This window comes from Porphyrobacter sp. THAI-01a (assembly GCF_056868655.1).
This window is the reverse complement of record NZ_CP180579.1, coordinates 222,804-276,418: the sequence shown is the minus strand read 5'-3', so window position 1 is coordinate 276,418 and position 53,615 is coordinate 222,804. Positions and strand designations below refer to the sequence as shown.

Here is a 53,615-nt window from a genome sequence, read left to right as displayed (position 1 = left end):
TCAAGCGCCGGCGGGCGCATCCGCGCCCTTGGCTACCGCGCCATAAGGCGCGACGGGCATTCGCCCTTGCGGCCCTGCGGGCCGATCAGCATCCTACCTCCGCAAAGCTCCGCTCTGCTGCACCTGCACCGCCTTCACCCGCCGTGCCCTCAAAGCGAGCCCCATGCCGGTGAGGGCCAGCGCCATCCCGCTCGCCGAGAGCAGATCCCAGCGGAAGTTCTCGAACAGGGTCGAAAGCAGCATCGCCACGCACACCGTGACGATGCCGTTGTAGGCGGTCTTCCCCGCCCCGATCTCCCGCACGAGGTTGTAGTGCAGAGGGAAGGTCACCACCGATCCGATGATCGCGAGATAGGCCGTCCCCGCCCAGAACTGCCATGCGCCCGGCATCTGCGGCGGGCCGGCGGTCAGCAGGGCATAGCCGAGATCGAACAGCGTCCCGTAGAGCATCGCCCAGGCGAGCAGGCTCACCATCGGCACCCCGCGACCCGTCGGGTTGGCCTGCACCACGTTGGCGATCGAGGCGGCGAGCATCCCGCCCACCGCCAGCACGATCCCCAGCCCCACGTCGCCGCCCAGCGGCGCGGCGTTCCATTCGTGCACCAGCAGCAGCGCCACCCCGGCAATGGCGACGAGGCTCCCGCCGATGAAGCCGCCCTGCACCTTCTCGCCGATGAACACCCTTGCGAAGATCGCGTTCGGCACCATCAGCAGCGCGAACATCACCGCGACGATGCCGGAGGTGATGTGCTGTTCGGCATGATAGACGAACAGGAAATTGCCCGAGAACTGCGCGATCCCGACGCCCAGCGCCAGCAAGTGCTCCGCCCGGTTAAGCTTCAGCCGGTTGCCCATCATCGTCGCGAGGATGAACAGCGCCGGGGTTGCCAGCATGAAGCGGTAGAACACGCCCCAGGCGGCAGGCACGTCGCTGATCTGGCCGGTGATGACGAACCAGGTCGAGCCCCAGATCGTGCCCGTCAGCATGAAGGGCACCAGCACCTTGGGGCTGAGCATCGAGGGGGCGGGCGCGGCGGCGCGGCTCACAGCGCGGCGATCGCCTTGCCGAGCGCCGCCGCGTCCTCGGCGCGGGTGTTCCACGCGGTGACGAAGCGCGCCGAATCCGGCCCCCAGTCATAGAAGGCGAAGCCCTGCGCCCGCAGCGCCTCGCGCTCGGCGGGGGCGAGGCGGACGAACAGCTCGTTCGCCTCGGCGGGATGGAGCAGCCGCTCGCCGCAGCCCGCCGCCACCTCCTGCGCCGCGGCATTGGCGTGGGCGGCATTGGCAAGCCACAGGTCACCGTCCAGCATCGCGAGGATCTGCGCGGCGAGATAGCGGCCCTTGCATTGCAGGTGCCCGGCGCGCTTGCGGCGGTAGCGGACCTCGGCGGCGCGTTCGGGATCGAACAGCACCACCGCCTCGGCGCCCATGCCGCCGTTCTTGATGAAGCCGAAGGCGAGGCTGTCGACCGGCCCTGCCGCCGCCCGCGCCGCATCTTGCGCGCTGCCGCCGAGGAAGGCCGCCGCATTGGCGAAGCGCGCCCCGTCCATGTGGAGGCCGAGCCTGCGCTCCTTCACGAAGGCACCGAGTGCCGCCAGTTCGGCAGGACTGTAGGTGCGCCCGTATTCGCTCGCCTGCGTGATCGCGACGGCGTGGGGCTGGACCTGGTGGACATCGTTGCGGATCGGATCGACCAGCGCGGCGATGTCGGCGGGCGTCAGCTTGGCGCCCTCGCCCTCGGCCAGCATCAGCTTGGCGCCGTGGAGGAAGAACCCCGGGGCCCCGCCCTCGTCGACCTCGATATGCGCCTCGCGGTGGCACACCACCCCGCCATGCGGCGCGCACAGCGTGCCGAGCGCGAGGCAGTTCGCCGCGGTGCCCGTCGCCACCCACAGCGCGGCGCATTCGCGCCCGAACAGCGCGGTGAAGCGGGCGTCGAGTTCGGCCGAGAGCCGGTCCCCGTCGTACGGATTGTCCGGCTCGTCGGCAGCGCGCATCGCCTCCCACAGCCGGGGGTGGACGGCAGCGGCGTTGTCGGACAGGAAGGGCTTGGCAAGGGTCATCGGCTCACGCCCTTAACCGCACATTCGGGCGTGACAAGCGGGAGCAGCGAGACATGGGCGAACAAAGCGCAGACCTGACAATCACCCATCACGTTCAGGGAACCGGCGGGCGTTATGTCGCGGCGGTCGCGGGCGCGGTGGAGCAGGGCTACCTCGAATGGGAAGCGGGCGGCGAGCGCGACGGGAAGGAGGTGCGCATCGCCGCGCACACCATCGTGCCGCGCGCGATCGGCGGGCGCGGCGTGGCGGCGGCGCTGACCGAGCGGCTGGTCGAGGACGCGCGGCGGCAGGGCTTCCTGATCCGCCCCGATTGCTCCTACGTCGCGAGGAAGTTCTCCGAAAACCCGGACTGGGCCCCGCTCGAGGCCTGATCGAGCCGCGAGTAATCGGTCGCGGTGATTGTCTCCATCACGGCGGCGCGCAGGGCGCGGGCCTGATCGAGCGGCACGCCCTGCATCGCGAAGCTCCCCCCGGCGAGCCCGAGATGCACCGTCGCATAGCCGCGCGCCCGCGCCAGCGGGCCTTGCGCGATCTCGACCGAGTGGAGCTTCAGCCGCGTGGCGATGGCCTGTGTCGGCGAAAGGAAGCCGTGGCTGGCATAGACCTGCTTGTCGTCGATCGCGTGCCGCCGGAACTCCCAAGCATAGAGGTTCGCGCCCACCACCAGCACCCCGATCCCGAGCGGGATCAGGAACAGGCCCGGCGGCGCGAAGATCGCGACCGGGATCGCCGCGAGGAAGAACAGCGCCGAATCGAGCACCGCCTTGTCGGTGCGATGCCGCTTTGCCGCGCGCTGCCACGCCGTCGCATCGTCGGGCAGGCGGAACCCCGCTGCCTGCACGATCGGCGCGATCTCCTCCATCCGCGCGAAGGGCGCGACCACGTGGCTCTCGCCCTCGTCGTCCTGCGCGAGGCTGACGAAGCTCAGCGAGCGCCAGCCGAAGCGGTAGCGCACGAGGCCGGTGCCGATCACCAGCCCCTGCACGCGGTGGGCGGGCATCACCACGTCGGTGCGGGTCAGCAGGCCGCGCTGCCGCCGGAAGCCGCGCGCCGAGCGGGTGAGGGTGAAGCCCCAGTCGCGAAGGGCCGTGCGCACCACGCCCGTCCCGAAGCCGATCAGCACCAGCCCAATCAGACCCGCGATGGCGCCAGCGGCCTGCGCATAGGGCCCGAGGCTGGCGACGACGGTGCCCTGTTCCTCGAGCCAGCTGCGCCACAGGTCGACATTCCACACGTCGATGTCGGTGACGTTGTCGACATATTGCAGCGCGCCGCCCAGCACCGCGAAGACCGCGAGCGAGAATTCGAACAGGCCGAAGGTCAGCAGCCGACCCGGCCCGAGCGCGAACAGCACCTCGCCTTCCTCGGGCACGGTCGTGGCCGCGACGGGCGCTCCCTCGCCGCCGGTGGCGGCGGCGGCTTCCTCGTCGCGGCGCTCGCGCACCAGCCGGCGCAGCGCCTCGCCCTCGGCGGCGGTGAGATATTCGAGCGCCACGTCCTCGCCCCCGCCGGCCCCGGTCTCGAACTTGACCGACACCAGCCCGAAAAGGCGCGGCAGAGGCTTGGCCTCGAGGCTGACGTCCTGGATGCGCTCGTAGGGCACCGAACGCGCCGCGCGGCTCAGGATGCCGCTCTCGACCCGGATGTCGGTCTCGCCGATCGTGTAGGTGAGCCGCCGCCAGCCGAGCCAGCTGAAGGCGGTGCCGATCGCCGCCGCGGCAAGGCCGACCCCGAGCGCCAGCGCGAAGCGCCCTTCGCCGCCGACACCGGAAAAGGCGATGGCGAGGGCCGGGAACACCGCGCTGCGGAGCGCCCCCAGAGCGCCGAGCGCGACGCTGAGCGGGGCCGTGCGGCGGGGCTCGCTCACATCGTCTCCCGGCGGATATGCCCGCGGATGGACTCGCGCATCTCGCGCGCCAGTTCCTCGCCGAGGCCGGGAAGCGAGACGGAGGCATTGTGGTTGCCCGCCGTGTGCAGGGTCAGCGTGGCGATGCCGAAGAACCGCTCGAGCGGGCCCTGGTTGACGTCGATATGCTGCACCCTTCCGAAGGGCACCACAGTGTCCGCGCGGAACAGCAACCCGCGCACCACCCGCAGGCGGTCGGCGCTGATCTGGTAGCCGCGCGAGCCGTAGCGGCGCGCGGGGATGCGCAGGATCAGGACGAGTGCGATCAGCAGCACCGGCCCGGCGATCACGCCGCTCGGGAACAGGCCCTCGTCGCGGAACACCAGTTCGAGCACCAGCGCCCCGATCAGGAAAGGGATCGCGGTCAGCCCCGTCTGCACGCGCAGGGCGTGAGCGTAGTTGGGGTGGAGCTTGGTCAGCTCGCCATCGTCGTCGATGGGCTGGGGCACGGGAGTCTGGTCCATGGTGCTTTATCTGCGCAATACAGCCCCGCCGCGCAAGCCAATTTCCGCGCCGCCCCTAGCGCATTTATGAGGGCGACGGCCCGCGCCCGGCCCCGTAGAACCTTCCGCAAATCCAATCGGGAGAGCACCATGACCACGCTTCATTCCAGCCTCGGCCCCAACCCGCGCCTCGTGCGGATGTTCATGGTCGAGAAGGGGCTCGAGGAGGGGCGCGATTTCACCCGCGTCCATTACGACATCATCACCGGCCAGAACCGGCAGGATGCGGGCTACATGGCGAAGAACCCGCAGGGCACCACCCCGACGCTGGAACTGGATGACGGCACCTGCCTCACCGAGAGCTGGCCGATCTGCGAATACATCGAGGAGATGCACCCGCAGCCCAACCTGTTCGGCGAAACCCCGGTCGAGCGCGCCACCGTGCGCAAGTGGGCGCGGCTGTTCGACCAGGAGGTGGTGGTGCCGATGACGATGGGCTTCCGGGCCGGCGCAGGCCGCCCGATGTTCGAGCCACGCATGAGCGTCGTCTCTCCGCAAGCGGGGGCGGAGCTTTCGGCGATGGCGGACGAGAAGTGGCGGCTGTTCGACAGCTATCTCGGCGCGAGCGACCACATCGCGCTTGGCCGCTTCACCTTCGCTGACCTGCTGATCTTCGCCTTCGCCAATTTCGGTTTCACCGTGGGCTGGAAGCTCCCCGAGGGCACGGACAATCTCGCGCGCTTCGTCGAGACCCATAACCAGCGCCCCTGCGCCGCGATCTGGCAGCAGGCCGAGTAATGCCCGACCTGTCGGGAAAGGTCGCCATCGTCACCGGCTGCGCAAGCGGGATCGGCGCGGCGACGGTGCGGCGGCTGCGCGCGGACGGAGCCGAGGTGCTCGGCACTGATCTCGACGAACAGCGTGGCGCGGCGCTGTGCGCCGAGGCGGGGGCGCGCTTCGCGGTGCAGGACGTGTCCGACCGCGCGCTCTGGCCTCAGATCGTGGCACAGGCGGTGGAGGCCTTCGGGCGGCTCGACATCCTCGTCAACAATGCCGGGATGGTGTCGGGCGCGGGTATCGGCGATCTGGATGACGAGGCGATGTTCGCCGCGTGGGACAAGGTGCTGGCGGTGAACCTCACCGGCACGATGGCCGGGTGCCGCGCTGCGATTGCCGCGATGAAGGACAATCAGGGCGGGGCAAAGGGCGCGATCGTCAACATCGCCTCGACCACCGCCATCGCCCCGCTGCCCACCGACGTCGGCTATTCGGCAAGCAAGGCGGCAGTGCGCGCGCTCAGCAAGTCGGTGGCAACCTGGTGCGCTCAGCAAGGTCTTGCGATCCGCTGCAACACGGTGATCCCGGGCGCGACCATGACCGGGATTCTCGCAGCAACCGAGCAGCAGATGCCGGGCTTTCTCGCCATGGTGGCGAAAACTTCGCCCTTGAACCGCCTCGCCGACCCGTCCGAAACGGCTGCCGCCATCGCCTTCCTCGCCAGCGACGAATGCCCCTTCATGACCGGCGCCGAAATGCTGGTCGACGGCGCGGCGCTGGCGATCCATCCGGGGTTTTGAAGCACTTTCCGTTCGCCTCGAGCGAGGTCGAGAGGCCCCGGGAGGTGTCTCGACTGCGCTCGACACAAACGGGCGAGGGACGTCAGCCCTTCCGCATCTTCTCCAGATAGCCGCTCGGCCCCATCTGCGCGGCGGTCCACACGAAGATCGCGAGGCTGGCGAGGCCCGAGGCGAGGCACACGGCGAACACCGCCACCGCCAGCGCGCTCGTCCCGTAGGCCGGCGCCAGCGCATCGCTCGCCGCGCCGATCACCGCCAGCCCCAGCGCCTGCCCGACGAGGTTGTTGAAGAACAGCGCGATCGCGACCGCAAAGCCGCGGCTGGCCGGCTCGACCGCGGCCTGGATGCCCGACAGGATCCCCGCCTGGCTCGCGACATAGATCGCATAGGCCACGCCGAACCAGCCGAGAAACGCGCCGAAGCTGTCCGAGGTGAGGCTCAGCGCCAGAGGCATGACGCAGCCGAGGCTCACCGCGCCCGGAAGCCACGCCCGCCAGCGTTCGTCGCGCAGGGTCAGCCAGTGCGTGACGAAGCCGCCGAGGATCGGGCCGGGGATGCCGCCGAGAAAGAAGGTCAAGCCGAGATAGAGGCCGACATCGCCGGTGGAGATCGGGAACTGGCGCAGCATCACCGCCGCCATCCAGAACGCGAGCGCATAGCCGATCATGATCTGCACCGCCCAGCCCAGCGCCAGCCCCATGAAGACGCGATTGGTCAGCAGGCTCGCCACCGTCCGGCCGAGCGGCAGCTGCGTCATGTCCGTGCCCTCGGGGGCATAGCGGCCGCGGGGCGGTTCGCGCACCGTCAGATAGAGCGCCCCGCCGATCAGCAGCCCGGGCAGGCCCATCAGGATGAAGGCCCAGCGCCAGTCGAACCACTCGGCCAGCTGCCCGCCGACGACGAGGCCCATCGCCGTACCCATCGTCGACCCGAGCGTGAGAAAGCCCATCGCCTTCGCCAGCTCGCCCCGGGTGAAGAAATCGGCGACGAGGCTCTGCGAGGAAGGTCCGGAACAGCCCTCGCCCACCCCCACGCCGGTGCGCGCGAGGAACAGGGTCCAGAAGCCTGTCGCCATGCCGCAGGCGGCGGTCATCACGCTCCAGAAGGCGATTGCCGCCGCGACGATGTTCTTGCGCACCGAGCGGTCGGCCAGCCGCGCCGCCGGGAAGCCTGCGAGCACATAGACCAGCGAGAAGGCGAGCCCGCCCAGGAGGCCCAGCTCGAAATCGGAAAGCCGGAACTCGGCCTTGATGTCCTCGATCAGGATCGAGAACACGAGCCGGTCGGCGACGCTGAACGCACTCGTCAGCGTCAGCAGGCCCAGGACATACCAGCGGTACGCCCCGGGCCTTGCGTCCTCAGTGATGGGGGCGGGCGTAGAGGCCATTGTCCACCGGGATCGTCAGGCCGTTGAGGAAGCGCGCCTCGTCCGAGGCGAGGAACAGCACGCAGCCTGCCACATCGCGCGGGTGGCCTAGCGCATCGGCAGCGAGCGGCCCCTCGGGGATCTCCATCGGGGTCTGCCCGGCGCGGCCCGAGACGCCCATAACCATCGGGGTCTCGATGCCCCCGGGCGCCAGCGCGTTGACGCGGATGCCGTAGCCCTTGTCCTGGAAATCGACCGCGAGCGAGCGGGTCATCCCCGCGATCCCGGCCTTGGCGGCAGCATAGGCCGGGATGTTGCCATAGCCCATCAGCGCCGCGGTCGAGGCCATGTTGATGATTGAGGAACCGCCCCCGCCCACCTTGAGGTGGCGGTGCTTCATCAGCGGCACGGCATATTTGCACCCGAGGAAGGTGCCGACCACGTGGATGTCGAGGTGCAGCCTGAAGTGGGCGAGCGAGCAGTCCTCGATGCTCTCGAAGATCACGTTGCCGGCATTGTTCACGAGGATGTCGAGCCCGCCGTGGCGTTCCTCGACAGCGCGCATCACCTCGATCCACTGGTCCTCGCTGGTGACGTCCAATGCCATCGCGTCGCCGCCGATGGAATCGGCGACCTGGTGGGCGAGTTCCACCTCGCGGTCGGTGACGATCACCTTGGCGCCCTCCCGCGCCAGCGCCTCGCAATCGGCCTTGCCCAGCCCCATCGCCCCGCCCGTCACGAGCGCGACCTTGCCCGCCACACGTCCCGCCATCTGCTCTCTCCCAAAAGCGTCTGTTCTGTAACGGCCAGCCTATCGGGCGCGGGGCCACCCGCCACTGTCGAAAGCGCGAGGGCGCGGGCGGCGCGGTGCGATGTATTCTCCCGCCCGAGGGAGAGGCGGCATGATGGACGCTGATGAAGTCGCGCGGTTGAAGGCGCTGATGGCATGGGAGGGCCGCCGCACCGCCCCTCCGCAAGGCTTCCCGGCGCTCCCCGACATGCCCGCCGGCCGCTACACCAGCCCCGAATACTTCGCGCTCGAGATGGAGCACGTGTTCCGCAAGAGCTGGCTCTTCGCAGGGCACCTGGACGAGATTCCCGAACCCGGCTGCTGGATGCGCTGGCACAATGCCGGCGACCCCATCGTCATCGTCCACGGCATGGACGGGAAGGTGCGTGCCTTCCACAACACCTGCCGCCACCGAGGCGCGCCGGTGGTGACGGAGGATCGCGGCAAGTCCAGCCGGCTGATGTGCGGCTATCACAACTGGACCTACAAGACCGACGGCACCCTTGTCGGCGTGCCCGAGCGGCGCGACTTCCCGGAAGATTTCGACCTGTCGTGCCGCGGGCTGCTTCCCGTCCGCTGCGAGCTGTTCGGCAAGGTCATCTTCGTCAACTTCGATCAGGGCGCCATGCCGCTCCTCGACTGGATGGGGCCAATCGCGCGCGAGTGGGAGGAGTTCGCCTTCGACCGCATCCGCCTCGCCGCGCGGCACTCCTTCGACCTCAAATGCAACTGGAAGGTCGCGATGGAGGCCAACATGGAGGTCTACCATGTGCCCTTCATCCACCCGGACACGGTCGCGCCGCTGGTGGATTCGGCGCGCAACCTCAACACGCTCTATCCCAACGGCCACGCCCGGATGCTCGCGCCCCCGCCGCGCCAGACCGACCGCGAGCACGTGCGCGCGATCGACAGCCCGCCGGGCTGGCAACAGATCGAAAGCGTGGGCGAGCTCGGGCGCAGCTGCACCCAGAGCTACACCCTGTTTCCGAACTGGGTGTCGCCGCTGTCGAACTACTTCGTGCCGCCGCTGCTGTTCTGGCCGACCTCGCTCGGCACCACGCGGCTCGAGCTGGTGACGATGGCGCTCGACTGGGGCGATGCCCCCGCGCCCGACCTGTGGACCGTGCCCGACGCCAGCCAGCCGAACGGGCGACAGATGAGCCGGATCATTCTGGAAGACACCCAGTTCGGCGAGGCGATCCAGCATTCCATGCAAGGGTCGGCGTTCCGATCCGTGCCGCTGTCCTATCAGGAGGCGCGGATCTACGCCTTCCACCAGAGCCTCGACCGGATGATCGGCGAGGCGAATGTGCCGGCGCATCTCAGGGTCGAACAGGTGATCGGGCCGGAGTGGGTGTGGCCGAACGATCCGCGCGGCGCACAGATGGAACGCGAGGCTTCGCAGGCCCGCGATGCGGCCGAATGACGTTACGGCATCGCGCTTTCGCGAGGCGATGTTGCGTTTTTGTCGCAGTTTGCACGGGTCACTATCGCTTTTGCTGATGGTGCGCTTGGCTGGGCTCCATACACCTGCACGCCATACCCAAAGGCTTTGGCCGACGTGCGTGAGGAGAGCGCCCGAGGGTTGGGGAAGAACAGGGCACGCGGGGGAGCCGCGGCCCGATGGGGAGAGAGGAACATGAACACATTCCGTGCCCGAATTGCATCCGGCGCAATGCGCCGCGCGCTGATGTGCGGTGCTGCGCTGGGCGGGCTCGCCGCAGTGCCGAGCACCGCGCTGGCCCAGGACTCGGCCCAGTCCGAGGCCGACAACATGCCGGTGATCGTCGTCCAGGCCCGCCGCCAGAACGAATCTCTCCAGGAAGTCCCCGTCACCGTCACCGCGATCGGCGGCGACACGCTGCAGAAGTACAATATCGACCAGGTCGCCGACGTGGTGAGCCGCGTGCCGACCCTCAACGTGCAGGTCGGCGGCTCGGGTTCGGGCGGCCAGCTCAGCCTGCGCGGCGTGGGCTCGTCGAACATCTCGGCCGCCTTCGATTCCGCCGTGGCCTTCGAATATGACGGCGTGGTCGTCTCCTCGATGCGCCTCGTGCAGGCCGGCTTCTTCGACGTCGAGCAGATCGACGTGCTGCGCGGGCCGCAGTCGCTGTTCTTCGGCAAGTCGGCCACCGCCGGCGTTCTCTCGCTGCGTTCGGCCAACCCGACCTCCAGCTGGGAAGTCGGGATGCGGGCCAACTACGAGTTCGAGGAAAAGGGCTACCTGCTCTCGGGCTACATCTCCGGTCCGATCAGCGACACGCTGGGCATCCGCCTCGCGGCGCAGTTCAACGACATCGACGAATTCCAGATCCTCCAGCCCAACACGCCGGCGGTCAACCAGCAGCGCGGGCTGACCGACTTTATCGGCCGCCTGACCCTCGACTGGAACCCGTCCGACCGGTTCCGCGCCAACTTCAAGCTGCAATACACCAAGAACGAGAACGACGGCGCGATCGGCACGGCCGAGGTCAACTGCGGCCCCAACGGCCGTGCAGACTCGGTGTTCCTGCTCGGCGGGGCGGTCAACATCCCGGCGGGCTATGACTGCAACGCCTTCGACCAGCGCTACTACCTGACCGACGCGGCGCGCCAGCTGGCCGGGCCGGTCCCGGGCAATTCGCCCGCCAACGGGCGCAACGGTGTGCCTTTCGGCGAGACCGAAGTGTGGTTCGGCCGCCTGCAGTTCGATCTCGACCTTTCCGACACGCTGACCCTGACCTCGGTCACGGGCCTGCTCAACATGGATGCGATCGACTACGACGCCTATTCCTACGGCGGCTTCTTCCCGGGCCCCAACGGCACCCGCCTGCCGGGCGGCGCGGGTTCGTCCGACCCGATCAACCGGCTTGAGCAGTACAGCCAGGAACTGCGCCTCGCCTCGGACTTCGACGGCGCCTTCAACTTCATGCTCGGCGCGTTCTACGAAGACCGCACCTTCATCTTCGACACCTCGCAGCAGGGCGTGAACATCTCGTTCCTCGGGCCCGACCCGGTGACGGGCTTCACCTATGACTGGGACAAGATCCACACAACCAAGACCGAGGCGCTCTCGTTCTTCGGCAGCGTGATGATCGACCTGACCGACAAGCTCGAGCTTTCGGGCGGGGTCCGCTGGACCGACGAGCAGAAGGTGCAGACGATCTCGGTCCCCTATGTGCATACCTTCCTGCAGGGGCCGGCCTTCGTGCGGCCGGGCTTCTTCTCGGGTCCGATCAACTTCGCCGACGACAACTTCTCGCCCGAAGTCACCCTGCGCTACCAGGCGAACGAGGATCTCAACATCTTCGCCTCGTTCAAGACCGGCTTCAAGTCGGGCGGGATCGACAACTCGGCACTGCCGTCGAACAGCCTCAGCCAGGCGGCGGCGACCGGCAACTTCGGTTCGCTGATCTTCCAGTCGGAAGAGGCGATCGGCGGCGAAATCGGCTTCAAGTCCCAGTGGGCCAACCGTGACTTCACCCTCAACGCGACCGCGTTCTACTATGTCTTCACCGATCTCCAGGTGCAGAACTTCAACGCGGTCACGATCCAGTTCGTCACCAGCAACGCGGGCGAGCTGACCACCAAGGGTATTGACCTCGAAAGCCGCTGGAACACGCCGGTGGACGGGCTGAGCCTCTCGGCCAACCTGTCCTATCTCGACGCGAAGTACACCGACACCTTCATCCAGCCGCTCGGCATCTCGACGGTCGACCTCAACGGTCGCCGCGGCAGCCAGGCGCCGGAATGGGCGGGGAACATCGCGGCCGACTGGACCATCCCGCTCAGCGACAGCCTCGAGCTGTTCCTGTCCGGGAACGCGGCCTACAACGATGGCTACATCACCGACGAGGCGACGCTGAACGACTATGTCCAGCCGAGCTTCTGGCTGCTCGACGCCAACGTCGCGATCGGCCACCCGGACGGCAAGTGGCGCCTGTCGCTGGTCGCGCAGAACCTCACCGACGAGATCTTCGTGATCACCAGCGGCGGGCGTCCGTTCCTGCAGCCGGGCGTGGGTGACGACTTCATCATGACCCAGAACCGCGGGCGGCAGGTCTTCGCCGAAGTCAGCTTCAAGTTCTGATCCGCTCCGCAACAGGGGAGCACGTGGGGGCGGGCCGGCGACGGTCCGCCCCTTCGCTTTGCCAAAAGTGAGCATTGTCCCGCCGGGGCGGAAGGCGGATGCTCCGGCGAAAGGGCCAGAGCCCGAGGGAGGAACCGCCATGTCACGCGAAACGCTGGTCGCCATGACCCGCAATCTGGTCGCCCACGGAGCGGCCGACACGATGGAATATGCCGACGAGGTCGTGCGTGTTCCGGCCAGCGCCTACACCGACCCCGACCTGTTCGAGACCGAGAAGCGGCAGATCTTCCGCCGCCTGCCGCTGATGGTCGCGCCTTCCTGCGAACTGCCCAATCCCGGCGACTTCAAGGCGATGGACATCTGCGGCGTGCCGCTGCTGCTCAGCCGCCAGAAGGACGGCAGCATGGGCGCCTTCCTCAACATGTGCACCCACCGCGGCAACCCGCTGGCGAGCGGCTGCGGCAATGCCAGCCGCTTCACCTGCGGCTATCACGGCTGGACCTTCAAGGCCGACGGCGACCTGATCGGCGTGGCCGATGCCAGGGACTTCGGCAGTATCGACAAGAGCCAGCACTGCCTGACCAAGTTCCCGGTCTACGAGAGCGCGGGGCTGATCTGGGTGACGCTCGATCCGCACTCGAAGCTGTCGATCGCCGATTACCTGTGCGGCTATGACGAGCTCCTGAAAGCCTTCGAGTTCGAGGGCTGGACGCTGTTCTCGCAGCGCACGCTGTCGGGGCCGAACTGGAAGACGGCCTATGACGGCTATCTCGATTTCTACCACCTGCCGGTGCTCCACAAGGACACCTTCGGCGCGGACTTCTACAACCGCGCCAACTACTTCGCCTTCGGCCCGCACCAGCGCCTCTCGACCCCGTCGAAGTTCGCGATCAAGGTGCAGGGGGACGACGACCAGCAGCTCGATCTGGAAGCCATGTCCGATGACGAGCTGCCGCAGGAAGTGCTGGTGCAGGGCGTGTGGACGATCTTCCCGCACATCTCGATCGCCAGCTTCTATGGCGGCGGCCAGCGCGGGGCGATGATCAGCCAGCTGTTCCCGGGCGACAAGGTGGGCGAGAGCTACACCACCCAGTTCTACGTCATGGAAAACCAGCCCGAGACCCCCGAACAGGTCCAGGCCGCGCACGACCAGTTCAACTTCCTCGAAATCGTGGTCCGCGACGAGGACTACGCCACCGGCAAGCGCCAGCAGCAGGCGCTCGCGTCAGGGCTGATGAAAGAGGTGCTGTTCGGCCGCAACGAGAAGGGCGGACAGGTCTTCCACCAGTGGGTGAAGCGCCTCGTGGACGCGAGCGACGATGATCTGCTGCAGATCTTCGCGCAGGAGCATCGCCAGGCGGCGGAGTGAGCTGCGAGGGCGCGCCTGCGCGCCCTCGTCCTCGCCGGACGCGCACAGGCCCTACTGCGCGGTGTAGCCCCCGTCGACCACGAACTCCGCGCCGTTGACGTAGCCGGCCTCGTCCGATGCGAGGAACAGCACGCAATTGGCGATGTCGCGCGGGTCGCCCAGCCGGCGGGCGGGAATGCCCGCGACAATCGCGTCGTAGTTGGCCGCGTTGTCCTCCAGCCCCTGCTGCTGCATGTTGGTGCGGATGATGCCGGGGTGGACCGAATTCACCCGGATGCCCTCGGCAGCGGTCTCGAGCGCCACCGACTTCGTCATCAGCTTCACCGCGCCCTTGGTCGCGGCATAGGAGGCGCTGCCGCGGAAGCCGACCTTGCCCGCGACCGACGACAGGTTGATGATCGACCCGCCGCCGCCGCACTGGCGCATCGCCCGGACGGCCGCCTGCGTTCCCATGAAGCAACCGACGACATTCACCTCGAGCTGTCGGCGCAGGCCTGCCAGCGCGTGATCGTCCCCGATCGCGGCGATATCGAGAATGCCGGCATTGTTGACGACGATGTCCAGCCGCCCGTGGCGCGCGAGGATCGCGTCGATCACCCGGCTCCAGTCGGCCTCGGAGGCCACGTCCTGCGGCATCGCCTCGGCGGCGAGGTTGCGTTCATTGATGAGCCGCGCGCTTTCCGCCGCTCCGGCCGCGTCGATATCGGTAAGGATGACGATCGCGCCCTCCTCGGCGAGCCTTTCGGCAATGGCGAAGCCGAGACCGGGGCGCGATGCGCCGCCGGTCACCAGCGCGACCTTGCCCTCCACCCTGCGGGTCATCCGCGCAGCCTAACCGAACGCCGGGCGGTAGTTGCTCTCGCCCCAGTCCTGCCGCTTGGTCCACGCGCCCATCGTCTCGAGCTTGCCCTCCAGTTCAGGGAAGCGTTCGTAGACGTGGTCCATGTCGACCGCGAAGGGCCTGGTGGGGGCGGTGTTGTTGTATTCGTAGAAGTCCTCGATCCCCTTGGCGAAATCGGCGCGCATGGCTTCGGGCATCGAATCCCCCGCCGCCTCGACGAGGTAGCGGCCGAACTCGGCGGGAGTGCAGGGATCGTACTTGATCTCCTTGCCGAGCGCCTCGGAGAGGCATTGCGTCACCTGCTTGCCGACCAGCCGCTCGGGCCCGCCGATGTTGAGCCAGGCGCCTTCCATGTCGGGCCGCTCGAGGCTCGCGAGCATGAAGCGCGCGACATCGTCGAGGCTGATCCAGTTGGCCTCGAGCGTCGGGTTGTGCGGATAGACGTAGCGCCCCTCGTTGACGATGAAGGGCCGCGCCCAGTTGGTCAGGAGGTTGTCCATGAACAGCACCGAGCCGAACACGGTCCCCGGCGCGCCCGAGCGCCACAGGGCGTTGATGCCCGCCGTGTTGCCGGCATAGGTGAAGGCGTCGCCCGGCTTGTCGGGAATCCAGCTCGAGGTATTCCACACCACCCGCTTGACGCCGAGATGCGCGGCTACCTTGCCGACCTCGCCGACGAGATAGGCGCGGTCGGCGCGGGCCTGCAGGGGGTGGGTGTAGAAGATGTAGTCGCTGCCCTCGAGCGCGGCGGCGAAGGTCGAGGTGTCGTAGAGGTCCATCGGCCGCACCTCGACCCGCTCCACCCCCTCGACCGGCGCGCCCTCCAGCGCATCCGGACGGCGCGAGATCGCGCGGACATCGTAGCCGGCGGCGAGCGCCTGGCGCACCTGCGCGAGGCCCTGACGGCCGCTCGCGCCGATCACCGTGATGAGTGCCATTTCGTGTCTCTCCCCTCTTGTTCTGTGGCCCGAGACTAGGAAGCCCCCCGCCCCCATGCACCGCGCCAAAGTGATAGCGCGCGCCCGCGTTGCCCTAGCGAAAAGGCGGGGTTGCCGTAGCGGCGCACCCGCCGGACAAGGCCCGCATGGACAACCGCATCTGGCGCATCGCACGCCGCCCCGAGGGGACCGACTTCGCCGCCGCGCTGGACCTCGTGGAGGAGGATTTCGCCCCTCTGGCGGACGGCCAGATCCGCATCCGCAACACCCACCTGTCGATGGACGCCGGCACCCGCATGTGGCTCACGGACCGCGAGGACGGCTACCAGCCGCCGCTGCCGGTGGGCGGGCCGATGACGGGCTTGGTGCTGGGCGAGGTGATCGAGAGCCGCGCCGATGGCTTCGACGAGGGCGATCTGGTGCGCGCCTTCGGGCAGTGGGCGGACATCAGCACGGTCGATGCGGTGATGGCGGGCGCGATCCTGCTCGATCCCACCGTCGCCGACCGGCGCGCGTGGTTCGGTCCGCTCGGCATGAACGGCTGGACTGCGCTATGGGGGGTGGAGACGACCGGCGCGGCAAAGCCCGGCGAGCGGGTGCTGGTCTCGGCAGCGGCAGGCGCGACCGGAATCCTTGCGGTGCAGATCGCGAAGCTGCTCGGCTGCGAGGCATGGGGCATCGCGGGCGGGGCGGCGAAGTGCGCTTACCTGACCGGCGAGCTGGGGATCGCGGGCGCCATCGACTACAAGGCGGACGAACTCGGCGCGCAGCTCGATGCAGCAGGCGGCTTCGACGTCTATTTCGACAATGTCGGCGGGCCGCTGCTGGATCAGGTGCTCACCCGCATGAACCACTATGGCCGCATCGCCGTGTGCGGCCTTCTTGCCGATTACACCGCCGGCACCCGCACCGCCCCGCGCGAGTTCGATCAGGTGCTGATGCGGCGCCTCAGGATCGAGGGCTTCTTCTCGCCCGACTTCATGCACGAGGGCCCCGCCCTCACCCGGCGCCTGCGCGCATGGACCGAGGAGGGCAAACTCGTCATGCCCTACGACGTGACGCAGGGCCTCGAGAACACCCTTGCCGCCTATGCGAAACTCTTCACCGGCGGGAACATCGGCAAGGTGATCGTGGAGCTCGAACCATGACAGGCACACTCGAAGACCGCGAGGCGATCCGCGACATTCTCGCCGCCTACGCCCATGCCATCGACCGGCGGCGCTGGGGGATAATGGAGCGGCTGTTCCACCCGGACGCGACCTTCCGCTTCGGCCTCGTCGCGGGCGACTGGCGCGGTTTCGTCGAGCAGGCGCGCGCGATCATCGACCCCTGCCTCGCGACCCAGCACCAGCTCGGCCAGACGATCTTCGGCTTCGAGAGTGCCGAGGTCTGCCACACCGAGACCTACATGACGGCGATGCACACCATCCCGCCGGGCTACCCGATGACGGCGGCCTTCCCGGACAAGGGGATGATCTATTCCGGCATCGTCGCGGGCCGATACGTCGACCGCTTCGAGAAGCGTGGCGGCGAATGGCGCATCGCCCAGCGCACCGGCCTCTACGACTGGCGCGAGTTCCGGGTGGTGGAAGGCGCGGACCTGTCGAACACCCCCGAAGGTGCGGCGGGCTATCACGACGCGCGCGATCCCTCGACCGCTGCCGTGCGGCAGTGGCTCGGCTAGGGCCGCCTGATCGCGAAGACGCCCGACATCGTCGCCAGCTGCTCCGCCCCGCGCCACACCCCGCCCGAGGTGTAGGCCGTGCGCCCGCCCAGCCGGTCGATCCGCACGCGGGCTTCCAGCCAGTCGCCCAGCTTCGCACCGCTGAGGTAGTTGACCGTCAGCGTCACCGTCGAGGGCGCGAGCCGGGGGCGTTCGGCGTCGTAGACCGCGTGGCTCAGGGCGACATCGGCGAAGGTCGAGATCACGCCGCCGTGGGCTGCGTCCTGGTAGTTGATGTGGTGCGGGCAGATGAGGAGACCGACCACCCGCACGCCCTCGAACGCCGGCCCGAGATAATAGGGCCCGCCGTGGTCGAGAAAGCCCGGGGTGAAGCCCGCCGGTTCGAAGCCTGAAGGAATCTCCATCCTGCCACCCTACCCCGCCGCGCAGCCCTGCGCCCGCTATGAATTGTGCCAATGACACGGGGCCGGACGCGGGGTATCCCTCCGGCATGGGAGACATCACAGCACTGGCCGCAGAGAGCTTCTGCGACGTCGTCCGCGAACACGCCCGCATGCAGGGCGATGTTATCGCCTTCACCTATGCCGGCGAGGAGTTGAGCTTCGCCGAACTCGACGAGGGCGCCGACCGGGTGGCGAACGGCCTTCTCGCGCTGGGGGTGAAGCCGGGCGACCGCGTCGCCTTCCTCGGCAAGAACCATCCGCTCTATTTCGAGGCCTTCCTGGGCGCGAACCGCGTGGGCGCGGTGATGACGCCGGTGAACTGGCGCCTCGCCGCACCCGAAGTTGCCTATGTGCTCGACAATTCGCAGGCTCGCGTGGTGTTCGTGGGTGAGGGCTTTGCCGAGGTGCTCGGCCAGATCCGGCCCGACTGCCCCCATGTCGAACAGGTGATCGGCATCGACGCACCGGACTTCCCCGGCACCGATTACCGCACCTGGCGCGACGGCTTTACGGCCAAGCCCCCGGCGCACCGGATCCGGGCCGGGGACGATGCTCTCCAGCTCTACACCTCGGGCACCACCGGCAAGCCCAAGGGCGCGGTCATCACCCACGGCTCGATCCTCTCGAGCCGCGACGGCACGGCGGCGGGCGACCAGATGCGCACATGGCAGGAGCCGATCCCGGGCGACGTCACCCTCCTCGCCATGCCCTGCTTCCACATCAGCGGCACGGGCACCGGCATCGGCACGATGGTGGCGGGGACGAATTCCATCGTCCTGCCCGAATACGACCCGACCAAGGCATTGGACCTGATCGAGAACTTCAACATCTCGAAGATCTTCCTCGTGCCGGCCGCGCTCCAGATCCTGCTCAACCATCCGCGCGTGAACGAGGTCGATTTCAGCCGCCTCAAATACGTCACCTACGGCGCCTCCCCCATCCCGCTCGAACTGATGCGCGAGGCGATCCGGGTGATGGGCTGCGGCTTCGTGCAGATGTACGGCATGACCGAGACCAGCGGCACGATCGTCGCGCTCGATCCCGAGGACCACGTGCCTGAAGGAAGCGTGCGGATGCGGAGCGTCGGCAAGCCGCTCGCTGGGGTCGAGATAAAGGTGATAGACGAGGCAGGGAACGAGGTTCCGGCTGGCACCGTCGGCGAGATCGCGACGCGTTCGTCGAAGAACATGCGCGGCTACTGGAACAACCCCGAAGCCACCGCCGCGACCATCGACGCCGAGGGCTGGCTGCGCACCGGCGATGCGGGATACCTCGACGAGGACGGCTATCTCTACATCCACGACCGGGTGAAGGACATGATCATCTCCGGCGGCGAGAACGTCTACCCGGCCGAGGTCGAGAACGCGCTCTATTCGCATCCCAAGGTGGCCGACGTGGCGGTGATCGGCGTGCCCGATCCCAAGTGGGGCGAGGCGGTGAAGGCCTGCGTCGTCGTCAAGGCGGGCGAGGAACTGACCGAGGCCGAGCTGATCGCCCACGCCCGCACGCTGATCGCGGGCTACAAGTGCCCCAAGTCGGTCGACTTCATCCCCGCCCTGCCGCGCAACCCCTCAGGGAAAATCCTGCGCCGCGAACTGCGCGCGCCCTATTGGGTCGGCAAGGACCGGGCGGTCAACTGAGGTGCTTGCCGTCCGGCAGCTCGCCTACAAGGTCAATGACCTTGAGGCAGCGGCGGCGGCGCATCACCGGCAGTTCGGATCGGGGCCGTTCTTCGTCCTGCGCCACGTGGCGCTCGCGTCCTCGGTGCATCGCGGGGTCGAGCGGCCCTTCGACCACTCCAGCGCCTATGGCCAGTGGAGCGGCGTGATGGTGGAGCTGGTGGTGCAGCACAACCCCGACGACAGCGCGCTGCACGAGATGTTCCCGCACGGCTCTGGCCGCGAGGGGCTGCACCACGCCGCGCTGTTCGTCGATGATCTGGAAGCCGCCATCGCCCGCTTCGCAAGCGAGGGCGCACCGCTGGCGCAACTCTCGGTGACGCAGACCGGCACGGCCTTCGCCTTCGTCGATACGCGCGCGAGCCTCGGGCATATGCTGGAATTGTATGAGCCGACGGCGCAGCTGACGGGCTTCTACGATTTCGTCGCCGCCGCCGCGCAGGGGTGGGACGGCACGGACCTGATCCGGGAACTGGGTTAGCCTATCCCCGTTCGTGCTGAGCTTGTCGAAGCACCGTCTTGCGCCAGTGCTCCCGGCCAGAAAGAAAATGCGGCCCTTCGACAAGCTCAGGGCGAACGGATGTAAGGATCAAACTCCCGCCAGCCTCGGCAGATCGACCATCTCCGCCCTGCACTCGGCATCCGCCAGCGCCGCCAGCACCGAGAAGGCGACGAAGCGCGCCTCCCCCAAGTGCGCCACCACCGCCGCCGCTTCGGCATCGGTGATCGCGGTGTGCTCGAAGGGCATCCGGCGCGCATAGGCGAGGCAGAGCCGCGTGCCTTCGCCGAGGCCGCTCTCGTCGGGTGCAGCCGCGATCCCGTGCACCGCCGCCACCGCCTGCCGCACCAGCGCGGCCAGAGCGGGATCGAGCGCGGCTTCGGTCTTGTCCCGGAAGTCGGCATAATGCGCGGCGAGCACCGGATCGGCGGCCAGCGCGGCGCAGACGGCGCTCATGCGGCCGCCTCCAGCACGGCGGGCGTGGGCAGCACGGTGCGGTCCATCGTCTCCGGCTCCAGCCCCATCGTGATCAACGCCTTGGCGAGCGCGAGGAACAGGGTCACCCCGAGTCCAAGTTCGGCGATCTGCGCCGGGGTGAGGTGGCGCTGCAAGGCTGCCCGCGCATCGCCGTTTAGCAATTCGGGATCGTGAATCAGCGCGTCGGTGAATTTGAGCGCGGCCTTCTCGGCATCAGTCAGCTTGGCCGAGGTCTCGTAGCCGTCGGTGATGTCGTCCACCACCTCCTCGCCCAGCCCCTGCCCGAGCGCCTTGTCGAAGCGCACGTTGCGGCAGAACCCGCACTCGGTGACGCGCGCATTGCGCATCCGCGCGACTTCCTTGATCCGCGCCGAGAGCACGTCCGATCCCCAGAACCGGCCATAGAGCGCGAAGAAGCTCGCCGCGATGTCCGGCTGGTGCGCCAGCACGCTGCCGAAGTGCGGCGGCTCTCCGGGAACGGCGGAGGATACGCGGGGGATGGTCGACATCGGGCCTCTCCTTCGCCGGCGAGAATAACAGGGGGTGCCGTCACGACGGCCTCGCCATTTTCACAGGCGGGCGGGCCGCGATGGCCGTGGCAGATTGCGCGGACAACCTCAGGGGAGAAGCACCATGCCCGGCGAAGCACAGCGCGTGATCGAGGACTTCTGGCGCATCCAGGACAGCGGCGACTACACGAAACTGGTCGATCTCTTCGCCGAGGATGCCTTTCTCGAGGACCCGATCTGGGGGCAATACCGGGGCCGCGAGGCGATCATGGGCTTCATGACGACGATGGTGAAGGAGATGGGCGACCGCAAGGTGCACTTCACCGTCGACGAGATCTGCGGCGACGATCACGCCGTTTGGGCGCGCTGGACAATGCACATGGAAGGCCACGCCCCCCGCGGCGGGGTCGGCATCTACAAGGTCGAGGGCGGGAAGCTGACCTATTACCGCGACTACATGGACCCGGCGGCGGAGTAGCTTCTTTCGTCATTGCGAGGCCAAAGGCCGCGGCAATCCATGGTCCGCTCACCTGCGGCAATCTCAGCCCATGGATCGCTTCGCTACGCTCGCAATGACGAGGAAAGGTCACATCTGCCGGTAATCCGGATGGCCGCTTTCCCTCAGGTCGAGCATCGGCAGGGGGAAATCGGCCCGCGGCGAGGCGTCGGGCTGGTCGGGCATGGGGAGCGTCCAGTCCATGATGTAGCGGCGGCTGGCGATGCGCCACTCGCCCCCACGCTTCTCGTAGGTGTCGAGATAGCGCCCGCCGTACATGTTGCCCCTGTAGGGCTCCGCGTCGCTCTCCCGCCGGAAGCCGCAGGCGACGCCGTAGCACTCCCCCTCCGCCGTGGTCGCGGAGGTCAGCTTCACCGCCAGCGGCGCGAGCATGTGCCAGCGCCGCCCCGTCGAGCGTTCCACCTGCATCACCACCGGCACGAATTCGGCCGCGGTGCCCTTGAAGAAGCCGTAGTCGATCGCGGCATCGGGCCAGTAGCACCCCGCCTGCCCCTCGTCGTCGAGCCAGTCCAATGTGCGCGAATAGCGCGCGATCAGATCTTGGATCGCCTGCCGGTCGAGCAGCTCCTGCACCTTTTCCTCGAGGCTCATGCCCGCGCCCCCCACCATGCCGGGATCGCAAGGGGGAAGCGTTCCTGCGCGGTCTTCATCGCCTCGCTCGCGTCGTCGGGCAGCGCGGGATCGGCGGTGTGCGGCAGGCCCCCGCCCGCGCCCTCCACCGGGTCGACATATTCTAGCCTTATCCCCGCCAGCACGTCGGCGAAGTCGTGGCCCTCGTGATGGTCGGACATCTGGTGGTGATAGAAGGCCCACTTGTCCCTGAAGGAGAGCAGGCAGTAATACGAAAGCGGCTCCTGCCCCTTCCAGTATTCGTAGCGGATCACGCCCTCCTCGGTGCCGAAGGTGTGGTGGACCATGTCGCGCATGATCGCCTCCCACTTGTCCTCCTTGCCGGGCTTGATCTGGATATGGGCGAGCAGCGTGGCCATCAGGGCGTCTCCGTGGGTGTGAGGTTGAGCAGCAGCCGGTAGATGCCGAGCATGATCCCGCCCTGGTGGCGGAAATCGTTGCCCGGCGCGTAGGCGAGGTCGGCAAAGGCGTCGGCGAGCCTGTCCCACGCGATCATCTGTTCGAGCCGCGAGAGGTTCGAGCCCGGGCAGGAGCGCGGCCCCTGGCTGAAGGCGAGGTGGCGGGTCGCCGCCTTGCGGTCGAGCTTCAGCTCTAGCGGGTCCTCGAACTCGTCGGCGTCGATGTTCGCGGCGGCCCAGCGCAAGTGGAGCATCGAACCGGCAGGCACCTCCACGCCCTGGAACACCTCGTCATGGGCGCAGATGCGGGTCGAGAGGCCCTGCGTCGGCGAGCGCAGTCGCATCCCTTCCTCGATGAAGGTGCGGATGCAGCTGCGGTCGCCGCGCAGTTGCGTGAACATGCCGGGGCGGTCGCACAGCAGTTGCGCCTGTTCGGCCAGCGCGTACTGGGTCGTCTCCAGCCCGCCGATCACCATCGCGTAGACGACGCCATTGATCTCGTCGTCGGTGAGCTTGCGCCCCAATGCCTGATATTCGACCTGCGTGAGGAAGCTCACCATGTCGTCCTGCGGATTGGCGCGCTTCTCGCGGGTCTGCTCGGCCACATATTCCTTCATACCCGCCAGCAGCCTGAACTTCTCTGCCGACTGTTCGGGGGTGAGGATGTTCTTGTGGGTGGTCCCGATCACGTAGGACATGACCTGCGCATTGCCCCATTGCTCGAGCCGGGGGATGTCCTCCTGCGGGAAGCCGAGCACGCTCGCCATCACCCGCTGAGGCAGGGGGCGGGCGAAATCGGCGACGAAATCGACCGGCTCCCCGGCCCGCGCCTTCGCGAGCATCCCGGCGATCAGATCGTCCACATGCCCCGCGATCATCGCCGCGTGGCGGGTGCAGCCGGGGCCGACCCACGGATCGGTCAGCTCCTTCCTGTGCGCGCGCCACAGATCGGGCGTCGGGCGCAGCGAGACGATGCTCGCGACCATCGCGTCGATATCGGGAATGTGGCTCGGCATTTCGCCCGAGGCCTGGATATGCGCGACCAGCAGCGAGAGCGTCGGCGGGAAGCGGTCCCAGTCCTTCACCACGCGGCTGATGTCCTCGTACTTGGTCAGCACGAAGGCATCGGTGCCCGGGGTCAGCCCCTCGCCGGGAAGGCGCTGCACGGGGGCCTCGGCATGGAGGATCGCATAGGCATCGTACCAGTGCTCCTGCGCGCCCGGGGCGAACAGGTCGACCTCTGCCAAATCGCGCGGTTTCACGCCTCGCAAATCCGCCTCTCCCCATGCGGTGGCGCCTCGCTTAGCGAATCCGCCAATTGCTCCTTGAGACCTTGTCACGCAGCCTCGCCCTTACGGAAACGGGCTAAATTGTGAGGGCCCGGCCGCATGGGGAGAGCAACGTGAGCCGCATCGCCAAACTGCCGGCCGAGCAATGGGACGCGCGCCTCGTCGCCGCGATCCAGCCCGACAACCTGACCGATCTGGAACAGGGCCTCACCCGCTATTTCGCGCATTGCCCGGAGCAGGCGCTGGGGCTGATGGGCTTCGGCGGGGCGCTCAAGCGCAATCGCTCCCTGCCCGAGCGGCTGGTGGAGCTGGTGCGGCTGCGCGTCGCCTTCTTCAACCAGTGTCGCTCCTGCATGGCGATCCGCTATTCGGATGCCGTGGCTGACGGCGTGACCGAGGGGCTGGTGTGCTCCTTGGAGCGCCCGCAGGAAGCGGAGAACCTCACGGCCGCCGAGAAAGCCGCCATCCGTTACGGCGAGCTGATGGCGACCGATCACCTCGCCATCGACGATGCCGTCTATGACGAGCTGCGCCGCCACTTCACCGAGGCGCAGATCGTCGAACTCGGCATGACGGTCGCCTTCTTCGTCGGCTTCGGCCGGCTTGCGGCGACATGGCACATGGTCGAGGAACTGCCCGAAGCCTTCCGCACCGCCGAGACCATTGCCCCGTGGGGCGCCGACAAGATCCAGGTGCGCTGATGAACCAGCCGACCATCAACCTGTTCGACCCGCAGCTCCAGCAGTGCCCCTATGACGCCTACAAGACCCTGAGGGACGAGGCCCCGGTCTACAACATCCCCGGCACCCAGATCTACGTCGTCTCGCGCTACGACCACGTGCGCGAGGTGCTGATGGACCCCGACCGCTTCCCCTCCACAGCCGCCAACGAGCTGATGCGCGCCAGCCCCACCGACATGGAGCGGGGGCGCAAGGTGGCACAGCGCTTCAAGGAGAAGGGCTGGCTCCCCGCCCCCACCCTCGCAGGCCGCGACGATCCCAACCACAAGCAGATGCGCGCCATGTTCAACGAGGCGTTCAAGCCCAGCCGCATCAAGGAAATCGACCCGCGCGTCGAAACCCTCGCCTACGAGCTGATCGACGAGTTTCTGGATGACGGCCAGTGCGACTGGGTGCGCCAGTTCTGCGTTCCCCTGCCGCTGTTCATCATCGGCGAGCAGATGGGCGCCAAGCGCGAGGACATGTGGCGGATCAAGGGCTGGACCGACGCCTTCTTCCACCGCATCAGCCTGATGCTCCCCGAGGACAAGCACCTCGAAATGGTCGACCGCGAAATCGAGGCGCAGCACTATTTCCAGCCGATCTTCGAACGCCTGAGGAACGAGCCCGACGGGTCGCTCATCTCCGTGCTGGTCAACACCGTGATCGAAGGCTGGGGGCGGCCGCTGAACGACAACGAGCTCCACGCCGAGATGATGGCCGACACCTTCGTCGGCGGCTCGGAAACCACCACCAACGCGCTCGCGGCGGGGATGAAGCTGCTGATCGAGAACAAGGATGTGTGGCACAAGCTGAAGGCCGATCCCGACAAGTATATGCGCAATTTCGTCGAGGAGGTGCTGAGGCTCGAAAGCCCGGTGCAGAGCCTCATGCGCTTCACGCACAGGGACGTGGAACTCGCCGGAGTGACGATCCCTGCCGGCTCCGTCGTCAACGTCCGCTACGGCGCGGCCAACCGCGACGAGCGGTTCTTCGAGTGCCCCGAGAAGCTCGATCTCGAGCGGCCCAAGGCGGGCGCGCACATGGCCTTCGGGTCGGGCACGCACCACTGCCTCGGCGCACCGCTGGCGCGGCGGGAGCTCACCTGGGGCTTCCAGGCGGTGGTCGACCGCTTCGAGGACATGCACTTCGCGGAAGGCAAGAACGACTTCACCTACCACCCGCACTTCCTGCTGCGCAGCCTGAAGCAGCTCCACATCGTGTTTGAAGCAAAGAAGCGCTGATGGCGACGCTCCTCAAGCCCGTCCCGCAGCGGATCGACGTGACGCCGCAGCCCATGCCGGCGCTGTCGGACCGGCCCATCGAGGGCAGCCGCTACTGGAGCCATGACTTCATGGCGCGCGAATGGGACGGCATCTGGACCAAGGCGTGGCTGATCGGCGGCCTCGCGCGGCAGGTGGCAAGTCCGGGGGACTTCTTCACCTACGAGATCGGGCGCGAGTCCATCCTCGTCACACAGGGCGAGGACGGGCAGGTGCGCGCCTTCTACAACGTCTGCCCGCATCGCGGAAAACGGCTGGTGATGGAGGAGGAAGGCCATTCCAAGCGCCTCGCCTGCTCCTACCACGGCTGGCGCTTCACCAGCGAAGGCGAGCTGAACTTCGTCCCCTGCCCCGAGGACTTCGCGGGCGGCAATCCCTGCGGCAAGGTGCGGCTGGAGGAGGTTCGGTGCGAGGTCTTCGCGGGCTTCGTCTGGGTCAATCTCGATCCGGCCGCCCCGCCGCTCGCCGACCACCTCGGCCCCGTCGGCCCGCAACTGGCGCTCTACAACATGGAGGCCATGCACCGCACGCACTGGGTCACGCTTGAGGGCGACTGGAACTGGAAGTGCGTGCAGGACAACTTCAACGAGAGCTACCACCTGCCCTTCGTCCATCCGCAGACCCGCTTCGTGATGGAGCAGAGCTACAAGGACTGCCAGTTCGATCTGTACGCCCCCCACGGCCACGCGCGGATGTTCATGCCGGGCTCGCGGCCGTCAAAGAGCCTTCGGGGCCATACCGACACCGTGCTCGACATGATGCGCACCGAGCTGACCTATTGGGGTCTCGACCCAGAAGATTTCCGCGATGATCCGCTGCGCACCCGCGAGGCGCTCCAGCAGGCCAAGCGCGCGCGGGGCGCGGACAAGGGCTACGACTTCAGCCACTTCCACGATGCGCAGCTGACCGACCACTTCCACTACACGATCTTCCCCAACATCAGCTTCAGCCTCAAGCCCGACGGCTGCATCTGGCTGCGCGCCGATCCGCATCCGACCGACCCGGAGCGGTGCTATTTCGACATGTGGTACTTCACCTGGTTCCCCGACGGCGTGGACCGCTACTACGCCTATTCGATGGGGCAGGAGGTCGATCGCACCACCCCCGTCCCGCACCGGCGCGGGGTGGTGGGCGAACTCTCCTGCGGCCCCGGCATCGACCAGGACGTGAGCATCTGGAGCGAGCAGCAGAAGGGCCTGCGCTCACGCGGCTACAAGGGCGGGCATCTGGCGGGGCAGGAGGCGCGGGTGCGCTTCTTCCACGACACCATCGACCGGTGGCTGGGGGATTGATTCCCCCTCCCCGTTCGGGCTGAGCCTGTCGAAGCCCCGCACTTTCCTTCGAAGAGAAGGACGGCCCTTCGGAAGCGAAGCTGTTGCGCAGCAACACCAGCTCAGGGCGAACGGAAAGTGTCTAGGCGTTCGCCAGCGCCGCCGTCCGCCCCGCGATGTAGCCGAAGGTCAGCGCCGGGCCGAGCGTGCCGCCCGCCCCCGCATAGATCCCGCCCGTCGGGCAGGCGATGGCATTGCCCGCCCCCAGCAGCCCCGGGATCGGCGCGCCGTCATGGCCGAGGATGCGCGCCTGCCCGTCGGTGCGTGGGCCGCCATTGGTGCCGAGGAGCCCTGAGGCGATCTCCACCGCATAGAACGGCGCCTCGCGGATCGCGCCGAGCGTCACCGCCGTGCCCTCCCGAGAGCGGTCGCCGTAGAAATGGTCATAGGCGCTCGTCCCCCGCCCGAAATCGGGGTCATGGCCTGCGTCGGCATGGACGTTGAAGCGCGCCACCGTCTCCGTCAGTGTCGCGGGATCGAGGCCGATCAGCGCCGCCAGCCCTTCCAGCGTATCCGCACGCATCACCCACTCCGGCATCGGCTGGCCCGGCTGGCGCGTGCCGAGCGGGTAGCGCGCGGCATATTGCGCGTCGAAGATCAGCCATGCGGGCAGGTTGCGGTAGTCGTAGGTCGCCGGATCGAATTGGTGGAACACGCCGCCCAATGCCGAGTAATTCGCCGCCTCGTTGCAGAACCGCCGCCCGCTCCGGTTGACCATGATCGAATGGGGCACCGTGCGCTCGATCAGGATGATCTGCGCGCGCTGCTCGCCGCTCGCCCAGGGCGCGTCGGGCGTGACGAGGGTCGGCGCCCACCATGCGCTGGTCATGTTGCCAAGCTTCGCGCCCGCCGCCATCGCGAGCTTGAGGCCGCCGCCGGTGCCGGTGGGCGGGCTGGCGGGCGCGGTGACGGGGCCGCGCAGGAAGGTCTGGCGCAGCTCGGCATCCCACTCGAAGCCGCCGGTGGCGACGATCACCCCGCGCCGCGCGGCAAGGGCGAAGGGCAGGCCGTCCTTCGTGCCCTCGATCCCGCCGATCCGCTCGCCGTCATTGACCAGCCGGTGCGTCTCCACCCCGAGAAGCGGTTCGATCCCCCGGTCGAGGCACGCCTTCAGCAGCCGCGCGACCATCGCCTGCCCGAAGCCGCATTGCCGCGCGGCCATGCGCTGGCCGAGCACCTCGGGCGGCGGCATCGCGGTCGCGCCCCCGAGCGGCGTCTCGCGCAGCATCAGTGGCTTGGGCTCCTCGATGGCGTAGATTTTCGCCGCCCAGTCTCCCAATTCGCCCAGCGAGAAAAGGTCATGATCGAGCGCGCGCGACCCTTCCGGCTTCGCGCCGGGCCGGTCGAGGTAATAGTCGGGATAGCCCGGCAGCACCGAGACCGAGAGCGCGCCCGCGTCTTCCAGAAAGGCCAGCGCCTCGGCCCCCCTGTCGACGAAGGCCTCCAGCGTCTCGTCCACCAGATCGCCGTGATCGAGGCTGCGGAAATAGGCGAGCGCCTCTGCGCGGCTGTCGGCCATGCCCGCCGCGCGCATCCGGGGGTTGTCCGCCACCCAGATCACCCCGCCCGAGATCGCCGAGGTGCCGCCGATGCGGTCCCAGCGCTCGACCAGCGCGACCGACGCGCCCGCCTCGTGTGCCGCAAGCGCCGCCGCCATGCCGGCCGCGCCCGCCCCCAGTATGATGACGTCGACTTCGTTCATGCGTCGAATAGACGCCCGCCGGGCGGGGGGCGGCAACCCGTCATTTTGGCAAGGTGCGTTTGGCTCGGCCCTCCCCTACTCGTCGCTGCGAACCCAAATCTCCGTTCGCCCTGAGCTTGTCGAAGGGCCGTTCTTCTTTGGAGACAGCGGGACTGAAGAAAGTGCGGTGCTTCGACAGGCTCAGCACGAACGGGAGGAGAGGACAGGACATGAAACTCGAAGGCAAGATCGCCGCGATCACCGGGGGCACGGCGGGCATGGGGCGCGGGATCGCGGAGGCCTTTCTGGCCGAGGGCGCCAAGGTCGCGCTGTTCGCCCGCAATGCCGAGAAGGGCGCGAAGGTGCTCGAGGAGCTGGGGGCGGGCGACCGGGCGATCTTCGTCGCGGGCGACGTGATGAGCCAGGCCGATCTCGAAGGCTTCGTCGATCACGTCATCGCCCATTTCGGCACGCTCGACATCCTGGTGAACAACGCGGGCGGCGCGGGCGACTTGCAGCCGCTCGTGAACCTCTCCGACCACGCCTTCGACGAGGCGATGAAGTGGAACGTCTATTCGACCTTCTGGGCCACCCGCCGCGCACTCCCCACCATGCTGGAGAAGCAGGACGGGCGGATCATCAACATCTCCTCGATGGAGGGCAAGCACGGCAAGCCGGTGCTGACCGCCTACTCCGCCGCCAAGCACGCGGTGAACGGCATGACCAAGAGCCTCGCGCGCGAAGTCGGCGCGCAGGGGGTGACGGTCAACGCGATCTGCCCCGGCCTCGTCATCACCGACATCATAAAGAACAACGGCCCCGCCACCGCCAAGGCGATGGGCATGGAGTTCGAGGAGATGGTGACGATGTTCGCGCAGGAAGCCGCGATCAAGCGCCCCAACGAGGTCGAGGAAATCGCGGCGGTCGCGGTGCTGCTGGCGAGCAAGGCGGGCGCAGGCATCACCGGCGCGCAGATCAGCGTCGACGGCGGGACCGCGCAGTACTGAGGTCATTGCGCGGTCGTTGTCGGTTCATTGCTGCCCCGTTCCATGTTCCACGTGGAACAAGGAACGGGGATGGAGCCTAGCCCTGAAGCTTCGCCATCGCCGCCCCGACCGCCGCGGCGACATCCGACGCCTGCGGATTGCCGCGCATGATCAGCCCGCCGTTGGGCTGGATGTTTGCCCCCGTGACATAGGCCTGATCGGTGCACAGCCACAGGCAGGCATTGGCAACATCGTCCACCGTGTTGAGCCTTCCAAGCGGATAGCGCGGCAGGAAGGCATCGGTCAGGCCCGGCACCTTGAAGCTCTCGTGGGTCATCGGGCTGTCGGTGAAGGCGGGCGAGACCGTGTTGGCCTTGATGCCGAGGTGCCCGTAATCGTTCGCCACGCACTCGATCAGCGCCTCGGAGCCGCGCTTGGTGCCGATATAGGCGGCGTGGTTGGTGATGATCGCCTTGGTCGTCGCCGAGGACAGGCTGATGAGCGAGCCGCCGGTCGGCTGTTGCTCCGACATCACCCTGACAAAGGCCTGGAGGAAGTGGTGCACCCCCTTGAACTGCAGGGCGACGATCTGGTCGAGCTGTTCCTCGGTAATCTCGAGCAGGCTGGCAAGCAGGCCCCAGCCGGTGGTGTTGATCGCGATGTCGACCCGCCCGAAGGTGTCGCGGGCCTTGTCGGCCATGGCGTTGACCTCGGCATGGCTGGTGATGTCGCAGAGCGTGTATTCCCCTGCGATTTCGGAGGCCAGCGCGGCGAGCGGCGCTTCCTTGCGGCCCGCCACCATCACCCTCGCGCCCTCCTTCGCGAACAGGCGGGCGATGGTCTGGCCCATGTTGCCCTCCGACGCCGCGCCCAGGATGACGGCGGTCTTGCCTTCCAACTGCCCCATGATCTGTCTCCTCTCTCGGGCGAGAGGGGTAACACGGGCAGGGGGCCGCCCACCCTTCCCAAAAGTGGGCATTGTCGTGCGCGCCCCGCGGGGCCGATAGCCGCGTCCGACAACAGGGAGAGCGAGCCATGTTCACAGGACCCCTCGAGGATCGCGTGGCGATCCATGAACTCAACGGCACCTATGCCGACGGCGTGGTGCGCTTCGACGCCGCGACCTGGGCGAGCGTCTGGGCCGAGGATGCCGACTGGGACCTGATGGGGCACAAGACCCACGGCAAGGAAGCGATCGTCGCCTTCTGGAACGGGGCGATGGGGGGGCTCGAGGCGGTGAGCTTCCACTGCGTCCCCTGCATGATGGCGGTCGAGGGCGACACCGCGACGGCGCGGGTGCAGACGCAGGAGATCCTCAAGCCCAGGGACGGCAAGGCGCGCCATGTCGGCGGGCTCTACGAGGACAGGCTGGCGAAGGTGGACGGCCAGTGGCGCTTCACCTCGCGGGTGTTCCGCATCATTGCCGAATTCGGCGTGGAGGGCTGAGACGATGGCCAAGATCCTCATTTCCGCCCAGATCGACCTCGACCCCGCCCAGCGCGAGGAGGCGCTGCGCACCGCCCGCCCGCATATCGAGGCCGCGCTCGCGGAAGAAGGCTGCATCCATTACGACTGGAGCGCCTGTTCGATGAACCCCGCGCGCGTCAACGTGTTCGAGGAGTGGGAGAGCGAGGAGGCGCTCGCCGCGCATTTCCGCGATCCGGCCTACACCGGGATGCGCGATCACATCGGCCGGTTCGGGATCACGGCGGCGGTCAGCCGCAAGTACCGGGTCGACGCGGAAGGGCCGGTCTACAATGCCGAGGGCAATGCGACCGAGGCGTTTGACTGACGCCAGACCCTTGTATCTGGGCGCGATCCTCGCCGGCGGTCAGGCACGGCGCTTCGGCAGCGACAAGGCGCAGGCGCTCTTTGAAGGCGCGCGGCTGATCGACCGTGTGGCGACGGCGCTGGCGGCCCAGTGCGAAACCGTGGTGGTATGCGGGCGCGAGGAGCCGGGGTTCGCCTGTCTCCCCGACTGGCCCGAGCCCGGGCTCGGCCCGCTCGGCGGGCTGGCCGCGGCGCTGCGCGAGGCGGGAGAGCGGGGGTTTACCCATGTTCTGTCGGCCGGGGTGGATGTGCCCGACCTGCCCTTCAATCTCGCCGCCGCGCTGGCGGGCGAGGGTGCGGCGATCGTGGAAAGCCAGCCGGTGGTGGGGCTGTGGCCGGTGAGCGTCGGCCCCTCGCTGGAGGCGTTTCTGGCGGGCGGCGGAAGGTCGCTCTACCGCTTCGCGGACCATGTGTGTGCACGGCGGGTCGATCTGCCCGCACCGCTGATGAACGTCAATTTCCCAGAGGATCTACCGTAACGTCGTCATTGCGAGGAGCGAAGCGACGCGGCAATCCATGGCCGGCACGCCAGTCCATGGATTGCTTCGCCTGCGGCTCGCAATGACGAGGGAAATCTAGAGCTTCAGCATCTGCTTGCCGCGGTTCTGCCCGGTGAAGAGGCGCTGCAAGGTCGCCGGCGCGTTCTCGAAGCCGTGCTGGATGTCCTCCTGGTACTTCAGCGAGCCGTCCTTCACGAAGCCCTCGAGCCGCTTGCGGATGCCGGGGAATTCGCTCGCCCAGTCGAGCACGATGAAGCCCGCCATCGTCCCGCGCCGGAAGACGAGGTTGAAGTAGTTCTCCGGCCCGGCGGGAAGCGTGCCGGTCTCGTAACGGCTGATCCCGCCGCAGATCACCACCCGCGCACCGGTGGCGATGCAGGCGAGCATGTCGTTGAGGATCTTGCCGCCGACGTTGTCGTAGATCACGTCGACGCCCCTGGGGCAGAGCTGGCGGATCTGCTCCTTCACCCCGCCCGCCTTGTAGTCGATCGCGGCATCGTAGCCCGCTTCCCTGACGAGCCAGTCGCACTTCTCCGGGCCGCCGGCGATGCCGACCACGCGGCATCCGGCGATCTTCGCGAGCTGGCCGACGATGCTCCCCGTCGCGCCTGCCGCGCCGCTGACCAGCACGGTGTCGCCCGCCACGGGCTTGCCGACCTTGAACAGCCCGCAATAGGCGGTGAGGCCGGTCGTCCCGAGCACCGAGAGCACCGCGGTGGGCGAAATCTCGGTCTCGACCTTCGTCAGCTCCTTGCCGTCGGTGACGAGCCATTCGGTCCAGCCCGTGGTGCCGAACACGAGGTCGCCGACCGCGAAACGCCCGCCGTTCGAGGCGACCACCTCCGCGATCCCGCTGCCGCGCATCACGTCGCCGATGTTCATCGGGGCGACGTAGTCGGCGATGTTCTCCATCCACCCCTTCTGCGCCGGATCGAAGCCGAGATAGTGGGTCTTCAGCAGCATCTCGCCCGGGCCGGGATCGGGGAGCTGGGTTTCGACCAGCCGGAAGTCGTTCTCGATCTCGATCCCGCGACCGCGCGGGTGTCCGTTCAACAGCCATTGCCGGGTGGTGGTGGGCATCAGGTATCTCCCCGAAATTCGAATGCACCTTGCCTGCCCTATTGCGGGCGCGGACGAGCCGCCTCCACGGACAAAAGTGTCAGTCGAGCGTGCCCGCCCCTGTGGTAGTCTCCCGGCTACTCTGGGGAGAGACATGATGAGCGTTCAGACTCACAAGACCTTCTGCCGTTTCTGCCATGCGAACTGCGCGATGGAAGTCGACGTCGTGGACGGGAAGGTCGTCGAGGTGCGCGGCGATCCGGACGATCCGGCCTATGGCGGCTACACCTGCATGAAGGGCCGCGAGCTGCCCGACAGCCACAACTCGGAAGACCGGCTGCACCACAGCCTCGTTCGCAATGCGGCGGGCGAGTTCGTCCCGACCCCGATGGATCAGGCGCTGGCCCATGTGGCGAGCGAGCTGCGCCGCATCATCGACACCCACGGCCCCCATTCGGTCGCGGTGTTCATGGGTTCGGGCGGTTTCCAGAACAGCGCCGCGATGGCCGCGTCCCTGTCCTTCGCCAACGCCGTGGGGAGCCGCAACTTCTACACCTCGGTGACGCTCGACCAGCCCGCCAAGGTCTTCACCACCGCCCGCTACGGCAAGTGGATGGCGGGGCCGAACACCTTCTCGGAAAGCGACGTCGCCTTCTTCATCGGCAACAACCCGATCGTCTCGCATTACTCGCCCGTCGGCGGCGTGCCGCCCTTCAGCCCCTCGCGCCGCATCCGCGACAAGCAGGCGGAAGGGATGAAGCTGATCGTTGCCGACCCGCGCGAGAGCGATGTCGCGCGGCTGGCCGACATCTACCTGCCGGTGAAGCCCGGCGAGGATCCGGCGATGCTGGCGGGGATGCTCAATGTCATCATCGCGGAAGGCCTCTACGACCGCAATTTCGTCGCCGCCCATGTCGACGGGTTCGACGAGCTGGCGGAGGCGGTGAAGGCCTTCCCGCCCGAGGTCGCCGCCGAACGCGCGGGTCTGGACAAGGACCAGCTGGTCGCGGCCGCGCGGATGTTCGCGGGCGGCACCAAGGGCTGCGCCGTCACCGGCACCGGCCCCGAAATGGCGGGCAACGGGACGCTGACCGAATATCTCGTCGTCTGCCTCAACACCATCTGCGCCCGCTTCAAGCAGGAGGGGGAGAAGGCCGCGATCCCGGGCGTCTTCAGCCCCTACCAGACCGCCCGCCGCGCGCAGGTCGGCCCGCCGGTTCCGATGTTCGGCGCGGAGGGGATGCCGAAGTCGCGCTTCCGCGGCCTCGGACACCTCGGCTGGGAAATGCCCTGCAACGTTCTCGCCGACGAGATCCTCACCCCCGGCGAAGGGCAGGTGCGCGCGCTGATCTCGGTGGGCGGCAACCCGGTGGTGGGCTTCCCCGACCAGGCCAAGATGGTCCGCGCGCTCGACGATCTCGAGCTGTTCGTGCAGATCGACCCGTGGATGAGCGCCTCCGCCAAGCGGGCGACCGTGGTGCTCGCCCCCTCGCAATGCCTCGAGCGGGAGGACATCACCAGCCTTTCCGAATGGTGGCACGAGGAGCCCTATGCCCGCTACACCGAGGCGGTGGTCGCGCCGCCGGGTGACTGCATCGACGAATACGAGATGTTCTGGACGCTCGCGCACCATCTCGGCATCCAGATGAACCTCGCTGGCGGGCCGTTGCCGATGGACAGGAAACCGACCAAGCAGGAGTTCCTCGATCTGGCGGTGACCGGCTGCCTTGTGCCGCCCAGCCAGGTGCGCGCGGACTGTGCGGCGAACGGCGGGGCGGCGGTCATGTATCCCGAAAAGCACCCGCTGGTGGAGCCGGTGGACGAGAGCGAGTTCCACCGCTTCGATCTGGCGGTGGGCGCGATGCCCTCGGAGATCCTGAAATATGCCGAGAACCGCAAGGCGCGCGAGGGCTTCGACTTCCGCCTGATCTCGCGGCGTTCCAAGACCCGGTTCAACTCGATCGGCCACCCGCTCAAGAAGCTGCAGGCCAAGACCACCACCAACCCCGCCTTCATCCATCCGGACGACATCGCTGCGCTGGGCCTCGAGGAAGGCGGCCTTGTCGCGATCACCTCCCCCCACGCCACGATCCACGGCGTCGTGAAGGCGAGCGACAAGGTGCGGCGCGGGATCGTGTCGATGGCCCATGCCTATGGCGATGCCGATGCGGGGAAGGAGGACGTGCGGGAGCGCGGGTCTTCCACCAACCGGCTGGTGAGCGAGGTGGTCGATTACGATCCGATCACCGGCCAATCCCTGCAAAGCGCCATTCCGGTGCGGCTGGAGCCGGCCTAGCCAACAGCCGTTCGCCCTGAGCTTGTCGAAGGGCCGCACTTCCTTTTGAACCGTTGCCGGAAGCAGAACAGTGCTTCGACAGGCTCAGCACGAACGGAGTTTTCTCTTGCCCACCAACCGCCGCTTCCTCCTCCAGCGCCGTCCCAATGGCACACCCGTGCGCGAGGATTTCGAACTCGTCACTGAGCCGACCCCGGCGCTCGAGGAAGGCCAGTTCCTGATCCGCAACCACTATGCCTCGCTCGATCCGGCGATGCGCGGGTGGATGGATGCGGAGGGCAACTACATGCCCCCGATCCCGCTCGGCGATCCGGTGCGCGCCAGCACCATCGGCGTCGTGGAGGAAAGCCGCGCCGAAGGCTTCGCGCCCGGGCAGTGGGTGATGGGTCTCAACGCGCTCGAGGATTACTCCATCGGCGTTGCGGGCGGCTTTACCCAGCCGATCGACCCCAGCCTCGTGCCGAGCGTCACCAACTACCTCTCGATCTTCGGCGCCGTGGGCATGACGGCCTATTTCGGCTTCCTCGACGTGTGCGAGCCGAAGGCCGGCGAGACCGTGCTGGTCTCGGGCGCGGCGGGGGCGGTCGGCAGCCTCGTCGGCCAGCTCGCCAAGATCCACGGCTGCCGCGCGGTCGGGATTGCGGGGGGACCTGCGAAGTGCGCGCGCCTGATCGAGAAATACGGCTTCGACGCGGCGATCGACTATCGCGGCAAGGACGAGGCCGCGCTCACCAAGGCCATCGCCGAGGCCTGCCCCGATGGGGTGGACGTGATCTTCGAGAATGTCGGCGGGATCATCCTCGATGCCGGGCTGATGAACCTGAACCTGCACTCGCGCATCGGCCTGTGCGGGCTGATCAGCGAGTACAACACCGAGCCGCGCGGCATCCGCAACCTGTGGCAGCTGATCGTCAAGCGCGCCCACATCCGGGGCCTGCTGGTCGCCGACTACGTTCCCCGCTTCGCCGAGGGCGCGGCGCAGATGGGGGTCTGGGCGGCGCAGGGCAAACTCACCATCGATGAACACATCGACGAGGGGCTCGAGAACGCCTTCGAAAGCTTCATGCGGCTGTTCGCCGGGACGAATGACGGCAAGATGATCCTCAAGATCGCCTGATGGCCCGCTCGCTGCTCGTGCTGTCAGGGGGGCACCCCTACGAGGCGGGGCCTTTCGGCGAACTGCTGGCGGCGCTGGGCGAGTGGGAGATCACCCATCTGGTCCACCCCGAGGGCGGCGAGGCCGATGCGGCGGAGGCCGTCCGCGCTGCCGACGCGGTGCTGTTCTACGACATGGCAGGCTACAGTTTTGGCGACGGAACGGTGACGATGCGCCCACCCTCGCCCGCCTTGCGCGAGGCTCTCGCCGCGCGCTTCGCCGGCGGCAGGGGCGCGGTGGCGATGCACCATGCGCTGGCGGGATGGGCCGAATGGCCGGAGTGGCACGCATGGCTCGGCGGGCAGTTCCACTACCAGCCCGGCGCGCACGGTCCCGATTCCGGCTATCGCCATGACATAACCTACGAGGCGCGCATCCTTGTCGATCACCCCGTCACGCGGGGCCTGCCCGAGAGCTTCCCCGTCACCGACGAGCTCTACCTCTGCCCCATCGACGAGAGCGCCTTCATCCCGCTGGTGCGCGCCGAGGGCTTCGCCTTCACGCGGGAAAACTTCTACTCCGCCGCGCAGGCCGTGGCAGGCGCGATGTTCAGCAACGCCGGCTGGGACCACCCGCGGGGCAGCGATTGCGTCGCCTGGGAGAGCCGCACCTGCCCCGCCCCGCTCGTCTACCTCCAGTTCGGCGACGGTCCGGCAACCTACGCCAACCCCCATGTGCGCCGGATGCTGCGGCAGGCACTCGCATACACCTCGGGAGGAACCGCATGACGCCCCAACAGACCGTCGAAGCCTTCATCGGCCACTGGAACGCCTGCGATGTGGAGGCGATGCTGGCGCTGTGCGCGGAGGACATCGTCTATCACAATATCCCGATGGAACCGATCCACGGCACCACGGCGATGCGCGCGATGGTCGAGGGCTTCCTCGCCAAAGTCGCGCGCTGCGACTGGCAGACCCATGCCATCGCGGCCAACGGCAACACCGTGCTCACCGAGCGCACCGACATCTTCCACTTCAAGGACGGCCGCCGCGCCGCGATCCGGGTGATGGGCACCTTCGACATCGGCTCGGACGGACGCATCACCGGCTGGCGCGACTACTTCGACATGCTTGAATTCCAGCGCGAATTCGCCGGAGGGTGAGCCCCCCCCTGCAATCCTAACACAAACGCGCATCGCATCGGGGGCGCGAGGGCCGCTAGGCTTGTCACACCATATCCAAGGTGGCGGAGCCGCATCACATGAACAAGCCCCAAGGCAATGTCTTTGCCCCCGAAACGCTGATCGATCCCTTCGATCACTACCGTGCCATGCACGAGGCCGGGGTGGCGATCGAGCATCTCGAGGGCATGAACACCTGGGTCGTCTATTCCTACGACCTGTGCAGCGAGGCGGCGGCGAAGCCCGAGGTCTTCTCCAACGACTTCACCGCGCTGATGGGGCGCGAGGCGGACGAGGAGATCCAGGCGATCCTCGCCGAGGGCTGGCCCGATCTCCCCACCCTGCTGACCGCCGACCACCCGGTGCACACCCGCAACCGCAAGCTCGTGAACCTCGCCTTCTCGGCCCCGCGGGTGAACGCGATCGAGGCCGACATGCGGCAGAAGTCGATCGAGCTGATCGAGGCCTTCGCCGACCGGGGCGAATGCGAATTCGTCGAGGAGTTCGGCGTGCCGCTGCCGGTGGCGATGATCGCCGGGCAGATCGGGCTGGAGGATGATCCCAAGCGCGTGAAGGCATGGTCCGACGCGGCGGTCGACCGCTTCAGCCAGATGGTCGATTTCGAGCGCAAGAAGGAATGCGCGCGGAGCCTCGTCGAGTTCCAGCACTACATCAAGGGGCTGATCGACGACCGCAAGGCGAACGGCGGCAACGACCTCCTCACCGATCTCGTCGAGGCGCGGGTCGAGGGCGAGACGCCGCTCTCCGATCCCGAGATCATGTCGCTGATGCAGCAGTTCATGGTGGCGGGGAACGAGACCACCACCTCGACGCTGGCAGGCGGGCTGCTCCAGCTGATCCGCAACCCCGACCAGATGGCGAAGGCCAAGGCGGCGGCGGGCGGGCGCGATCCCAAGGTCATCATGAACCTCGTCGAGGAGGCCCTGCGCTACGAGACGCCGACTGCCGGCATGTGGCGCATCGTCAAGCAGGACACCGAGCTTGGCGGCATGGCGATCCCGGCCGGCAGCGTGGTGCAGCTGCGCTATGCCGCGGCCAACCGCGATCCTTCCAAGTTCCCCGATCCCGACCGCTTCGACATCGAGCGCGCCAACGCGCGCACCCACCTCAGCTTCGGCAAGGGGCCGCACATGTGCGTGGGCAACATGCTCTCCCGCAAGGAGATGCTGGTCGCCTTCGACGAGCTGCTCGAGCGTCTCGATAACTTTGCGGTCGCCGATGAAAACGCGATCCGCATCCTTCCCAACATCCTGCTGCGCGGCGTGACACACCTGCCCATCACCTTCACGCGGAAAGCCTGACCCCACATGAATTTCGACCTCTCCGAAGAACAGCAGATGTTCGTGACCTCGGTGGAGCGCTTCGCCGCGCCCGTCGATGTCGAGGCGCGCCGCCGCTTGCGGCTTTCTCCCACGGGCTATGACCGCGCACGCTGGCAGCAACTGGCCGAGATGGGGCTCATTGCGCTGTCAGCGAGCGAGCATGCGGGGGGCATGGGCGGGTCATCGACCGATCTTGCGCTGGTGCTTGAAGCCATCGGCAAGGCCAATTCGCCCGACCCGCTGCTCGAACACGGCATCCTGCCGGCGCTGCTGCTCGAACGCGGCGGAGCGGACGCGGCGCTGGAGGAGGTGCTGTCCGGCACCACCATCGCCACCCTCGCCTGGACCGAGCGCGGCCAGCGCTACAGCCTCAAGGCCAAGGGCATGAAGGCGGAAGAGGCAGGCGGCGGCTTCACGCTCACAGGCGAGAAGACGATGGTGATGGGCGCGCTGCTGGCCGACCTGTTCGTCGTCACCGCCGACCTTGGCGGAGAGACGGCGTGCTTCCTCGTGCCCAGAGATGCGGCCGGGCTGGAAGTGCGGCCCTACCGCCTCGCCGACGGCAGCATCGCCGGCGAGATCAGGCTCACCCGCACCCCCGCATCGGCGAAGCTCGCACTCGATCCGGCGGCGCTCGATGCGATCGTCGCGGACGTCCGCCTCTATGCCGCGGCGGAGATGGTCGGGCTCGGCCAGAGGCTCCTCGACGATACGCTCGCCTATGTGAAGGAGCGCGAGCAGTTCGGCGTGGCGATCGGGAGCTTCCAGGCCTTGCAGCACCGCCTCGTCGATTGCTACGCCAGAGAAGAACAAGCCCGTTCAATGCTTTACCGCGCAGCATTGACCGATCGGAGCGATGCAGCAAAGTGCCAGCGTGCCGCCGCCGGGGCCAAGGCCTATATCGGCGAGAATGTCGATGCCATCGCCCGTGAGGCGGTGCAGATGCACGGCGGCATGGGGATCACCGACGAGCTCGCCATCGGCCACGCGATGAAGCGCGTGCTGCTGCTCGCCCGCCTGTTCGGCGATGTCGATACCGTGCTTGCTGAATATGCGCTCGCGGCTTGATCCGCGCGCGGGAGGGAACTGAACAATGGGCGAAAAGATCGACCCGAACCTGTGGAGCGACGGGCCCACGCCGCATCTGATGGGGGGACGCCTGCCTTCCGGGCAGATCGTCTTCCCGATGCCGGTCGGCGATGCGGCCGAAGGCGTGGAGCCTTACAAGCTCTCGCGCCGGGGCAAGCTGTGGTCGTGGACCTCGCAAGGCTTCCTGCCCAAGGAGCCCTATGAAGGCCCCGGCTCCGGCCCCGGCGAAGGCCCGCCCGATTTCGTGCCCTTCCTGCTCGGCTATGTCGAACTGCCCGGCGAGGTGATCGTCGAGAGCCGGATCGTCGATGCGCGGCTTGAGGACCTTCACCTCGGCATGGAGCTCGAATTCTGCGTCGTGCCGTTCAACGCGCGCTATGACACCTTCGCCTTCCGTCCCGTCGCCGCATCAGAAAGCAAGGCAGCATGAGCGAGAACGTCTACATCATCGGCGCAGGCATCCACCCCTTCGGCCGCACCGACAGCCGTTCGGGCCGCGAACAGGGCGTCTATGCCGTGCGCGAGGCGCTGAAGGATGCGGGGCTCGAATGGCCCGACATCGAGTGCGCCTATGGCGGCTCGGCGGCGGCCGGCAATGCCGACATCATGGTCAACGAGCTGGGCCTGACCAGCCTGCCCTTCACCAATGTCGCCAACGGCTGCGCCACGGGGGGCAGCGCGCTCGCCGCCTCGCAGCAGGCGATCGCGAGCGGGATGTACGACCTCGCGCTCGCCGTGGGTTTCGACAAACACCCGCGCGGCGCCTTCAATGCCAAGCCTGCCGATTATGGCCTGCCCGAATGGTATGGCCAGACCGGCATGATGCTGACGACGCAGTTCTTCGCGCTGAAGATCCAGCGTTACATGCAGCTCCACGGCATCAGCCGCACCACTCTGGGCCGGGTTGCCGAGAAGGCCTTCCGCAACGGCACCATCACGCCCCACGCCTGGCGGCGCAGCCCGGTCGATCTCGACACGATCATGAACGCGCCGATGATCAACGATCCGCTCACCAAATACATGTTCTGCTCGCCCGCCGAGGGCGCCGTGGCGCTGATCCTCGCGAGCGAGAAGAAGATGAAGGAGCTGGGCGCCGACGGGGTGAAAATCCGCGCGGTTGCGGTCAAGACCCGGCCGCCCAACTCCTTCGAGGTATTCCAGGCCGGCATCAGCATCGAGGAAGGCGGCAAGCCCACCGTCCTCGCCTCCAAGGCCGCCTTCGAGAAGGCCGGCATCGGGCCGGAGGACATCTCGGTCGCACAGCTTCAGGATACCGAGAGCGGCGCCGAGATCATGCACATGGCCGAAAACGGCTTCTGCAAGGATGGCGAGCAGGAGGAATGGCTCGCCAACGGCTGGACCGAGATCCACGGCGGGAAGCTGCCGGTGAACACCGACGGCGGCTGCCTCGCCTGCGGGGAGCCGATCGGCGCCTCGGGCCTCAGGCAGGTCTACGAGAACGTCACCCAGCTGCGCCAGCGCGCAGGCGAGCGGCAGGTGCCCGGCAAGCCCCGCTTCGGTTACAGCCATGTCTACGGCGCCCCCGGTCTTTCCGGCGTCGCCATCCTGGAGCGCGAATAGCCATGCGTATGCAGGGCAAGGTCGCGCTGGTCTCCGGCGGCGCCGAGGGGATCGGGGCGGCGGTTGCGCGCCTGATCGTCGCCGAGGGCGGCAGCGTGATGCTGGGCGATGTGCAGCTGGAAAAGGCGCAAGGCCTCGCCGCCGAACTGGGCGAACGGGCGGCGGCGTGCCCGCTCGACGTGCGCGATCTCAGGCAGTGGGAGGCAGCGGTTTCGGCCACGCGCGGACGGTTCGGCAAGCTCACCGTGCTGTGCAACATCGCCGGCATCTCCGAGCCCGGCAATGTCCCCGACGGCGCGCTCGACGTGTGGGAGCGCACGATCGACATCAATCTCAATGGCCCCTTCTACGGGATGCGCGCCGCGATCCCCGCGATGGAGGCGAGCGGCGAGCCCTGCGCCATCGTCAACATCGGCTCGATGATCGCGCTGCGCCCGGCAAGTTTCGTGGCGGCCTATTCCGCCTCCAAGACCGGCCTCAGGGGCCTCACCCAGTCGGTCGCGCTCGATCTGGCCGAACGCGGCCTGCCGATCCGCGTCAACATGGTCCACCCCGGCGCGATCCGCACGCCGATGTACAACCGCTACAAGTTCTCCGGCGCCGACACGCCCGAGAACATCGAGACCAATTTCGCCGCCACCCACCCGATGAACCGCATCGGCGAGCCCGAGGAGGTCGCCCGCGCGGTCGTCTTCCTCGCCAGCGACGAGGCGAGCTTCACCACCGGCTGCGATCTCACGGTCGACGGCGGCGGCAGCATCAGGAGCTGACATGGCAGAGCAACCCGCCACCCGCATCGACGCGCACTTCATCGCGGCCGGCAAGTATCACGATATCGACTACCCGCGGCTCGAGATCCTGAAGCTCCTCGCCGAACACCCGCACATCCGCACCACGGTGGCCTGCGACTATTCGGGGCTGGAGCGGCTCGAGCAGTGCCGCTTCCTCATCACCTACACCTGCGACCTGATGCCCACCGAGGAACAGGCCGCGCAGCTGAAGGCTTGGATGGACAAGGGCGGCAAGTGGATGGCGCTCCACGGCACCAACTCGATCCTCGTCTTCACCGCCGAGGGGCTGGTGGATGCGCCCGAGACCCGGCCCGACGTGATGGAAATGCTCGGCACCCAGTTCAAGGCGCACCCGCCGATCGGCAAGTTCCCGGTCGAGGTGGTCAACAAGGATCACGAGCTGACCCGCGGCATCGCGGACTTCGAGGTGGTGGACGAACTCTACCTCTCGAAAACCACCGCGCCCATCGACACGCTGATGCAGACCACCTTCGAGGGCGAGGCGACCGGCTTCGTCGATGCCGTGTGGGAAAAGACCACCGTCCCTATCGTTTATACGAGGGATATCGGCGCGGGGCAGATCGTATACAACGCGCTGGGCCATTGCCGCGGGCACTACGACCTGCCGGGCATGGCCGATTTCTACCCGCACAAGGAAATGTGCGCCTGGAACTACGACGTCTATTATGACCTGCTGCGGCGCACGATCCGCTGGGCCATGCGAGACGGGGACTGAAGCTGGCAGGGGCCGAAGGCCGTACCTGCGGGATCGCAATTGGGATTGAATAGAATGGACTTGGACTTCACCCCCGAGGATCTGGCGTTCCGCGAGGAAGTGCGCGCCTTCCTCAAGGACAATCTGCCCGAGCGGCTGCGCGATGGCGCCCGCCGCACGCCGGGCGTGTTCGTCGAGCCCGACATCGGGATGGAGTGGCACCGCATCCTCTACCAGAAAGGCTGGGTCGCCCCGCACTGGCCCAAGGAAGACGGCGGCACCGGCTGGACTCCGACGCAGAAGTTCATCTTCGAGAAGGAATGCGCGCTTGCCGGCGCGCCCGCCCTCGCGATCCTCGGCCTGCGCCTCGTCGGCCCGGTGATCTGCGAATTCGGCACGCCGGAACAGAAGGCCCGCTTCCTGCCGGGCATCCTCTCGGGCGACGATTACTGGTGCCAGGGCTATTCCGAGCCGGGCAGCGGGTCGGACCTCGCCAGCCTCAAGACCTCAGCGCGGCTCGAGGGTGACGAATACGTGATCAACGGCTCCAAGATCTGGACCACCCACGCCCACCACGCCGACTGGATCTTCGCGCTGGTCCGCACCGATGCCACCGTCAAGAAGCAGCAGGGGATAAGCTTCCTCCTCGTGCCGATGGACCAGCCGGGGGTGGAAGTGACCCCGATCTACTCGATGTCGGGAGATCACGAGGTCAACGCCGTGTTCTTCACCGATGCGCGCACCCCGGTCGAGAACCGCATCGGCGCGGAGGGCGCCGGATGGACGATCGCCAAGTTCCTGCTCGAGAACGAGCGCGGCGGTTCGTGCTACGCCCCGCGCCTGCTCCAGTCGATCGACCGGCTCGAGACGCTTGCGCAGACCCAGCCTTCCGGGGTCAACGGCGCAATCGCCCACGATCCGCGCTTCCGCGACAAGCTCGCCCGCGTGCGGCTCGAGGCCGAGGCGCTGGAGGTGACCGAACTGCGTATTCTCGCCGAACTCGCCAAGGGCCGCGCGCCGGGGCCACAAACCTCGCTGGTGAAACTGCTCGGCTCCAATATCGGCCAGAAGGTCGATGTGCTGCGGCTCGAACTGCTCGGCCCCGACGCGCTGCAACTGCCGCTCGAACGCCCGCTCTACGGCAACGAGGCGCCCGAGCCCGTGGGGAGCGAATATGCCCAGACCGCCATGGGCAAATACCTCAACAACCGCGCCTCGACGATCTTCGGCGGATCCGACGAGGTGCAGAAGAACATCATCGCCAAGACCGTTCTGGGCTTGTGATCGCGCCTTTGCTCGTCATTGCGAGCGAAGCAAAGCAACCCGTGGACTGACCGCGAGGCCGGAGCGCCGGGCTGTGGATTGCCGCGTCGCTTCGCTCCTCGCAATGACGATTGGAAAGGGTGCATTCTGATGGACGTATCGAAGCTGATGTTCCGCGATGGCCTGATGGCGGGCGAGCGCATCCTCGTGACCGGCGGGGGTACCGGCCTCGGGCGCGAGATGGCCGAGGCCTTCCTCAAGTTTGGCGCGACCGTCTACATCTGCGGCCGCCGTCAGGGGAAACTTGACGAGACCGCCGAGGAGCTGACCAAACTGCATGGCGGCAAGATCGTCGGGATGGCCTGCGACATCCGTGACGCGGACGCGATCCACGCGATGGTCGACGCGATCTGGGCCGATGGCGGGGCGCTGACGGGCGTGGTCAACAACGCCGCCGGCAACTTCATCAGCCGCACCGAGGACCTGTCGGTCAACGGCTTCAACGCCATCGCCGACATCGTGATGCGCGGCACCTTCTACGTGACGCTCGACATCGGCAAGCGCCTGATCGCCGAGAAGAAGAAGGCGAGCTTCCTCTCGATCCTCACCACCTGGGTGTGGTCGGGCAGCGCCTTCGTGGTGCCGTCGGCCATGTCCAAGACCGCGATCAACGCGATGACCCAGAGCCTGGCGACCGAGTGGGGCCGCTACGGCCTGCGCTTCAACGCCATCGCCCCGGGCCTCTTCCCGACCAAGGGGATGAGCGCGCGGCTCAATCCCGGCGGGTCGGGCGGCAATTCGAACAATGCGATGAACCCGATGGGCCGCGCGGGCGAGATGCACGAGCTTGCGAACCTCGCGGTGTTCCTGATGGGACCGGGGGCGGAATACGTGAACGGTCAGACCATCGCGATCGACGGCGCAGGCTTCCAAGCCACCGGCGGGACCTTCTACCCGATGCTCCACGCGCTCGGCGACGCGGAATGGGAGCAGATGCGCGCCATGATCAAGGGCACCAACGAGAAGGACAAGGCCGAGCGCACCGTTTGATTGCGAAGGCGCCTCCGCGCCTTCGTCCTCGGCGCGGTTCCCTTCGCTTCGCTACGGGGCGCCTGCGGCTCGCGCGCGTGCGCTCGCGGCCCTGCGGGCCGAATGATATTCGTCAGGTCACCGCCGCGCGCTCGTTGAACTCCGCCCGCTGCCACTCGCCGCTCGCCAGCACCTCGGCAAGATGGCGGGCGGCGGCGGCGATGTCGGCGAAGCTGAGATAGGCGGGCGCGAAGCCCAGCCGCAGCACGTCGGGCGCGCGGAAATCGCCGATCACCCCGCGCGCGATCAGCGCCTGGCAGATCGCGTAGGCGTGCGCGTGGCGGAACGACAGCTGGCTGCCGCGCTCGCCGCTTTTGGGCGGGCTGACCAGTTCGAGGTCCACCCCGTGCGCCATCAGGCACTCGAGGAAGAACTCGGAGAGGGCCTGCGACTTGCCGTAGAGCCGCGCGACGCCGATCTCGGCGACCAGATCCACCCCCACCTCCAGCGCCGCGAGGCCGAGCACCGGGGGCGTGCCGCATTGCAGCCGCTCGATCCCCGGCGCGCCGGCGTAGTCGTCGGAGAAGGCGAAGGGCGCGGCGTGGCCGAACCAGCCGGTCAGGGGCTGTTGCAGGTCCGCCTGGTGCCGCTCGGCGACGAAGGCGAAGGCGGGGGCGCCGGGGCCGCCGCACAGGTATTTGTAGCCGCACCCCACCGCGAAATCCGCCCCCGCCGCGCGCAGGTCCACAGGAAGCGCGCCGGTGGAGTGCGACAGGTCCCACAGCACCAGCGCCCCCGCCTCATGCGCGGCGCGGGTCAGGGCGGCCATGTCGTGGAGCGCGCCGGTCTTGTAATGCGCATGGGTGAGCAGCAGCAGCGCGACATCCTCGCCCAGCGCTCCGGCCAGCCTGCCGCGCTCCGCCAGACGCCGCTCGGCGAGACCCTGCGCCTCGAGCCCGGCGATCATGTAGAGATCGGTCGGGAAATTGCCGGGTTCGGAGAGCACCACCTTGCGCCCGGGCCGCATCGCCAACGCCGCCGCGATCAGCTTGAACAGGTTCACGCTGGTCGAATCGCAGGCGATCACCTCGTTCGGGGCCGCGCCGATCAGCGGCGCTATCTTGCCGCCGATGCGGCTCGCCATGTCGAACCAGCCCGCGCTGTTCCACGAACGGATCAGGCCCTCGCCCCACTCGGCTTCGATCACCGCCTGCAAACGCGCGGGCGTCGCCTTGGGCAGGGCACCCAACGAATTGCCGTCGAGATATATCACGCCCTCGGGCAGCGTGAACCGCTCGCGATAGACCGCCAGCGGATCGGCGGCGTCGAATTCGGCGGCGCGCTGTTCGGGGGTCATATGGCGGTCCGGACGGTCAGCAGCTCGGGGAAGAAGGCCTGCTTCAGCACGCCTTCGAGATAGGGCACGCCGGGGGTGCCGCCCGTGCCGCGCTTGAAGCCGATGATGCGCTCGACCGTCTTCAGATGCCCGAAGCGCCAGCGCTGGAAGTGGTATTCGAGATCGACCAGCTTTTCGGCGAGTTCGTAGAGGTCCCAATGCGGCTGGGGATCGCGGTAGATCGCCGCCCAGGCCGCCTCGACACTGGCGTCGGGCGTGTAGGCCGCCGCCGGGTCGCGCTCGAGAACGGCCGCGTCGATGGCGAAGCCGCGCCGCGCCAAAAGACGGATCGCCGCATCATAGAGGCTCGCCCGCCCGCGCTCCGCCTCCAGCCGGTCGGCCCAGTCGGCATTCGACTTGTGCAGGCGCACGTGCTTGCCGTCGCGGCCGCCGAGCATGAATTCCATCATCCGGTATTGCGCCGACTGGAACCCGCTCGAGGCGCCCAGGTGCGGGCGGATCGCGGAGTAATCATGCGGGGTCATGGTGCTGAGCACGTCCCAGCTCTGGATCAGCTGCTGCTGCGCCCGCGCCACCCGCGCGAGCATCTTGAAGGCCGGCCTGAGGTCGTCGGCCTCGATGCATTCGCGCGCCGCCGTCAGTTCATGGAGGCACAGCTTGAGCCACAGCTCGCTCGCCTGGTGCACGATGATGAACAGCAGTTCGTCATGCGCTTCCGAGGCAGGATGCTGCGCGGCAAGGATGCGGTCGAGATCGAGATAGCTCGCATAGGTGACATCGGCGCTCATGGCCGCTGTCCCTAGCGCGCGAGCGCGCCGGAGGAAACTACCGGTCGATCACCCGCGTCTCGGGATGGTGCCTGTCGATGTGCTTCAGGAGGATGCGCAGGTTCCGGGTGTTGGAGCGGAACACGAGGTCAGCGGCATCGCCGATCAGCGGGATCGCGCCGATCGCGGTGTCGAACAGCACGTTCGCGCCCATCCGCGCCAGCTTCCACCTGGGCACGCCGAGGTTCTTGGCCTCCCACACGATGTAGGCCCCCATCGCCGCCGTCACGATCTCGCCGATCACCGGCACGAGGCCGACGAGCGCATCGAGACCGACGGGCATGTTGATGCCCGGAATGGTGAAGCTGCGTTCGAGCAGCCGCTCCATCATCACCACGCGGGCGCGCACCGACGCGGCGTCGGTTCCGGTCGGCAGCGCGAAGTTCATGGGTTCGGGGCGGCGGTGCATGGTCTTGTCCATGCCCTTTATGTGGTGGGCTGGGAAAGCGGGAACAAGGGGTGGAGACCCCAGGGGTTCGGCAGGTAGTTGCGGATCGAGCCGCGCACCAGCGACCAGCGCACCGGCGCACCCAGGGGAATGTAGATCTCGCGTTCGACCAGCGCGGCATGGGCTTCGACGAGCAGCTCCTCGCGGCGCGCCGGATCGCGTTCGGCAAGGGTCTCGCGCACCAGCGCATCCGCCCGCGGCGCGCACAGCCCCGCGTCGAGGCTGCAATGGAACTGGTTCAGAAACCAGCGCGGCGAGGAATAGCGCGCCAGCGTGTCGCGCAGCTCCAGATCGGCAGCCTCGCCGGGCGCGGCGCGGCGGGTGGTGACACCGATGGTGCCCCAAGCCTCGGCAAGCTGGCGCAGGAGCAGGTCGCCCCCGGGGCCGCGCGGCATCGCGACGCGCACCACCGCCTCGTTCCCGGCCGCGGTCCAGGCGCGGATCCGGGCGGCGGCGGCGGCGCGGCGCTCGTCGATCGAGGCGCCGTCCCAGCGGTCTTCCGGATAGGGGGCCGAGGCGAAGAAGGCGGGCGGGACGATCCAGCTGCTCTGGCGCCAGCCGTTGAGACCGAAGCTCTGGATCAGCGCGGCCCGGTCGATCGCCATCGACAGTGCCTCGCGCCGCTTCGGATCGGCGAGCAGGCCGGTCTCGCGGCGCACCGTCAGCCCCAGCAGCCCGATGGCCGGATCGACCTGGATCGTCCCCCGCGACAGCGGGCCGGCCTCGGCCTGGGGGAAGTTGACGATGCTGCCGCCCAGCACCAGATCGACATCCCCGCGGGAGAAGGCGCCGACCGCGTCGGTGACCGACAGGGCCCGCACCGCGACGGGCCGGGCAACGGCCTCCCAGTCCTCGCGCGCGGGCAGGCCGCGGGATTCGGGCGGGAGGGCGGTGAGGCGTGCCGTGTCGTCCGCCTCGTCGCGCGACAACGCCATCGGCCCGGCGCCGCTGCCGTTCTTGACGAGGCCGAGCTCGGGCTGGGCCAGCAGACGCAGGAAATCGGGCATGGGCGAGGTCAGGCGGACCTCGATCACGCGGCCCGTCATCGCGCGGATATCGCGCACCTTGGCAAGATCGAGCGCCAGAGAGGTGCCGCGCACCCGCGTGAGCGCCTCGCGCAGCTGCTGGCGCACCTCGACAGCGGTGATCTCGTCACCGCCCGGCCAGGTGCTGTCACGCAGGCGGAAAATGTAGCTGAGGCCGTCCTCGGTGACGATCCAGCGCTCGGCGATCGCGGGCACGACCTGTCCGGCCTGGTCGAGCGCGACCAGTCCTTCGACGGTCGCGCCGCGGATGTGCTGGGCGGGAAGGGAAAGGCGGACGCCTTCCTGGTAGAGGCTGTCCGGCGCACCGATGATCGCCACTTCGACCGCCCCTCCGCCGTTCGAGGGGCCGCAGGCGGAAAGCGCCAGCGCGGCAATCAGGGGTAGCCAGAATCGCATGGGCCCCGTGTCTAGCAGGTTGCTGCGGGGCGGTCAGCTTGGCGGGGCGATGCCTTCCCCGGAATGCGTTCAGATCTTGCGGAGCTGGCTCGGCTCGGGCGGGCGCGGGGCGCGATGGGCCCACGAGGGCTGGGCGATGGCCGCAGCGGGATCCTCGGCGGCCTGGAGGGGGCGGCGGGCTTTCTGGGAATCGATTTCCTCGTCGAAGGCGACGCCGAAACGGTTGTCCTGCACCCATGCGACCGTGCCGCCGACCGCGCCGATGTTGCGCAGCTCGACCGACACGCGATGCCCGCGCTGAACGCGCAGGTGCCCTTCGCCCATCATCCCGCCATCCGACAGGTTGCGCACCCGGACGCGGTGCACCTCGGTGCCCTGCTCGATGCGGATGTCGGCCAGCAGGAAAAGGCTGTCGCGCGCGACACTGCGTGTCTCAACCCCCGTCATTGTGCGGATCGCCTCCTCAGCACGAAAATCAGTCGACTGGTTGCCGCTCCATGGATGACCCGTCGGCGCGGCGTTGCAATGCCGTAGGTGGGGCATTCGCGGTTAACGCGCAGTAAACCGAAGCCCTCGCAGATCCCGCTTGTTGCAGGGCGTCCCAAGGCGGCACAGGTCGCAGCCGCCTTGTTGATATCAGTCGTCGCGCGAAACCTTCTCGCGCCGTTCGTGGGCTTCCTGCGCCTCGACCGTCATGGTCGCAACGGGCCGGGCGATCAGTCGCCTGAGGCCGATCGGATCGCCGGTGACCTCGCAATAGCCGTATTCGCCGGAATCGATCCGCCGCAGCGCCGCGTCGATCTTGGCGACCAGCTTGCGCTGGCGATCGCGGGTGCGCAGTTCGATGCCCCAGTCGGTCTCGCTGGAGGCGCGGTCGGTGAGGTCGGCCTCGCGGATCGGTCCGTCCTGGAGCGATTGCAGCGTCTGCCCGGCGGCGGAATGGATCGAGCGCTTCCATTCGATCAGCAGCATCCGGAAATAGGCCTGCTGGCGCTCGTTCATGTATTCCTCGTCCTCGCCCGGGACATAGTCCGGTGCGAGCAGGCGCTTGGCCTTTTCGAGGATATCGATGTCGTCAGACGCGGTGGTTGGCATCAAGCTCTCTCGTCCCGTGAGCCGCTGGGAAGACCATCGCGTCCTGACGCCCTGAATATTTTCATCGGCTCACTTGGTCCCAGCAAGCGGAAAGCACTGGGGGCCCTATAGGGAAGGCCCCCGAGGGGCACAAGCGGCTTTGGCAGCGAGGCGGGGGCAAAAGCGCGTGCGCCCAAGGCGCAAATCGCGTTAACTAATTTTTGACCATAATTGCCGCACTTCTCCGATCACGGACGGACGCCGAGGGGGGCGATCCGGTGAAAACGGGGACCAGACATGAACATCATCGCAATCGGGACGAACCTCTCCCGCGAGAATGCCGGCGAAAACCAGCTCGGGGCCTGGCTGGCCGCGGCGGGATGCGGCGAGGCAGGGGCCTGCTATGACCTTGGCATCGCTTTCTCGACCGGCAGCAACGGCGCGCCCTGCGATCTGATCGAGGCGCACAAGTGGTTCAACCTCGCCGCAGCACGCGGCCACGAGGAAGCCGCCCATTGCCGCGCCGATATCTCGGAAGAGATGACCGCCCGCGAGATCGCCGAAGCCCAGCGCCGCGCGCGCCAGTGGCTCGCCGAGGGCCGTCAGCGCGCCGCCTGATCCTTGCGAAAGGGGGTGCGGCCGCCGAGATAGAGCTGGTCGCTCGCCACCCCCGCGCGCTCGCGCTCGAGGAAATCGGCGATCGCGGCGCGCAGGCCCGGATCGGCGATCCAGTGCGCGGACCAGGTCTGCACCGGCTCGTAGCCGCGCGCCAGCTTGTGCCCGCCCTGCGCCCCTGCCTCGACCCGCGCCAGACCCCGCGCGATGGCGGCGTCGATCGCCTGATAGTAGCACAGCTCGAAATGCAGGAAGCGCACTTCGCGAGTGCAGCCCCAATACCTGCCGTAGAGCGCATCCTTGCCGACGAAATTGAGCGCCCCGGCAATCGCCTCCGCCCCGTCATAGGCGAGGATCAGCACGATCCGCTCGCCCATCCGCTCCCCCAGCAGGCTGAAGGCCTCGCGAGTCAGGTAGGGGCGACCCCATTTGCGCGCTCCCGTGTCCTGATAGAACGTCCAGAAGGCGTCCCAGTGCTCCTCGCGGATGTCGCTGCCGGTGAGGTGGCGGATCGTCAGGCCCTCTACCGCGGCGGCGCGCTCCTTGCGCAGGTCCTTGCGTTTGCGGGAGGACAGCGCGCCGAGGAAATCCTCGAAGCTCACATAGCTGCGGTTGAACCAGTGGAACTGGATATCGGCGCGCGGCATCCAGCCGGCCTGTTCGAACAGCGGGAGCTGGGCCGGATCGATGAAGGTCGCGTGGGCGCTGGACAGCTTGTTCTGGAGGCACACCGCCTCCGCGCCCTTGAGCAGATGCGGGGCGAGGCTCTCGTCGCTCAGCAACAGGCGCGGACCCGTGGCCGGGGTGAAGGGCGCTGCGATCTGGAGTTTCGGATAGTAGCGCCCGCCCGCGCGGTGCCAGGCATCGGCCCAGCTATGGTCGAACACATATTCGCCTTGCGAGTGCCCCTTGGCATAGGAGGGCATGGCGGCCAGCAGCCGCCCCGCCTCGTCGGTGATGGCGATCGGCGCGGGCTCCCAGCCGGTACCGGGGCCGACGCTCCCCGAATCCTCCATCGCGGTGAGGAATTCGTTGGAGACGAAAGGGTTATCGTTGCCGCCGAGCGCGTTCCACTCCGCCGCGTCGAACGCGCCGACCGAGGCGGCGATGCGCACCGTCAGCTCCGGGGAACTCACGCCAGCCCCGCCCCTTCCGCGATCAGCGCATCGGCATGGGCAAGGCCCCGCTCGCGCGTTTCGGGGGAGCGCACCGTCCAGGTCAGCAGCGGTCGGCCGCTCTCGCGCCACAGGCTGGCAAGCGCATTGGGAAGGTCCCGCACGTCAATGGCGAGGAAATCGGGACGTGCGCGCTCGAGCGCATGGGGCGCACGCCAGGCATGGCGGTAGCCGTGATCGAGCGTGTCGGTGACGACCAGACCGCGCACCACATCCGGCGCGTTCCTCGCGAACCATTCGCCGACCCTGAGATCGAAGCTCATCACCGCCAGCGGCCCCGTATAATCCGCCAGCACCCTGGCAATGGCGATGCAGGGCTCGGGCACCGCGAGATGCGGCTGGGCCTTGACCTCGACGAGGATCGGCACCCGGCCGGCGACCAGATCGAGCAGTTCGGACAGGCGCCAGATCGTCTCCTGCGTTTCGAGCAGGGGGATGCGGCACAGATCGTAGGCGGCGCGGGCCGCGACCTTGCCGCGCTCCCGGGTGAGCCGGTCGAGCTCCCAGTCGTGGAACACGAGCGGCACGTTGTCGCGGCTCATCTGGATATCACACTCGATGCCCATGCCCGCCGCGATCGCTCCCTCGGCGGCCCCACGCGAGTTTTCCGGCACGCCCGCACCGTGCAGCCCGCGATGGGCATATTCCCAAGCGGTCAACCAGTCCGGAGCGGGGCAACCGGTCATGCCTTCAAGGCGACGATCGCATCGACTTCCACCGCCGCCCCGCGCGGCAGGGCGGGCACACCCACGGCGGCCCGCGCGTGCTGGCCGGCGCCGCCGAAGATCTGCTCCATCAGGTCCGAGGCGCCATTGGCGACTTCCGGCTGCTGGGTGAAATCGGCAGTGCAGTTGATGAAGGCACCGAGCTTCACCACCCGCTCGACCTGGTCAAGCAAGCCTGCGGCCTGGAGCTGGGCCACGATCATCAGCCCGCAGGCGCGCGCCGCCGCCTTCCCGGCCTCGACGTCGACATCATCGCCCAGCCGGCCCGTCACGACTGCGCCATCCACGAAGGGCAGCTGGCCCGAGACGTAGGCGATGCCGCCGTGCACCACGACGGGCACGTAGCTGGCGACCGGCGCTGCGGCCTTGGGAAGGGTGATGCCGAGTTCGGCAAGGCGTGCGGTGTAGCTCATGTTTCAGTCCTCCAGTTGTTCGATCAGCCACGGCAGGGCCTCGTCCCAGCGGTCGATCCGCGAATGGGCGTGGCCGGCCTTGTGGGCGCAGTCGATTGCGTGGGCGATCATCGGCTCGCCGCACAGGTGCAGCCGCGTGACATGCGGCGTGATCTCGGCCACCGAGGCGTGGTGCTGGGCGAGGTCGTCGATGAACAGGGCGCGGGTGGGCGCATATTCGTCGATGATCGCCTTCAGGGCCGGGCCCTTCGGGCCCTGATTGGTGAACACCCGGGCATTG

At 67.9% G+C, this 53,615-nt stretch carries 59 protein-coding genes (2 of these 59 cut by a window edge); 32 read left to right on the top strand and 27 right to left on the bottom strand.

Translation table 11 applies throughout. The features are described from left to right. A protein-coding gene (locus ACMX37_RS01370) for a Rossmann-fold NAD(P)-binding domain-containing protein (protein WP_483147182.1) crosses the window boundary here: on the top strand, positions 1 to 46 show its final stretch. Its footprint begins 794 nt before the window's first position; only the last 46 of its 840 coding nucleotides appear in the window; its start codon lies off the left edge, out of view; it ends in the stop codon at positions 44 to 46. 47 nt (positions 47 to 93) lie between these two features. Here the strand turns inward: ACMX37_RS01370 and ACMX37_RS01365 are convergent, their stop codons facing one another. Next, positions 94 to 1,017, bottom strand: a complete 924-nt coding sequence (locus ACMX37_RS01365; RefSeq protein WP_483148436.1) for a DMT family transporter — start codon at positions 1,015 to 1,017, stop codon at positions 94 to 96. Positions 1,018 to 1,043: 26 nt separating this feature from the next. After that, positions 1,044 to 2,063 (bottom strand): threonine aldolase family protein, encoded by a 1,020-nt coding sequence (locus tag ACMX37_RS01360; RefSeq protein WP_483147181.1) that lies wholly within the window; start codon positions 2,061 to 2,063, stop codon positions 1,044 to 1,046. A gap of 53 nt (positions 2,064 to 2,116) precedes the next feature. On the opposite strand from ACMX37_RS01360, the gene ACMX37_RS01355 reads away from it, so the two are divergent. Beyond that, positions 2,117 to 2,434: a GNAT family N-acetyltransferase gene (locus tag ACMX37_RS01355; protein ID WP_483147180.1), complete on the top strand. Its 318-nt coding sequence runs from the start codon at positions 2,117 to 2,119 to the stop codon at positions 2,432 to 2,434. Here the strand turns inward: ACMX37_RS01355 and ACMX37_RS01350 are convergent. Continuing rightward, positions 2,380 to 3,930, bottom strand: a complete 1,551-nt coding sequence (locus tag ACMX37_RS01350; protein WP_483147179.1) for a PH domain-containing protein — start codon at positions 3,928 to 3,930, stop codon at positions 2,380 to 2,382. The two genes, ACMX37_RS01355 and ACMX37_RS01350, sit on opposite strands and share 55 nt — an antisense overlap. Further along, positions 3,927 to 4,433 (bottom strand): PH domain-containing protein, encoded by a 507-nt coding sequence (locus ACMX37_RS01345; RefSeq protein WP_483147178.1) that lies wholly within the window; start codon positions 4,431 to 4,433, stop codon positions 3,927 to 3,929. Before ACMX37_RS01345 ends, ACMX37_RS01350 begins: the two co-directional genes overlap by 4 nt. A gap of 129 nt (positions 4,434 to 4,562) precedes the next feature. Between ACMX37_RS01345 and ACMX37_RS01340 the strand changes: the two genes are divergently transcribed. Beyond that, a complete protein-coding gene (locus ACMX37_RS01340) occupies positions 4,563 to 5,210 on the top strand; it encodes a glutathione S-transferase family protein (protein WP_483147177.1) in 648 nt (215 codons plus the stop codon). Further along, positions 5,210 to 5,989 (top strand): SDR family NAD(P)-dependent oxidoreductase, encoded by a 780-nt coding sequence (locus ACMX37_RS01335; RefSeq protein ID WP_483147176.1) that lies wholly within the window; start codon positions 5,210 to 5,212, stop codon positions 5,987 to 5,989. Before ACMX37_RS01340 ends, ACMX37_RS01335 begins: the two co-directional genes overlap by 1 nt. An 82-nt stretch (positions 5,990 to 6,071) precedes the next feature. Here ACMX37_RS01335 and ACMX37_RS01330 read toward each other — a convergent pair whose 3' ends face one another. Further along, positions 6,072 to 7,376 carry a spinster family MFS transporter gene (locus ACMX37_RS01330; protein ID WP_483147175.1) on the bottom strand — a complete coding sequence of 435 codons (1,305 nt, stop codon included), beginning with the start codon at positions 7,374 to 7,376 and terminating at the stop codon, positions 6,072 to 6,074. Further along, positions 7,348 to 8,127: an SDR family oxidoreductase gene (locus ACMX37_RS01325; protein ID WP_483147174.1), complete on the bottom strand. Its 780-nt coding sequence runs from the start codon at positions 8,125 to 8,127 to the stop codon at positions 7,348 to 7,350. The genes ACMX37_RS01330 and ACMX37_RS01325 overlap by 29 nt, the downstream gene beginning before the upstream one ends. A 130-nt stretch (positions 8,128 to 8,257) precedes the next feature. On the opposite strand from ACMX37_RS01325, the gene ACMX37_RS01320 reads away from it, so the two are divergent. The 3 genes from ACMX37_RS01320 to ACMX37_RS01310 all read left to right on the top strand — a co-directional run bounded on the left by ACMX37_RS01320 (position 8,258) and on the right by ACMX37_RS01310 (position 13,583). Continuing rightward, positions 8,258 to 9,571, top strand: coding sequence for an aromatic ring-hydroxylating oxygenase subunit alpha (locus ACMX37_RS01320; RefSeq protein WP_483147173.1), 1,314 nt, complete (start codon positions 8,258 to 8,260; stop codon positions 9,569 to 9,571). Positions 9,572 to 9,784: 213 nt separating this feature from the next. Further along, entirely contained in the window at positions 9,785 to 12,214 is a 2,430-nt protein-coding gene (locus ACMX37_RS01315) for a TonB-dependent receptor (protein WP_483147172.1), read from the top strand. 139 nt (positions 12,215 to 12,353) lie between these two features. Continuing rightward, a complete protein-coding gene (locus tag ACMX37_RS01310; RefSeq protein ID WP_483147171.1) occupies positions 12,354 to 13,583 on the top strand; it encodes an aromatic ring-hydroxylating oxygenase subunit alpha in 1,230 nt (409 codons plus the stop codon). Between the two features lie 51 nt (positions 13,584 to 13,634). Here the strand turns inward: ACMX37_RS01310 and ACMX37_RS01305 are convergent, their stop codons facing one another. Together ACMX37_RS01305 and ACMX37_RS01300 are read right to left on the bottom strand one after the other, a co-directional pair. After that, a complete protein-coding gene (locus ACMX37_RS01305) occupies positions 13,635 to 14,405 on the bottom strand; it encodes an SDR family NAD(P)-dependent oxidoreductase (protein WP_483147170.1) in 771 nt (256 codons plus the stop codon). Positions 14,406 to 14,414: 9 nt separating this feature from the next. Beyond that, entirely contained in the window at positions 14,415 to 15,362 is a 948-nt protein-coding gene (locus tag ACMX37_RS01300; RefSeq protein WP_483147169.1) for an SDR family oxidoreductase, read from the bottom strand. A 146-nt stretch (positions 15,363 to 15,508) separates the two neighbouring features. Here ACMX37_RS01300 and ACMX37_RS01295 point away from each other — a divergent pair, with 146 nt between their 5' ends. Both ACMX37_RS01295 and ACMX37_RS01290 read left to right on the top strand, forming a co-directional pair. Further along, the gene (locus ACMX37_RS01295) at positions 15,509 to 16,510 is read left to right on the top strand and encodes an NADP-dependent oxidoreductase (RefSeq protein WP_483147168.1); all 1,002 of its coding nucleotides are present in this window, start codon (positions 15,509 to 15,511) and stop codon (positions 16,508 to 16,510) included. Further along, positions 16,507 to 17,046, top strand: a complete 540-nt coding sequence (locus ACMX37_RS01290; protein WP_483147167.1) for a nuclear transport factor 2 family protein — start codon at positions 16,507 to 16,509, stop codon at positions 17,044 to 17,046. Before ACMX37_RS01295 ends, ACMX37_RS01290 begins: the two co-directional genes overlap by 4 nt. On the opposite strand, the gene ACMX37_RS01285 is transcribed toward ACMX37_RS01290, so the two are convergent. Further along, complete coding sequence (locus ACMX37_RS01285) at positions 17,043 to 17,450, bottom strand: PaaI family thioesterase (protein ID WP_483147166.1); 408 nt, start codon at positions 17,448 to 17,450, stop codon at positions 17,043 to 17,045. The two genes, ACMX37_RS01290 and ACMX37_RS01285, sit on opposite strands and share 4 nt — an antisense overlap. Positions 17,451 to 17,536: 86 nt before the next feature. Between ACMX37_RS01285 and ACMX37_RS01280 the strand changes: the two genes are divergently transcribed. Both ACMX37_RS01280 and ACMX37_RS01275 read left to right on the top strand, forming a co-directional pair. Beyond that, on the top strand, positions 17,537 to 19,129 hold the full coding sequence (locus tag ACMX37_RS01280) for a fatty acid--CoA ligase (protein WP_483147165.1): 1,593 nt from the start codon (positions 17,537 to 17,539) through the stop codon (positions 19,127 to 19,129). Position 19,130: 1 nt separating this feature from the next. Then, complete coding sequence (locus ACMX37_RS01275; protein WP_483147164.1) at positions 19,131 to 19,649, top strand: VOC family protein; 519 nt, start codon at positions 19,131 to 19,133, stop codon at positions 19,647 to 19,649. A 108-nt stretch (positions 19,650 to 19,757) separates the two neighbouring features. Here the strand turns inward: ACMX37_RS01275 and ACMX37_RS01270 are convergent, their stop codons facing one another. Continuing rightward, the gene (locus ACMX37_RS01270; RefSeq protein WP_483147163.1) at positions 19,758 to 20,123 is read right to left on the bottom strand and encodes a hypothetical protein; all 366 of its coding nucleotides are present in this window, start codon (positions 20,121 to 20,123) and stop codon (positions 19,758 to 19,760) included. Continuing rightward, entirely contained in the window at positions 20,120 to 20,653 is a 534-nt protein-coding gene (locus ACMX37_RS01265) for a carboxymuconolactone decarboxylase family protein (protein WP_483147162.1), read from the bottom strand. Before ACMX37_RS01265 ends, ACMX37_RS01270 begins: the two co-directional genes overlap by 4 nt. A 124-nt stretch (positions 20,654 to 20,777) precedes the next feature. Between ACMX37_RS01265 and ACMX37_RS01260 the strand changes: the two genes are divergently transcribed. After that, complete coding sequence (locus ACMX37_RS01260; RefSeq protein ID WP_483147161.1) at positions 20,778 to 21,131, top strand: nuclear transport factor 2 family protein; 354 nt, start codon at positions 20,778 to 20,780, stop codon at positions 21,129 to 21,131. 108 nt (positions 21,132 to 21,239) lie between these two features. Here the strand turns inward: ACMX37_RS01260 and ACMX37_RS01255 are convergent, their stop codons facing one another. Genes ACMX37_RS01255 through ACMX37_RS01245 form a run of 3 tightly spaced genes read right to left on the bottom strand, consistent with a single transcriptional unit; the run spans position 21,240 to position 23,460 of the window. Next, positions 21,240 to 21,761, bottom strand: a complete 522-nt coding sequence (locus tag ACMX37_RS01255; RefSeq protein WP_483147160.1) for a nuclear transport factor 2 family protein — start codon at positions 21,759 to 21,761, stop codon at positions 21,240 to 21,242. Continuing rightward, positions 21,758 to 22,159 (bottom strand): putative quinol monooxygenase, encoded by a 402-nt coding sequence (locus ACMX37_RS01250; RefSeq protein ID WP_483147159.1) that lies wholly within the window; start codon positions 22,157 to 22,159, stop codon positions 21,758 to 21,760. Before ACMX37_RS01250 ends, ACMX37_RS01255 begins: the two co-directional genes overlap by 4 nt. Next, complete coding sequence (locus ACMX37_RS01245; protein WP_483147158.1) at positions 22,159 to 23,460, bottom strand: cytochrome P450; 1,302 nt, start codon at positions 23,458 to 23,460, stop codon at positions 22,159 to 22,161. The genes ACMX37_RS01250 and ACMX37_RS01245 overlap by 1 nt, the downstream gene beginning before the upstream one ends. A gap of 140 nt (positions 23,461 to 23,600) precedes the next feature. Here ACMX37_RS01245 and ACMX37_RS01240 point away from each other — a divergent pair, with 140 nt between their 5' ends. Genes ACMX37_RS01240 through ACMX37_RS01230 form a run of 3 tightly spaced genes read left to right on the top strand, consistent with a single transcriptional unit; the run spans position 23,601 to position 26,781 of the window. Then, positions 23,601 to 24,188, top strand: coding sequence for a carboxymuconolactone decarboxylase family protein (locus tag ACMX37_RS01240; protein WP_483147157.1), 588 nt, complete (start codon positions 23,601 to 23,603; stop codon positions 24,186 to 24,188). Further along, entirely contained in the window at positions 24,188 to 25,450 is a 1,263-nt protein-coding gene (locus ACMX37_RS01235; RefSeq protein WP_483147156.1) for a cytochrome P450, read from the top strand. The genes ACMX37_RS01240 and ACMX37_RS01235 overlap by 1 nt, the downstream gene beginning before the upstream one ends. Next, on the top strand, positions 25,450 to 26,781 hold the full coding sequence (locus tag ACMX37_RS01230; protein ID WP_483147155.1) for an aromatic ring-hydroxylating oxygenase subunit alpha: 1,332 nt from the start codon (positions 25,450 to 25,452) through the stop codon (positions 26,779 to 26,781). The genes ACMX37_RS01235 and ACMX37_RS01230 overlap by 1 nt, the downstream gene beginning before the upstream one ends. Positions 26,782 to 26,902: 121 nt before the next feature. Here ACMX37_RS01230 and ACMX37_RS01225 read toward each other — a convergent pair whose 3' ends face one another. Next, positions 26,903 to 28,522, bottom strand: coding sequence for an FAD-dependent oxidoreductase (locus ACMX37_RS01225; RefSeq protein WP_483147154.1), 1,620 nt, complete (start codon positions 28,520 to 28,522; stop codon positions 26,903 to 26,905). Positions 28,523 to 28,731: 209 nt separating this feature from the next. Between ACMX37_RS01225 and ACMX37_RS01220 the strand changes: the two genes are divergently transcribed. Further along, positions 28,732 to 29,508 (top strand): SDR family NAD(P)-dependent oxidoreductase, encoded by a 777-nt coding sequence (locus ACMX37_RS01220; RefSeq protein ID WP_483147153.1) that lies wholly within the window; start codon positions 28,732 to 28,734, stop codon positions 29,506 to 29,508. Positions 29,509 to 29,584: 76 nt separating this feature from the next. Here ACMX37_RS01220 and ACMX37_RS01215 read toward each other — a convergent pair whose 3' ends face one another. Then, positions 29,585 to 30,394: an SDR family NAD(P)-dependent oxidoreductase gene (locus tag ACMX37_RS01215; RefSeq protein ID WP_483147152.1), complete on the bottom strand. Its 810-nt coding sequence runs from the start codon at positions 30,392 to 30,394 to the stop codon at positions 29,585 to 29,587. 128 nt (positions 30,395 to 30,522) lie between these two features. On the opposite strand from ACMX37_RS01215, the gene ACMX37_RS01210 reads away from it, so the two are divergent. From ACMX37_RS01210 to mobA, 3 genes are read left to right on the top strand one after another with little or no spacing between them, the layout of a single operon-like run. After that, the gene (locus ACMX37_RS01210) at positions 30,523 to 30,933 is read left to right on the top strand and encodes a nuclear transport factor 2 family protein (RefSeq protein WP_483147151.1); all 411 of its coding nucleotides are present in this window, start codon (positions 30,523 to 30,525) and stop codon (positions 30,931 to 30,933) included. Between the two features lie 4 nt (positions 30,934 to 30,937). Continuing rightward, positions 30,938 to 31,279, top strand: coding sequence for a putative quinol monooxygenase (locus ACMX37_RS01205; RefSeq protein ID WP_483147150.1), 342 nt, complete (start codon positions 30,938 to 30,940; stop codon positions 31,277 to 31,279). Next, on the top strand, positions 31,272 to 31,796 hold the full coding sequence (gene mobA / locus ACMX37_RS01200) for a molybdenum cofactor guanylyltransferase (RefSeq protein ID WP_483147149.1): 525 nt from the start codon (positions 31,272 to 31,274) through the stop codon (positions 31,794 to 31,796). The genes ACMX37_RS01205 and mobA overlap by 8 nt, the downstream gene beginning before the upstream one ends. A gap of 96 nt (positions 31,797 to 31,892) precedes the next feature. On the opposite strand, the gene ACMX37_RS01195 is transcribed toward mobA, so the two are convergent. Further along, a complete protein-coding gene (locus ACMX37_RS01195; protein ID WP_483147148.1) occupies positions 31,893 to 32,897 on the bottom strand; it encodes an NADP-dependent oxidoreductase in 1,005 nt (334 codons plus the stop codon). A gap of 136 nt (positions 32,898 to 33,033) precedes the next feature. Between ACMX37_RS01195 and ACMX37_RS01190 the strand changes: the two genes are divergently transcribed. From ACMX37_RS01190 to ACMX37_RS01135, 12 genes are all read left to right on the top strand, one after another. Then, on the top strand, positions 33,034 to 35,172 hold the full coding sequence (locus ACMX37_RS01190; protein ID WP_483147147.1) for a molybdopterin-containing oxidoreductase family protein: 2,139 nt from the start codon (positions 33,034 to 33,036) through the stop codon (positions 35,170 to 35,172). A gap of 106 nt (positions 35,173 to 35,278) precedes the next feature. Further along, complete coding sequence (locus ACMX37_RS01185) at positions 35,279 to 36,289, top strand: NADP-dependent oxidoreductase (protein WP_483147146.1); 1,011 nt, start codon at positions 35,279 to 35,281, stop codon at positions 36,287 to 36,289. Then, on the top strand, positions 36,289 to 37,056 hold the full coding sequence (locus ACMX37_RS01180) for a ThuA domain-containing protein (RefSeq protein ID WP_483147145.1): 768 nt from the start codon (positions 36,289 to 36,291) through the stop codon (positions 37,054 to 37,056). The genes ACMX37_RS01185 and ACMX37_RS01180 overlap by 1 nt, the downstream gene beginning before the upstream one ends. Continuing rightward, positions 37,053 to 37,430, top strand: coding sequence for a limonene-1,2-epoxide hydrolase family protein (locus ACMX37_RS01175; RefSeq protein ID WP_483147144.1), 378 nt, complete (start codon positions 37,053 to 37,055; stop codon positions 37,428 to 37,430). Before ACMX37_RS01180 ends, ACMX37_RS01175 begins: the two co-directional genes overlap by 4 nt. Before the next feature lie 98 nt (positions 37,431 to 37,528). Continuing rightward, on the top strand, positions 37,529 to 38,770 hold the full coding sequence (locus ACMX37_RS01170; RefSeq protein WP_483147143.1) for a cytochrome P450: 1,242 nt from the start codon (positions 37,529 to 37,531) through the stop codon (positions 38,768 to 38,770). Positions 38,771 to 38,776: 6 nt separating this feature from the next. Beyond that, positions 38,777 to 39,859 (top strand): acyl-CoA dehydrogenase family protein, encoded by a 1,083-nt coding sequence (locus tag ACMX37_RS01165; RefSeq protein WP_483147142.1) that lies wholly within the window; start codon positions 38,777 to 38,779, stop codon positions 39,857 to 39,859. A gap of 25 nt (positions 39,860 to 39,884) precedes the next feature. Next, the gene (locus tag ACMX37_RS01160) at positions 39,885 to 40,310 is read left to right on the top strand and encodes a Zn-ribbon domain-containing OB-fold protein (protein ID WP_483147141.1); all 426 of its coding nucleotides are present in this window, start codon (positions 39,885 to 39,887) and stop codon (positions 40,308 to 40,310) included. Then, on the top strand, positions 40,307 to 41,461 hold the full coding sequence (locus tag ACMX37_RS01155) for a thiolase family protein (protein ID WP_483147140.1): 1,155 nt from the start codon (positions 40,307 to 40,309) through the stop codon (positions 41,459 to 41,461). The genes ACMX37_RS01160 and ACMX37_RS01155 overlap by 4 nt, the downstream gene beginning before the upstream one ends. 2 nt (positions 41,462 to 41,463) lie before the next feature. Then, positions 41,464 to 42,231 (top strand): SDR family NAD(P)-dependent oxidoreductase, encoded by a 768-nt coding sequence (locus ACMX37_RS01150; RefSeq protein ID WP_483147139.1) that lies wholly within the window; start codon positions 41,464 to 41,466, stop codon positions 42,229 to 42,231. A gap of 1 nt (position 42,232) precedes the next feature. Continuing rightward, positions 42,233 to 42,988 (top strand): ThuA domain-containing protein, encoded by a 756-nt coding sequence (locus tag ACMX37_RS01145; protein ID WP_483147138.1) that lies wholly within the window; start codon positions 42,233 to 42,235, stop codon positions 42,986 to 42,988. Between the two features lie 54 nt (positions 42,989 to 43,042). Continuing rightward, entirely contained in the window at positions 43,043 to 44,251 is a 1,209-nt protein-coding gene (locus ACMX37_RS01140; protein ID WP_483147137.1) for an acyl-CoA dehydrogenase family protein, read from the top strand. 129 nt (positions 44,252 to 44,380) lie between these two features. Further along, on the top strand, positions 44,381 to 45,280 hold the full coding sequence (locus ACMX37_RS01135) for an SDR family oxidoreductase (RefSeq protein WP_483147136.1): 900 nt from the start codon (positions 44,381 to 44,383) through the stop codon (positions 45,278 to 45,280). A gap of 112 nt (positions 45,281 to 45,392) precedes the next feature. Here the strand turns inward: ACMX37_RS01135 and kynU are convergent, their stop codons facing one another. From kynU to dksA, 6 genes are all read right to left on the bottom strand, one after another. After that, a complete protein-coding gene (gene kynU, locus ACMX37_RS01130) occupies positions 45,393 to 46,616 on the bottom strand; it encodes a kynureninase (protein ID WP_483147135.1) in 1,224 nt (407 codons plus the stop codon). After that, positions 46,613 to 47,404 (bottom strand): tryptophan 2,3-dioxygenase, encoded by a 792-nt coding sequence (locus ACMX37_RS01125; protein WP_483147134.1) that lies wholly within the window; start codon positions 47,402 to 47,404, stop codon positions 46,613 to 46,615. The genes kynU and ACMX37_RS01125 overlap by 4 nt, the downstream gene beginning before the upstream one ends. Before the next feature lie 37 nt (positions 47,405 to 47,441). Then, positions 47,442 to 47,864 (bottom strand): DUF4112 domain-containing protein, encoded by a 423-nt coding sequence (locus tag ACMX37_RS01120; RefSeq protein WP_483147133.1) that lies wholly within the window; start codon positions 47,862 to 47,864, stop codon positions 47,442 to 47,444. Positions 47,865 to 47,869: 5 nt separating this feature from the next. Next, positions 47,870 to 49,333 carry an ABC transporter substrate-binding protein gene (locus ACMX37_RS01115; RefSeq protein ID WP_483147132.1) on the bottom strand — a complete coding sequence of 488 codons (1,464 nt, stop codon included), beginning with the start codon at positions 49,331 to 49,333 and terminating at the stop codon, positions 47,870 to 47,872. A 69-nt stretch (positions 49,334 to 49,402) separates the two neighbouring features. Further along, positions 49,403 to 49,780 carry a PilZ domain-containing protein gene (locus ACMX37_RS01110; RefSeq protein ID WP_483147131.1) on the bottom strand — a complete coding sequence of 126 codons (378 nt, stop codon included), beginning with the start codon at positions 49,778 to 49,780 and terminating at the stop codon, positions 49,403 to 49,405. 189 nt (positions 49,781 to 49,969) lie between these two features. Continuing rightward, the gene (gene dksA / locus ACMX37_RS01105; RefSeq protein ID WP_088912675.1) at positions 49,970 to 50,428 is read right to left on the bottom strand and encodes an RNA polymerase-binding protein DksA; all 459 of its coding nucleotides are present in this window, start codon (positions 50,426 to 50,428) and stop codon (positions 49,970 to 49,972) included. Between the two features lie 276 nt (positions 50,429 to 50,704). Between dksA and ACMX37_RS01100 the strand changes: the two genes are divergently transcribed. Continuing rightward, positions 50,705 to 51,025 (top strand): SEL1-like repeat protein, encoded by a 321-nt coding sequence (locus ACMX37_RS01100; RefSeq protein WP_483147130.1) that lies wholly within the window; start codon positions 50,705 to 50,707, stop codon positions 51,023 to 51,025. Here ACMX37_RS01100 and ACMX37_RS01095 read toward each other — a convergent pair. The 4 genes in view from ACMX37_RS01095 to ACMX37_RS01080 are tightly spaced (at most 23 nt apart) and all read right to left on the bottom strand, a layout consistent with a single transcriptional unit that may run on beyond the window. Beyond that, on the bottom strand, positions 51,010 to 52,158 hold the full coding sequence (locus ACMX37_RS01095; RefSeq protein ID WP_483147129.1) for a GNAT family N-acetyltransferase: 1,149 nt from the start codon (positions 52,156 to 52,158) through the stop codon (positions 51,010 to 51,012). The genes ACMX37_RS01100 and ACMX37_RS01095 overlap by 16 nt on opposite strands. Next, positions 52,155 to 52,856: a glycerophosphodiester phosphodiesterase family protein gene (locus ACMX37_RS01090; protein ID WP_483147128.1), complete on the bottom strand. Its 702-nt coding sequence runs from the start codon at positions 52,854 to 52,856 to the stop codon at positions 52,155 to 52,157. The genes ACMX37_RS01095 and ACMX37_RS01090 overlap by 4 nt, the downstream gene beginning before the upstream one ends. Positions 52,857 to 52,879: 23 nt before the next feature. Beyond that, positions 52,880 to 53,335, bottom strand: coding sequence for a RidA family protein (locus ACMX37_RS01085; RefSeq protein ID WP_483147127.1), 456 nt, complete (start codon positions 53,333 to 53,335; stop codon positions 52,880 to 52,882). A 3-nt stretch (positions 53,336 to 53,338) separates the two neighbouring features. Further along, positions 53,339 to 53,615, bottom strand: partial view of an HAD family hydrolase gene (locus tag ACMX37_RS01080; protein ID WP_483147126.1) — the 3' end only. 344 nt of this gene lie beyond the right edge of the window; only the last 277 of its 621 coding nucleotides appear in the window; the start codon falls outside the window, past its right edge — the gene reads right to left on this strand; the stop codon is at positions 53,339 to 53,341.

Excerpts from the sequence above, each read along its gene's own strand:
- ACMX37_RS01365 (WP_483148436.1), bottom strand. The coding sequence starts at position 1,017 with ATGCTCAGCCCCAAGGTGCTGGTGCCCTTCATGCTGACGGGCACGATC.
- ACMX37_RS01360 (WP_483147181.1), bottom strand. The coding sequence starts at position 2,063 with ATGACCCTTGCCAAGCCCTTCCTGTCCGACAACGCCGCTGCCGTCCAC.
- ACMX37_RS01355 (WP_483147180.1), top strand. The coding sequence starts at position 2,117 with ATGGGCGAACAAAGCGCAGACCTGACAATCACCCATCACGTTCAGGGA.
- ACMX37_RS01345 (WP_483147178.1), bottom strand. The coding sequence starts at position 4,433 with ATGGACCAGACTCCCGTGCCCCAGCCCATCGACGACGATGGCGAGCTG.
- ACMX37_RS01340 (WP_483147177.1), top strand. The coding sequence starts at position 4,563 with ATGACCACGCTTCATTCCAGCCTCGGCCCCAACCCGCGCCTCGTGCGG.
- ACMX37_RS01335 (WP_483147176.1), top strand. The coding sequence starts at position 5,210 with ATGCCCGACCTGTCGGGAAAGGTCGCCATCGTCACCGGCTGCGCAAGC.
- ACMX37_RS01330 (WP_483147175.1), bottom strand. The coding sequence starts at position 7,376 with ATGGCCTCTACGCCCGCCCCCATCACTGAGGACGCAAGGCCCGGGGCG.
- ACMX37_RS01325 (WP_483147174.1), bottom strand. The coding sequence starts at position 8,127 with ATGGCGGGACGTGTGGCGGGCAAGGTCGCGCTCGTGACGGGCGGGGCG.
- ACMX37_RS01320 (WP_483147173.1), top strand. The coding sequence starts at position 8,258 with ATGATGGACGCTGATGAAGTCGCGCGGTTGAAGGCGCTGATGGCATGG.
- ACMX37_RS01315 (WP_483147172.1), top strand. The coding sequence starts at position 9,785 with ATGAACACATTCCGTGCCCGAATTGCATCCGGCGCAATGCGCCGCGCG.
- ACMX37_RS01310 (WP_483147171.1), top strand. The coding sequence starts at position 12,354 with ATGTCACGCGAAACGCTGGTCGCCATGACCCGCAATCTGGTCGCCCAC.
- ACMX37_RS01305 (WP_483147170.1), bottom strand. The coding sequence starts at position 14,405 with ATGACCCGCAGGGTGGAGGGCAAGGTCGCGCTGGTGACCGGCGGCGCA.
- ACMX37_RS01300 (WP_483147169.1), bottom strand. The coding sequence starts at position 15,362 with ATGGCACTCATCACGGTGATCGGCGCGAGCGGCCGTCAGGGCCTCGCG.
- ACMX37_RS01295 (WP_483147168.1), top strand. The coding sequence starts at position 15,509 with ATGGACAACCGCATCTGGCGCATCGCACGCCGCCCCGAGGGGACCGAC.
- ACMX37_RS01290 (WP_483147167.1), top strand. The coding sequence starts at position 16,507 with ATGACAGGCACACTCGAAGACCGCGAGGCGATCCGCGACATTCTCGCC.
- ACMX37_RS01285 (WP_483147166.1), bottom strand. The coding sequence starts at position 17,450 with ATGGAGATTCCTTCAGGCTTCGAACCGGCGGGCTTCACCCCGGGCTTT.
- ACMX37_RS01280 (WP_483147165.1), top strand. The coding sequence starts at position 17,537 with ATGGGAGACATCACAGCACTGGCCGCAGAGAGCTTCTGCGACGTCGTC.
- ACMX37_RS01270 (WP_483147163.1), bottom strand. The coding sequence starts at position 20,123 with ATGAGCGCCGTCTGCGCCGCGCTGGCCGCCGATCCGGTGCTCGCCGCG.
- ACMX37_RS01265 (WP_483147162.1), bottom strand. The coding sequence starts at position 20,653 with ATGTCGACCATCCCCCGCGTATCCTCCGCCGTTCCCGGAGAGCCGCCG.
- ACMX37_RS01260 (WP_483147161.1), top strand. The coding sequence starts at position 20,778 with ATGCCCGGCGAAGCACAGCGCGTGATCGAGGACTTCTGGCGCATCCAG.
- ACMX37_RS01255 (WP_483147160.1), bottom strand. The coding sequence starts at position 21,761 with ATGAGCCTCGAGGAAAAGGTGCAGGAGCTGCTCGACCGGCAGGCGATC.
- ACMX37_RS01250 (WP_483147159.1), bottom strand. The coding sequence starts at position 22,159 with ATGGCCACGCTGCTCGCCCATATCCAGATCAAGCCCGGCAAGGAGGAC.
- ACMX37_RS01235 (WP_483147156.1), top strand. The coding sequence starts at position 24,188 with ATGAACCAGCCGACCATCAACCTGTTCGACCCGCAGCTCCAGCAGTGC.
- ACMX37_RS01230 (WP_483147155.1), top strand. The coding sequence starts at position 25,450 with ATGGCGACGCTCCTCAAGCCCGTCCCGCAGCGGATCGACGTGACGCCG.
- ACMX37_RS01225 (WP_483147154.1), bottom strand. The coding sequence starts at position 28,522 with ATGAACGAAGTCGACGTCATCATACTGGGGGCGGGCGCGGCCGGCATG.
- ACMX37_RS01220 (WP_483147153.1), top strand. The coding sequence starts at position 28,732 with ATGAAACTCGAAGGCAAGATCGCCGCGATCACCGGGGGCACGGCGGGC.
- ACMX37_RS01215 (WP_483147152.1), bottom strand. The coding sequence starts at position 30,394 with ATGGGGCAGTTGGAAGGCAAGACCGCCGTCATCCTGGGCGCGGCGTCG.
- ACMX37_RS01210 (WP_483147151.1), top strand. The coding sequence starts at position 30,523 with ATGTTCACAGGACCCCTCGAGGATCGCGTGGCGATCCATGAACTCAAC.
- ACMX37_RS01205 (WP_483147150.1), top strand. The coding sequence starts at position 30,938 with ATGGCCAAGATCCTCATTTCCGCCCAGATCGACCTCGACCCCGCCCAG.
- ACMX37_RS01195 (WP_483147148.1), bottom strand. The coding sequence starts at position 32,897 with ATGCCCACCACCACCCGGCAATGGCTGTTGAACGGACACCCGCGCGGT.
- ACMX37_RS01190 (WP_483147147.1), top strand. The coding sequence starts at position 33,034 with ATGAGCGTTCAGACTCACAAGACCTTCTGCCGTTTCTGCCATGCGAAC.
- ACMX37_RS01180 (WP_483147145.1), top strand. The coding sequence starts at position 36,289 with ATGGCCCGCTCGCTGCTCGTGCTGTCAGGGGGGCACCCCTACGAGGCG.
- ACMX37_RS01175 (WP_483147144.1), top strand. The coding sequence starts at position 37,053 with ATGACGCCCCAACAGACCGTCGAAGCCTTCATCGGCCACTGGAACGCC.
- ACMX37_RS01170 (WP_483147143.1), top strand. The coding sequence starts at position 37,529 with ATGAACAAGCCCCAAGGCAATGTCTTTGCCCCCGAAACGCTGATCGAT.
- ACMX37_RS01165 (WP_483147142.1), top strand. The coding sequence starts at position 38,777 with ATGAATTTCGACCTCTCCGAAGAACAGCAGATGTTCGTGACCTCGGTG.
- ACMX37_RS01160 (WP_483147141.1), top strand. The coding sequence starts at position 39,885 with ATGGGCGAAAAGATCGACCCGAACCTGTGGAGCGACGGGCCCACGCCG.
- ACMX37_RS01155 (WP_483147140.1), top strand. The coding sequence starts at position 40,307 with ATGAGCGAGAACGTCTACATCATCGGCGCAGGCATCCACCCCTTCGGC.
- ACMX37_RS01150 (WP_483147139.1), top strand. The coding sequence starts at position 41,464 with ATGCGTATGCAGGGCAAGGTCGCGCTGGTCTCCGGCGGCGCCGAGGGG.
- ACMX37_RS01145 (WP_483147138.1), top strand. The coding sequence starts at position 42,233 with ATGGCAGAGCAACCCGCCACCCGCATCGACGCGCACTTCATCGCGGCC.
- ACMX37_RS01140 (WP_483147137.1), top strand. The coding sequence starts at position 43,043 with ATGGACTTGGACTTCACCCCCGAGGATCTGGCGTTCCGCGAGGAAGTG.
- ACMX37_RS01135 (WP_483147136.1), top strand. The coding sequence starts at position 44,381 with ATGGACGTATCGAAGCTGATGTTCCGCGATGGCCTGATGGCGGGCGAG.
- kynU (WP_483147135.1), bottom strand. The coding sequence starts at position 46,616 with ATGACCCCCGAACAGCGCGCCGCCGAATTCGACGCCGCCGATCCGCTG.
- ACMX37_RS01125 (WP_483147134.1), bottom strand. The coding sequence starts at position 47,404 with ATGAGCGCCGATGTCACCTATGCGAGCTATCTCGATCTCGACCGCATC.
- ACMX37_RS01120 (WP_483147133.1), bottom strand. The coding sequence starts at position 47,864 with ATGGACAAGACCATGCACCGCCGCCCCGAACCCATGAACTTCGCGCTG.
- ACMX37_RS01115 (WP_483147132.1), bottom strand. The coding sequence starts at position 49,333 with ATGCGATTCTGGCTACCCCTGATTGCCGCGCTGGCGCTTTCCGCCTGC.
- ACMX37_RS01110 (WP_483147131.1), bottom strand. The coding sequence starts at position 49,780 with ATGACGGGGGTTGAGACACGCAGTGTCGCGCGCGACAGCCTTTTCCTG.
- dksA (WP_088912675.1), bottom strand. The coding sequence starts at position 50,428 with ATGCCAACCACCGCGTCTGACGACATCGATATCCTCGAAAAGGCCAAG.
- ACMX37_RS01100 (WP_483147130.1), top strand. The coding sequence starts at position 50,705 with ATGAACATCATCGCAATCGGGACGAACCTCTCCCGCGAGAATGCCGGC.
- ACMX37_RS01085 (WP_483147127.1), bottom strand. The coding sequence starts at position 53,335 with ATGAGCTACACCGCACGCCTTGCCGAACTCGGCATCACCCTTCCCAAG.